Source organism: Snodgrassella alvi (assembly GCF_002777425.1).
In the GTDB taxonomy this organism is placed as follows: Bacteria; Pseudomonadota; Gammaproteobacteria; order Burkholderiales; family Neisseriaceae; genus Snodgrassella; species Snodgrassella alvi_B.
The window spans coordinates 1-57,671 of sequence record NZ_MDVC01000054.1 but is presented as its reverse complement, the minus strand read 5'-3'; the positions used below and the strand labels follow the sequence as shown (position 1 = coordinate 57,671).

At 45.4% G+C, this 57,671-nt stretch carries 52 protein-coding genes and 1 riboswitch (1 of these 53 running past the window's edge); of the genes, 25 read left to right on the top strand and 27 right to left on the bottom strand.

Going from position 1 to position 57,671, the window contains the following annotated elements:
- The 8 genes from BGI33_RS03990 to fdnG all read right to left on the bottom strand — a co-directional run.
- Positions 1-2,201: the 5' portion of a type I restriction-modification system subunit M gene (locus tag BGI33_RS03990; RefSeq protein ID WP_100090041.1), read on the bottom strand. 379 nt of this gene lie to the left of the window's left edge; the window shows 2,201 of its 2,580 coding nt (coding positions 1-2,201); its start codon is at positions 2,199-2,201; the stop codon falls past the left edge of the window.
- A gap of 445 nt (positions 2,202-2,646) precedes the next feature.
- Positions 2,647-3,024, bottom strand: coding sequence for a hypothetical protein (locus tag BGI33_RS03985; protein ID WP_100090040.1), 378 nt, complete (start codon positions 3,022-3,024; stop codon positions 2,647-2,649).
- A gap of 114 nt (positions 3,025-3,138) precedes the next feature.
- Positions 3,139-4,068: a formate dehydrogenase accessory protein FdhE gene (locus tag BGI33_RS03980; protein ID WP_100090039.1), complete on the bottom strand. Its 930-nt coding sequence runs from the start codon at positions 4,066-4,068 to the stop codon at positions 3,139-3,141.
- Positions 4,069-4,320: 252 nt separating this feature from the next.
- Positions 4,321-5,646, bottom strand: coding sequence for a cation:dicarboxylate symporter family transporter (locus BGI33_RS03975; protein WP_100090038.1), 1,326 nt, complete (start codon positions 5,644-5,646; stop codon positions 4,321-4,323).
- Positions 5,647-5,752: 106 nt separating this feature from the next.
- A complete protein-coding gene (fdhD, locus tag BGI33_RS03970; protein WP_100090037.1) occupies positions 5,753-6,553 on the bottom strand; it encodes a formate dehydrogenase accessory sulfurtransferase FdhD in 801 nt (266 codons plus the stop codon).
- A 139-nt stretch (positions 6,554-6,692) separates the two neighbouring features.
- Complete coding sequence (locus BGI33_RS03965; protein WP_100090036.1) at positions 6,693-7,352, bottom strand: formate dehydrogenase subunit gamma; 660 nt, start codon at positions 7,350-7,352, stop codon at positions 6,693-6,695.
- A complete protein-coding gene (fdxH, locus tag BGI33_RS03960) occupies positions 7,352-8,266 on the bottom strand; it encodes a formate dehydrogenase subunit beta (RefSeq protein ID WP_100090035.1) in 915 nt (304 codons plus the stop codon). The genes BGI33_RS03965 and fdxH overlap by 1 nt, the downstream gene beginning before the upstream one ends.
- Before the next feature lie 12 nt (positions 8,267-8,278).
- A complete protein-coding gene (fdnG, locus tag BGI33_RS03955) occupies positions 8,279-11,386 on the bottom strand; it encodes a formate dehydrogenase-N subunit alpha (protein WP_100090034.1) in 3,108 nt (1,035 codons plus the stop codon).
- A 488-nt stretch (positions 11,387-11,874) separates the two neighbouring features.
- Here fdnG and modA point away from each other — a divergent pair, with 488 nt between their 5' ends.
- The 4 genes from modA to BGI33_RS03935 all read left to right on the top strand — a co-directional run bounded on the left by modA (position 11,875) and on the right by BGI33_RS03935 (position 14,944).
- Positions 11,875-12,642, top strand: a complete 768-nt coding sequence (gene modA / locus BGI33_RS03950; RefSeq protein ID WP_100090033.1) for a molybdate ABC transporter substrate-binding protein — start codon at positions 11,875-11,877, stop codon at positions 12,640-12,642.
- Between the two features lie 63 nt (positions 12,643-12,705).
- On the top strand, positions 12,706-13,386 hold the full coding sequence (modB, locus tag BGI33_RS03945) for a molybdate ABC transporter permease subunit (protein WP_100090032.1): 681 nt from the start codon (positions 12,706-12,708) through the stop codon (positions 13,384-13,386).
- Between the two features lie 81 nt (positions 13,387-13,467).
- The gene (locus tag BGI33_RS03940) at positions 13,468-14,157 is read left to right on the top strand and encodes an ATP-binding cassette domain-containing protein (protein WP_100090031.1); all 690 of its coding nucleotides are present in this window, start codon (positions 13,468-13,470) and stop codon (positions 14,155-14,157) included.
- A complete protein-coding gene (locus BGI33_RS03935; RefSeq protein ID WP_180297008.1) occupies positions 14,150-14,944 on the top strand; it encodes a TOBE domain-containing protein in 795 nt (264 codons plus the stop codon). The genes BGI33_RS03940 and BGI33_RS03935 overlap by 8 nt, the downstream gene beginning before the upstream one ends.
- Positions 14,945-15,444: 500 nt before the next feature.
- Here the strand turns inward: BGI33_RS03935 and BGI33_RS03930 are convergent, their stop codons facing one another.
- The 5 genes from BGI33_RS03930 to BGI33_RS03910 all read right to left on the bottom strand — a co-directional run bounded on the left by BGI33_RS03930 (position 15,445) and on the right by BGI33_RS03910 (position 20,303).
- Positions 15,445-15,966 (bottom strand): TPM domain-containing protein, encoded by a 522-nt coding sequence (locus BGI33_RS03930; protein ID WP_257378963.1) that lies wholly within the window; start codon positions 15,964-15,966, stop codon positions 15,445-15,447.
- Positions 15,967-16,463: 497 nt separating this feature from the next.
- Positions 16,464-17,387 (bottom strand): DnaJ domain-containing protein, encoded by a 924-nt coding sequence (locus BGI33_RS13975; RefSeq protein ID WP_100090029.1) that lies wholly within the window; start codon positions 17,385-17,387, stop codon positions 16,464-16,466.
- Positions 17,388-17,513: 126 nt separating this feature from the next.
- Positions 17,514-18,389 (bottom strand): TPM domain-containing protein, encoded by an 876-nt coding sequence (locus tag BGI33_RS03920; protein WP_100090107.1) that lies wholly within the window; start codon positions 18,387-18,389, stop codon positions 17,514-17,516.
- Positions 18,390-18,906: 517 nt separating this feature from the next.
- Complete coding sequence (locus BGI33_RS03915) at positions 18,907-19,308, bottom strand: DUF6911 family protein (protein ID WP_100090028.1); 402 nt, start codon at positions 19,306-19,308, stop codon at positions 18,907-18,909.
- Between the two features lie 404 nt (positions 19,309-19,712).
- Positions 19,713-20,303, bottom strand: coding sequence for a LemA family protein (locus BGI33_RS03910; protein WP_100090027.1), 591 nt, complete (start codon positions 20,301-20,303; stop codon positions 19,713-19,715).
- Between the two features lie 144 nt (positions 20,304-20,447).
- Here BGI33_RS03910 and BGI33_RS03905 point away from each other — a divergent pair, with 144 nt between their 5' ends.
- Positions 20,448-20,669 (top strand): YdcH family protein, encoded by a 222-nt coding sequence (locus BGI33_RS03905; RefSeq protein ID WP_100090026.1) that lies wholly within the window; start codon positions 20,448-20,450, stop codon positions 20,667-20,669.
- Positions 20,670-20,725: 56 nt separating this feature from the next.
- Here the strand turns inward: BGI33_RS03905 and BGI33_RS03900 are convergent, their stop codons facing one another.
- The 6 genes from BGI33_RS03900 to BGI33_RS03875 form a co-directional block, all read right to left on the bottom strand.
- Complete coding sequence (locus tag BGI33_RS03900; RefSeq protein ID WP_100090025.1) at positions 20,726-21,172, bottom strand: acyl-CoA thioesterase; 447 nt, start codon at positions 21,170-21,172, stop codon at positions 20,726-20,728.
- An 8-nt stretch (positions 21,173-21,180) separates the two neighbouring features.
- On the bottom strand, positions 21,181-22,215 hold the full coding sequence (pyrC, locus tag BGI33_RS03895) for a dihydroorotase (protein ID WP_100090106.1): 1,035 nt from the start codon (positions 22,213-22,215) through the stop codon (positions 21,181-21,183).
- A 147-nt stretch (positions 22,216-22,362) separates the two neighbouring features.
- Positions 22,363-22,602 (bottom strand): sulfurtransferase TusA family protein, encoded by a 240-nt coding sequence (locus BGI33_RS03890; protein WP_100090024.1) that lies wholly within the window; start codon positions 22,600-22,602, stop codon positions 22,363-22,365.
- A gap of 148 nt (positions 22,603-22,750) precedes the next feature.
- On the bottom strand, positions 22,751-23,971 hold the full coding sequence (locus tag BGI33_RS03885; protein WP_100090023.1) for an RtcB family protein: 1,221 nt from the start codon (positions 23,969-23,971) through the stop codon (positions 22,751-22,753).
- A 294-nt stretch (positions 23,972-24,265) separates the two neighbouring features.
- Positions 24,266-25,927 carry a DNA repair protein RecN gene (gene recN, locus BGI33_RS03880; protein ID WP_100090022.1) on the bottom strand — a complete coding sequence of 554 codons (1,662 nt, stop codon included), beginning with the start codon at positions 25,925-25,927 and terminating at the stop codon, positions 24,266-24,268.
- 255 nt (positions 25,928-26,182) lie between these two features.
- A complete protein-coding gene (locus BGI33_RS03875; RefSeq protein WP_100090021.1) occupies positions 26,183-27,073 on the bottom strand; it encodes an NAD(+) kinase in 891 nt (296 codons plus the stop codon).
- 1,138 nt (positions 27,074-28,211) lie between these two features.
- Between BGI33_RS03875 and miaA the strand changes: the two genes are divergently transcribed.
- The 7 genes from miaA to BGI33_RS03830 all read left to right on the top strand — a co-directional run bounded on the left by miaA (position 28,212) and on the right by BGI33_RS03830 (position 35,221).
- On the top strand, positions 28,212-29,156 hold the full coding sequence (miaA, locus tag BGI33_RS03865) for a tRNA (adenosine(37)-N6)-dimethylallyltransferase MiaA (protein WP_100090105.1): 945 nt from the start codon (positions 28,212-28,214) through the stop codon (positions 29,154-29,156).
- 357 nt (positions 29,157-29,513) lie between these two features.
- The gene (locus BGI33_RS03860; RefSeq protein ID WP_100090019.1) at positions 29,514-31,031 is read left to right on the top strand and encodes an acetyl-CoA hydrolase/transferase family protein; all 1,518 of its coding nucleotides are present in this window, start codon (positions 29,514-29,516) and stop codon (positions 31,029-31,031) included.
- A gap of 355 nt (positions 31,032-31,386) precedes the next feature.
- Entirely contained in the window at positions 31,387-32,637 is a 1,251-nt protein-coding gene (gene glyA, locus BGI33_RS03855) for a serine hydroxymethyltransferase (protein WP_100090018.1), read from the top strand.
- 281 nt (positions 32,638-32,918) lie between these two features.
- Positions 32,919-33,125: a hypothetical protein gene (locus BGI33_RS03850; RefSeq protein WP_100090017.1), complete on the top strand. Its 207-nt coding sequence runs from the start codon at positions 32,919-32,921 to the stop codon at positions 33,123-33,125.
- Between the two features lie 118 nt (positions 33,126-33,243).
- Positions 33,244-33,618: an SMI1/KNR4 family protein gene (locus BGI33_RS14125; protein WP_373884753.1), complete on the top strand. Its 375-nt coding sequence runs from the start codon at positions 33,244-33,246 to the stop codon at positions 33,616-33,618.
- A 722-nt stretch (positions 33,619-34,340) separates the two neighbouring features.
- On the top strand, positions 34,341-34,670 hold the full coding sequence (locus BGI33_RS03835; RefSeq protein WP_100090014.1) for a hypothetical protein: 330 nt from the start codon (positions 34,341-34,343) through the stop codon (positions 34,668-34,670).
- 299 nt (positions 34,671-34,969) lie between these two features.
- Positions 34,970-35,221, top strand: coding sequence for a GlsB/YeaQ/YmgE family stress response membrane protein (locus BGI33_RS03830; RefSeq protein ID WP_100090013.1), 252 nt, complete (start codon positions 34,970-34,972; stop codon positions 35,219-35,221).
- A gap of 56 nt (positions 35,222-35,277) precedes the next feature.
- Here the strand turns inward: BGI33_RS03830 and BGI33_RS03825 are convergent, their stop codons facing one another.
- Together BGI33_RS03825 and alaS are read right to left on the bottom strand one after the other, a co-directional pair.
- Positions 35,278-35,895: an MlaC/ttg2D family ABC transporter substrate-binding protein gene (locus tag BGI33_RS03825; protein ID WP_100090012.1), complete on the bottom strand. Its 618-nt coding sequence runs from the start codon at positions 35,893-35,895 to the stop codon at positions 35,278-35,280.
- Positions 35,896-35,981: 86 nt separating this feature from the next.
- On the bottom strand, positions 35,982-38,609 hold the full coding sequence (gene alaS, locus BGI33_RS03820; protein WP_100090011.1) for an alanine--tRNA ligase: 2,628 nt from the start codon (positions 38,607-38,609) through the stop codon (positions 35,982-35,984).
- A gap of 323 nt (positions 38,610-38,932) precedes the next feature.
- On the opposite strand from alaS, the gene BGI33_RS03815 reads away from it, so the two are divergent.
- A complete protein-coding gene (locus tag BGI33_RS03815) occupies positions 38,933-40,096 on the top strand; it encodes an extracellular solute-binding protein (protein WP_100090010.1) in 1,164 nt (387 codons plus the stop codon).
- 92 nt (positions 40,097-40,188) lie between these two features.
- On the opposite strand, the gene BGI33_RS03810 is transcribed toward BGI33_RS03815, so the two are convergent.
- Positions 40,189-40,683 (bottom strand): hypothetical protein, encoded by a 495-nt coding sequence (locus tag BGI33_RS03810; RefSeq protein WP_100090009.1) that lies wholly within the window; start codon positions 40,681-40,683, stop codon positions 40,189-40,191.
- 236 nt (positions 40,684-40,919) lie between these two features.
- On the opposite strand from BGI33_RS03810, the gene BGI33_RS03805 reads away from it, so the two are divergent.
- Together BGI33_RS03805 and BGI33_RS03800 are read left to right on the top strand one after the other, a co-directional pair.
- Entirely contained in the window at positions 40,920-41,555 is a 636-nt protein-coding gene (locus tag BGI33_RS03805) for a flavin prenyltransferase UbiX (RefSeq protein ID WP_100090008.1), read from the top strand.
- Positions 41,556-41,756: 201 nt separating this feature from the next.
- Positions 41,757-42,332: a hypothetical protein gene (locus BGI33_RS03800; protein WP_257378964.1), complete on the top strand. Its 576-nt coding sequence runs from the start codon at positions 41,757-41,759 to the stop codon at positions 42,330-42,332.
- A 23-nt stretch (positions 42,333-42,355) separates the two neighbouring features.
- Here the strand turns inward: BGI33_RS03800 and BGI33_RS03795 are convergent, their stop codons facing one another.
- Positions 42,356-42,787 (bottom strand): Lrp/AsnC family transcriptional regulator, encoded by a 432-nt coding sequence (locus BGI33_RS03795; protein ID WP_100090007.1) that lies wholly within the window; start codon positions 42,785-42,787, stop codon positions 42,356-42,358.
- Between the two features lie 66 nt (positions 42,788-42,853).
- On the opposite strand from BGI33_RS03795, the gene BGI33_RS03790 reads away from it, so the two are divergent.
- The gene (locus BGI33_RS03790; protein WP_100090006.1) at positions 42,854-43,399 is read left to right on the top strand and encodes a cysteine hydrolase family protein; all 546 of its coding nucleotides are present in this window, start codon (positions 42,854-42,856) and stop codon (positions 43,397-43,399) included.
- A 383-nt stretch (positions 43,400-43,782) separates the two neighbouring features.
- Here BGI33_RS03790 and BGI33_RS03785 read toward each other — a convergent pair whose 3' ends face one another.
- A complete protein-coding gene (locus tag BGI33_RS03785) occupies positions 43,783-44,709 on the bottom strand; it encodes a peptidoglycan DD-metalloendopeptidase family protein (protein WP_100090005.1) in 927 nt (308 codons plus the stop codon).
- A gap of 159 nt (positions 44,710-44,868) precedes the next feature.
- A complete protein-coding gene (gene rsmI / locus BGI33_RS03780; protein WP_100090004.1) occupies positions 44,869-45,738 on the bottom strand; it encodes a 16S rRNA (cytidine(1402)-2'-O)-methyltransferase in 870 nt (289 codons plus the stop codon).
- Positions 45,739-45,998: 260 nt separating this feature from the next.
- Between rsmI and BGI33_RS03775 the strand changes: the two genes are divergently transcribed.
- The 3 genes from BGI33_RS03775 (at position 45,999) to BGI33_RS03765 (ending at position 47,916) form a co-directional block, all read left to right on the top strand.
- Entirely contained in the window at positions 45,999-46,586 is a 588-nt protein-coding gene (locus tag BGI33_RS03775; RefSeq protein WP_100090003.1) for a D-sedoheptulose-7-phosphate isomerase, read from the top strand.
- 31 nt (positions 46,587-46,617) lie between these two features.
- Positions 46,618-47,244, top strand: coding sequence for a BON domain-containing protein (locus tag BGI33_RS03770; RefSeq protein WP_100090002.1), 627 nt, complete (start codon positions 46,618-46,620; stop codon positions 47,242-47,244).
- Between the two features lie 141 nt (positions 47,245-47,385).
- Complete coding sequence (locus BGI33_RS03765) at positions 47,386-47,916, top strand: hypothetical protein (RefSeq protein ID WP_100090001.1); 531 nt, start codon at positions 47,386-47,388, stop codon at positions 47,914-47,916.
- A 303-nt stretch (positions 47,917-48,219) separates the two neighbouring features.
- Here BGI33_RS03765 and BGI33_RS03760 read toward each other — a convergent pair whose 3' ends face one another.
- Entirely contained in the window at positions 48,220-48,438 is a 219-nt protein-coding gene (locus tag BGI33_RS03760; protein ID WP_100090000.1) for a hypothetical protein, read from the bottom strand.
- Positions 48,438-49,004: a C40 family peptidase gene (locus tag BGI33_RS03755; protein ID WP_100089999.1), complete on the bottom strand. Its 567-nt coding sequence runs from the start codon at positions 49,002-49,004 to the stop codon at positions 48,438-48,440. The genes BGI33_RS03760 and BGI33_RS03755 overlap by 1 nt, the downstream gene beginning before the upstream one ends.
- A gap of 50 nt (positions 49,005-49,054) precedes the next feature.
- Here BGI33_RS03755 and BGI33_RS03750 point away from each other — a divergent pair, with 50 nt between their 5' ends.
- The 6 genes from BGI33_RS03750 to BGI33_RS03725 all read left to right on the top strand — a co-directional run.
- Positions 49,055-50,722 (top strand): ABC1 kinase family protein, encoded by a 1,668-nt coding sequence (locus BGI33_RS03750; RefSeq protein WP_100089998.1) that lies wholly within the window; start codon positions 49,055-49,057, stop codon positions 50,720-50,722.
- A 116-nt stretch (positions 50,723-50,838) separates the two neighbouring features.
- A riboswitch (PreQ1 riboswitch) is annotated at positions 50,839-50,884 on the top strand.
- Between the two features lie 86 nt (positions 50,885-50,970).
- Positions 50,971-51,399, top strand: coding sequence for a 6-carboxytetrahydropterin synthase QueD (queD, locus tag BGI33_RS03745; RefSeq protein ID WP_100089997.1), 429 nt, complete (start codon positions 50,971-50,973; stop codon positions 51,397-51,399).
- On the top strand, positions 51,396-52,010 hold the full coding sequence (locus BGI33_RS03740) for a 7-carboxy-7-deazaguanine synthase QueE (protein ID WP_100089996.1): 615 nt from the start codon (positions 51,396-51,398) through the stop codon (positions 52,008-52,010). Before queD ends, BGI33_RS03740 begins: the two co-directional genes overlap by 4 nt.
- A 212-nt stretch (positions 52,011-52,222) precedes the next feature.
- Positions 52,223-52,915, top strand: coding sequence for a Bax inhibitor-1 family protein (locus BGI33_RS03735; RefSeq protein ID WP_100089995.1), 693 nt, complete (start codon positions 52,223-52,225; stop codon positions 52,913-52,915).
- A gap of 163 nt (positions 52,916-53,078) precedes the next feature.
- Entirely contained in the window at positions 53,079-54,185 is a 1,107-nt protein-coding gene (locus BGI33_RS03730; protein ID WP_100089994.1) for a methyltransferase, read from the top strand.
- Positions 54,186-54,674: 489 nt separating this feature from the next.
- On the top strand, positions 54,675-57,671 hold a 2,997-nt coding region (locus BGI33_RS03725), incomplete at its 3' end, for a DUF6531 domain-containing protein (protein WP_100089993.1).

Sequence of the window (57,671 nt, the reverse complement as noted above, 5' to 3'; positions counted from 1 at the left end):
TTTTTATTATCAAACGTATCCAGCGGTTCGTCATCATCGTTCTTTTTCAATGATTCATACAGCGCATCGTACTCCGGGCTATCTTCTACTTTAGCCGCTTCAACAAGATCCGCTAATTCACTTTCCAGCGTTTGGATTTGCTGTTTCTTGTGGTCGATATTAGCTAATTCATCGGCATATAATTCCGTAGCGATTAATTCGCTTGGAATCAGACTGCTGACAAAGCCGTCTTGTTCAAGCCGTTTTTTAGCGCCACTGCCTTTGCTGACCATATTCGGTATCCGGTTGCGCGCTGCGGTATAAAAATCTGTTGCGGCAATAATTTCTGTGTCATGCAGTAAAGAATTCTGCCAAATCTCGGCAATAATCTGGTAACCATCATAGATATCAATATAATTAAAGCTGGCGAGCAGGCTTTTTATATCGTTTAACATTGCTTCCATGAGCGGGTGAATTTGATCAGGATTATTGATCGCGATAATTTGTGACCAGTAGCGCTCGATATATGCTTGGGTTTGCTTCGCTAATTGCGCCGATTGCTGGGTAACGCGTGCATCATTTAAGATTTTAGTGCTTAATTCACTAATATCTTCTTTTAAAGTGAGATATTGCGGGCGAATGGGTTCTAATGCCGCCTGCAATAGGTCGGGTGTGGTAGCACGGATAACAGCAAGTTGGTCAATATTCTGCTGTGGTATTCCACCTAATAGATGGCCTTCAACATCGTGGGCGATGTCATCATCAATGGCCTCAATATAACGCGGTATATTGAGGTTGTATTCATTGGCGATAATCTCTTGGCGATTGGCTAAATGGCTATAACCGGCTTGCTCCTGGCGCGATACATAAGTATCAACGATTTTAGCAATGTCCTTTTCTTGCAAAACATTCTGCTTACCGACTTTGATAAAGGTATTTGAGGCATCAATGATTAATACTGGATCGGTAAGTTGTCGATTTTTCTTCAGCACCAAAATCACTACCGGTATGCCGGTATTGGTAAAGAGGTTACTTGGCAAGCCAATCACGGCATCAATGTAGTTTTTTTCTAATAATCGTTTGCGGATTTCGCCTTCGGCAGCGCCACGGAATAAAATCCCGTGCGGTAATACGATGGTCATGGTGCCACTTTGGCCTAAATGGAACAGGCCATGTAATAGAAAAGCAAAATCGCCTTTTGAGTCTGGCGGTAATACGCCGGCTATCTCAAAACGTGGATCGCTTACTTTTAAGCCGGCGCGATTCCAATTTTTTACCGAATATGGCGGATTCATCACCACTGCATCAAACTGCACACCTTCATTTGGATGCGCCGGATCTTCCGGCCAATCATGTGCTAAGGTATCGCCGTTTTTTATCGTCATTTTATTAGGTTTAACTTCATGCAGTAAGAGATTCATACGCGCCAGATTATAGGTGGCGGTATTTTTTTCCTGGCCGTAATAGGTTAAGCTTTGTTGTACTTCTTTGGTTAAATGTTTTTTTACGGTAAGCAGTAATGAGCCGGAGCCCACAGTGGGGTCATAAATAGAACGAATATTCGAGGTTTTGGCGGCAATTTGTGCCATTACTTCACTTACCTGACGTGGCGTATAGAATTCACCGGCTTTTTTACCAGACTCCATGGCAAATTGCCCAATCAGGTATTCATAAGCATCCCCTAATACGTCTCCTTTTTGCAAGGCAACCATATTAAGATCGGCAAATAATAAGATTAATGCTTTAATATTTTTGCTGCGTTCATGTAAATTACTACCGAGGGCAGTATCGGTTAAATCCAAGGTTGAAGGCGAAAATAGATCTTTAAAATCATCTACATCTTTGCTATTGACAATCGAACGTTCAAAGTAATTTAAGCTATCGATTACATTTTGTACTTCGAATTTACCTTTATTGATATCTTCAATCCAAGTTTGGTAAAGATATTTTGGCAAAACATAGTAACCAAGTGTATTTTGCAACATGGTTTCTAATTGAGCACCACGGTCTGCCATGCTTTGATGATACTTGGCAACAAGGTCGGATTCGGTGATATCATCTTTGGTGGTCAGGATTTTAAATGCAGATAATGTTTTATCGCTTAGAAATTTATAAAACATTAAACCCAACATAAAATCTTTATAACGGCTGGCGTCCATTGAACCTCGCAGTTCATTGGCGCCATCCCATAACCGACTTTTAATCTCTTCAGATGTAATCACAGCTTATCAACCTCATTAATTAATTTACCTTGGCATGATAATGTTATTGCTTATTTTTTCACGTCATCATAGCCAATAGGATTTATGCTGTATTTTAGCGGTAATTAGTTTCAAATCCTAGCTAAATAAACCGAGGTCTGTAGGCTTAAACAAAGGTTTAAATATGTATGACCAGTGCAAACAGATAACTCAAGAACTATTATTGTTAGTTTGCGATATTGAAGTTGGCTTTAAAGCTTCAGGTTCATTTATTTTTGCTAAGTAAATTTTTATCTCTGTACAGACTTATTGTAAATATAATTCCCCCCTGCCAGAATAAAAAAGCTGTGGAGATATTATAAGGATTAGGTATATCTAGTATAACTTTAGCATACGGCTATAGTAAGTTTATACTTGGGTTATGAGGGTCATAGATTATTTTTTCTGGTGTAAATTCATTGGAATTCTAACGCCCAGCAGGGATATAGCGCATTGCGCCCTTATTGAATTCCAGACTTTCGCTAAAAACCGGTAAATCATTATTATTACAGGTTTTATCTCCTGCCTGAAAATAATGGCAAAAATGATAAATGGGGGTATTTATGGATTTACTGGATACATTTTCTGGATGATTATATATCATTTGCCCATTGGTAACGCATTCTTTATGGGTATAATGCAGAGATAACAGATATTTGGCTTTATTTTGCAAGGGAATATCATGTTTTTGCTTGTTATGAATACTGTCGACAATATTTATTACTCTAAGCACAATAAATAATGGCCTGTTGCCATGCAAAAAAAATTCTTCTGTTTTGCCATTGTAGTTATCTATTTGTTGCAAAGAATTTTAATTATGGCCAGATTTTTCAGGCCACTAATCAATAAATAATCAACCGTTTTTTAAAGCTGCTTAGCTCCTGATTTTTGATTTGAGCTAAACAGCTTAAGGCTGATTTTAGTGTTTCGGTGTTTTACCCATCAGTAAAAACGGATTGGCACCACCACGTTGCCAGTCTTCTTGATTTAGCAATATGTCCAGCGCTAAAGAAGCCAAATCATCGGCAATTGGGTCAGCATACTGTTGTTTGGCCAGACGATAGCGCTTGCGATAGGCATGGCAGCTCGGGCAGCATTCAGCTTCCGCACCAGACAAGGCGCCTTCACTTGCCTGTTCGATGCGGTGTACACCTAAGTCACGACTATTATTACAAAAGCTGCACCGTGCGCGTACGCTGTGCCAGCGGCTGTTGCATACGCCACAGCATAGATAGCACAGCCCTTCAAGTTCACCATGTCCGATTATCACCGCACCCACGGCATCAGTACCACAGCATGGGCAAAATCCGAGCTCAGGTAATGGTTTTACCGCTGTAGCCGCTAAATTCAGTGCAGCGTGGGTATAGATAATTTGTACTACGGCGTTTACCCAAATCTGATAATCCTGTTGTGCCACGCCGAGCTGCTGGCTTAATGCCTGCTGGCACAAGTGGCTGCGTTCTTTGCTGTCAAGCTGCAATAATTCTTTCCATACCTGTGCAGCTGTTGGTGTCAATTGCTGTTGCAGTAGAGCGTGTAAATCTGTAAATAGGCGGCCAGTTAAATCATGATTGGCACTTAGTAAGGCTGGAGTAAGCGGAAATTCATCTGTAGCTGCTGGCGGTAGTACCCATGCGGCTTCTGCATAGCGCTCCAGCAAGGTTTGCTGGGCATTGCATATGGTAGCAAGAAGCTGTAAATATGGCTGCCAGTCGCTGCTGTCTTCTGCTGCCAGTTCATTCAGGCGCAATGCACGCTGGCTGAAAATATCAGCCTGAGGCTGCCGCCAGAATGGGATATGAAAAAATTCCTGTGCCTGTATGGCTTCTGGTGTTGCTTGTGTTTTCATGTATCTACGCTACTAGATAATGGTTGCTCATCATGATGCGATGGTGCTAATACCATTATCAATGACTAAAATAACCAAGTTTAACTAAAATCATGCATTCTGTCTGGATTTGCTACTGACTATTTTGCTTGTGCTGCTAAAAGCTGATGGCAGTAATATTCGCTGCACAGCGCTTTGTATATACGGATAAGTTATCAGCAGACAATAAAAAAGGTTCAGATGTCTCTGAACCTTTTGATTGCATAAGCCGGGTTATTTAATACCAAGCGATTTTTCGTATGCTCGCGCTTTTTCATCGTCGAAATCATGTTCCCAGCGCGAGATAACCAGTGAAGCCAGTGCATTCCCGATTACGTTTACTACAGTGCGTCCCATATCCAGAATACGGTCGATACCCAGAATAAAGCCTAGACCTTCTAGCGGGATGGATGTGGTGGCCAATGTAGCAGACAATACTAAAAATGATACCCCGGGCACACCGGCAATCCCTTTGGAAGCCACCATCAGGGTAATCACGATCATTACCTGATCTGTTACAGACAGGGAAATACCGTATAGCTGCGCCAGAAAGATAACGGCAATACTCTGATACAGGGTAGAACCATCGAGATTAAAGGAGTAGCCAGTAGGAATCACAAAGCTGGTAATGGATTTCGGCGCGCCATAGGCTTCCATTTTCTCAATCATTTTTGGCAGCGCAGTTTCAGAACTAGAGGTTGAGAAAGCAACAATCAGCTCGTCTTTGAGAATTTTGATAATGGTAAAAATGTTAAAGCGGCAGAAATAAGCCACGCCCCCCAGAATCACCAGTGTAAACACAATCATCGCCAGATAAACAATGAGGATGAGTTTCATCAGTGGAATCAGTGAGCTAAAACCGAATTTGCTAATGGTTACAGTCATCAGGCCAAATACACCAATCGGCGCATAGCGCATAATCATGTTGGTGATTTTAAACATCACATCGGAGATGACTTTCAGAAAATCAGAGAAAAACAGGCGCTGGTTGTCGGGCAGTTTGGTTAAACCCAGGCCAAAGAATACACAGAAAAAGATTACTGGGAGGATTTCACCTGAGCTGAGGGAATCAAAGATGTTATGCGGAATCATATCCAGAATCATCACAACCAGACCATGCGGTTTCTCGGCCAGTGTCTCACTTTTCTGTACGTACTGGGTAACACTGGTGTGTTGCAGATTGGAAATATCAATACCGCTACCGGGATGAAACAGGTTACCAAAGAGTATGCCTACACCAATGGCAACGGTGGTGATGATTTCAAAGTACAGAATGGTTTTACCACCCAGTCTGCCCAGGCTTTTGGAATTGCCAAGTCCTGCAATCCCCAAAGTCAGGGTACTGAGGATAATCGGCAGCACAATCATTTTAATCAGGCGGATAAAGATATCGCCCATTGGCTGTAATACGTTGACTACCCAGGATTGATAGGTTTTGTAATATGGGTGTGACGGATCTGAAAAAGTATGCAGATACAATCCTACCGCTACCCCCAAAATCAGGGCAAAGAGAATTTGCCAGGCCAAATTACGGCTATATCGTTTGATAATCGATAACATAGTCGTCCTTACTGTAATTGGTAATATAGTTCTTATTCAAGCTAACAAGCGAAATAAAAACAATAATAATAGAGTATACCCTATTATTTTTTGTTTTAAATATGCGTTAAGGATGAAAAAATTGAGGATGGGTATAAATTACTTGGCGGTTATGGCGCGCAAAACCCACCAGCGTGATATTAGCCTTGTGAGCTAAATCAATGGCATAGGTGGTAGGCGCAGATACGGCCACGATACACCCGATACCGGTTATTGCTGATTTCATTACCATTTCAAAACTAGCGCGACTGGACAATACCACAAAACCCTGCTTCCAATCTACTTTTGCATGCAATCCCCATCCAATAAGTTTATCTAAAGCATTGTGCCGGCCAATGTCTTCACGCACGGTTACAATCCTGCCAGACGTATCAGCCCACACCACACCGTGAACCGAACCGGTTTGTGCACGCAGCTGCTGGTGTTGGTTAAAATCGGTCAAAGCTCGCCCGATTACGCTAAAGTCGATATGCCTTGTGCGTAATACCGGCTTTAACTCTGGTTGTACTGCTGCCAGACTGTCAATCCCACACAGACCGCAGCCGGTACGCCCGCTCATCTGGCGGCGACGGCTTTTAAGGCGGCTAAAAGCAGCACTGGCCAGTTCAATTTCAGCCACGATGCCATGCTGATATTCACTGATTTCTATGGCGTAAATCTGCTCTGCATTTTCAATAATACCTTCACTCAGGCTAAAGCCCAGTGCCAGTTCGGTAATATTTGCAGGAGTGGCCATGAGTACAACATGGGATATACCATTATAGACGAGAGCCACCGGGATTTCGGCACTGACATTGTCGTTGGTACTGCTGCATTGTCCGGCCTGTGCCACCCAGACTGTACGGCTTTGTGCGGGTGTATGATTCATGAGGTTTCTCTATCTGCACGCAGGCAGCAACAGGAAAAGGCTATCCTGAGCAAAAATCAGGACAGAAAGGAAGATAAAAGTTTAACTGTCTGTATGGCGTTGGCCATACAGACAGAATTATCAGAGGCTATTGATCTGACTAATCATTGGTTTGTGAACCAGACTTCTGCTGTGCTCTGGCTTCTTTTTTGGCCATCATTTCCCGATACCAGCGCGGATGATGTTTTTTCGCCCATTCCTGAGTTACTACTCCTTCTACCATAGCTGGAATGGTGCCTTTAATCCACAGTGCGGCATAAACATGAATGATGATACCTACAATCAGCAGGATAGCTGAAGCAGAATGCATCAATAAGGCGATTCGCACCACCCAGATGGGGAAATAATCAGAGAAAAACTGCCGCCAGGCAATTAATCCGCTGAGAAATAACAGCGCCATGCTGATGGTCATCAGCCAGAACATGCACTTCTGTCCTGCATTGTATTTGCCGGTATCGCCAATTTCCTTACCCAGCAGTATATGCTTGATACCTAATAACCATGTAAGATCGTCACGCTCAAAAAAGTTATGTTTAAAGTAGCGAAAAAACTGGATAAAAAAGCCCAGAAACATCACTACTCCGATAAACGGATGCAGTATGCGCGCCAGTTGCGGGGAACCGAACACTTCTGTCAGCCAGAAAAAAGACGGATAGAAGAAGCCCAGCCCAGAAATTGCCAGCAAGACAAAACAGCCAGCCACAACCCAATGGTTAAAGCGTTCAGATTTTTTATAACGTTGAATCAATAATTTTTTCATTATGCGTCCCCCTTGTCTTTGAGGATTTCGCCGTCACGATTAAGAACCTGTTCTTCGTGATCATCCGGGCGATTCGGACCAATGGTGATGTAGTGCAGCCAACCTGCAAAAGCGGCAGCAGCAATACCAAAGGCAGCTATTGGTTTGAGCATACTTTTCCACAGTTTGACGGTGGTACTGATATGCGGATTATCTGGCAGACCGTGGTACAGACTGGGTTTGTCGGCATGATGCAATACATACATGACATGAGTTCCCCCTACTCCTTGCGGATCATAAAGCCCGGCATGTTCGAATCCACGCTGTTTTAAATCTTTGATGCGCTCACCAGCCAGAGATTTCATGTCTTCCTTGCTGCCAAAATGAATGGCGCCAGTAGGACAGGTTTTCACACAGGCCGGTTCCTGACCAACAGCTACGCGGTCGGAACACAAGGTACATTTATAAGCACGGTTGTCTTTTTTCGAGATGCGCGGGATATTAAACGGGCAGCCGGAAATACAATAGCCACAGCCAATGCAGTTTTCCTGATGAAAATCGACAATACCGTTTTCATACTGCACGATTGCACCCGGAGACGGGCAGGCCTTTAAACAGCCAGGGTCGGCACAGTGCATGCAACCATCCTTGCGAATCAGCCACTCCAGCTTGCCGTTTTGTTCGGTTTCGGAAAAGCGCATGACTGTCCAGCTATCGGCACTCAGGTCGATTGGGTTGTCGTATACGCCATGATTGGTACCGATTTCATCACGAATATCGTTCCATTCAGAACACGCTGCCTGACAGGCCTTGCAGCCTATACAGGTAGACACGTCAATCAGTTTGGCAATTTCAATCGGCTTGCGTGCCTGTGGCAGCGGCGTGAGCTGATTGGTGGCAGAACGACGTTTGATATCTAAAGATTGTAAAGCCATGACTTATTCCCCTCACGCTTTTTCGATATTGCACAAAAAGGTTTTGTATTCTGGTGTCTGTGTGTTGCAGTCACCAACAAATGGTGTGAGTGTATTGATAAGAAACTGTTTTTTCTCACCAACATTTACCCAGCCACCATGCAGGGGAATACCAATCTGATGTACTGTCTGACCATTAATATCCAGAGGACGCAAACGTTTGGTTACCACGGCTTTAGCCTCCACCCAGCCGCGTTTGGTGCTGATTTTAACGGTATCGCCTTTGGCAATGTTTTTTTGTGCAGCCAGCTCTTCGCTGATTTCGACAAACTGTTCCGGCTGAGCAATCATCAGTAATTTCACTGATTTAGTCCAGAACTGGAAATGCTCAGTCAGGCGATAGGTTGTACCCACACAAGGGAATTCATCCTTATGCCCGATGCGTTCTTTAACACTGTCAAACAGACGTACTGCGGGCGTATTCAGCACTTTCGGGTAAAGCAGGTTTTTGCCAACTGGCGATTCAGTTGGTTCGTAGAATGTCGGGAATGGACCATCCACCAGTTTTTTGGTACAGAACAGGCGGCCAACACCCTCTTCATTCATGATAAACGGATTCATATTGGTGTCTGGTGCCTGATCGGCCTTGTAGTCTGCCACATCGGCACCAATCCATTTACGGCCATCCCAGTGAATCAGTACTCGGTCTGGGTCCCAGGCTTTACCGGATGGATCGCAGGAAGCTCGGTTATACAGAATGCGGCGATTTGCTGGCCATGACCATGCCCAGCCCGGGGTATTGCCCAGCCCGGCATTGCTGTTATCGCGCCGTGCCATCTGATTGCCGTTTTTAGTCCATGAACCGGCAAAAATCCAGCAGGCACAGGCAGTAGTACCATCATCGCGTAACTGGGCAAAGCCATCCAGTTGTCCACCTTTAGGCACGATAATATTGCCCTGTTCGTCTTTGATATCTGCCAGAGCCCAGCCATTGGATTCCTGTGCCATTTCCTCCGGTGTAGGCGAATGCGCTACTTTATACGGCCAGCTCAGATTAAGAATCGGCTCGGGTGCTTTGCCGCCTTCTTTTGCATACAGTGCCTTGATGCGTAAATGCAGCTCGGCCAGAATCTCAAGATCGGCTTTGGCATCTTCTGGTGCTTCGGCTCCGGCATAGTGCCATTGTAACCAGCGTGAAGAATTCACAATAGAACCATTCTCTTCCGCAAAACAAGGCACTGGCAGGCGAAATACGGTGGTTTGGATAGTAGATGGGTCTACATCATGTGCATCACCATGATTTTCCCAGAATGTAGCAGTTTCAGTATTCAGCGGATCCATGACTACCATCCACTTGAGGCGTGAAAATGCTTCAACAATACGATTAGAATCCGGGAAAGAACCCATAGCATTAAAACCTTGTACCAGCAGGCCATGCATTTGCCCCTGATACATCATTTCGGTCATTTGCAGCACATCATACATTTTGTCCCATTTTGGTAGCCAGTCGTAGCCCCAATCATTTTCTTTAGTGGCATTCTCACCAAAGAACCATTTGAGCAGGCTAACCATGAATTTGGGTGTATTGCTCCAGTAATTAAGCTGTCCTGGGCGCAAGGGAGCCGGCGTCTGTGCACTCAAATAATCGGCAAAAGTAGGATTTTTCTTTTCATTGGGTAGGCTCAGATAGCCCGGCAAATTGGTAGAAAGCAGCCCCAGATCAGACAGCCCCTGAATATTGGAGTGGCCGCGCAGGGCGTTGACACCTCCGCCGGCCATACCGATATTGCCAAGAATAAGCTGAATCATCGCCATGGTACGAATATTCTGCGAACCATAGGTATGCTGAGTCCAGCCCAGTGCATACAGAATTGTTCCAGCCTTGTTTTTTGCTGAAGTGGCGCCCAGAGCCTCACATACCAGCAGAAAATCCTTAATCGGTGTGCCGGTAATTTTATGCATCATCTCCGGTGTGTACTGGGCATAATGTCGTTTCATTACCTGCCAGACACAGCGCGGATTTTCTAAAGTTGGGTCTACTTTGGCATAGCCGTTTTCATCCAGCTCATATGTCCAGCTGGCATTATTGTAGACGGCGCCTCCTTTGGCGCCTTTCGGAGCTGCTTTAGGTGCAGGGCTGCCGTCTTCAGTGGTGTAATCAGCATGTCCGGAAAACAGGCCTTCATGAAACCCGTAGCCATCGGCCACAATAAAAGAGGCATTGGTATAATTTTTAACATAATCCCATTGCACTTTATTGTTTTTAATTAGCCAGTTAATTACCGCACCAAGAAAAGCGATATCCGTACCGGAACGAATAGGCAGATAATGGTCGGCCACGGACGCAGTACGGTTAAAACGCGGGTCACACACAATCAGTTTGGTGCCCTTGCGTTTTTTAGCTTCAATAACCCATTTAAAACCAACGGGATGCGCTTCCGCGGCATTGCCACCCATTACCAGAATAAAATCTGCATTCTGGATATCAGTCCAGGTATTGGTCATGGCACCACGGCCGAATGTAGCGGCCAGCGCCGATACAGTGGGACCATGGCAAACTCGTGCCTGCGAATCGGTACCAACCAGTCCGAGTGAGCGCATGAATTTTTGCGTCAGAATACCGGTTTCATTAGAGCTGGCAGAGGCGCACAGCATGCCCAGACTTTCCAGCCGGTTTACGGTAACACCATCAGCATTTTTTTCAATCAGATTGGCATCGCGTTCGTCTTTAATCAGGCGCGCAATGCGGTCCAGCGCCTCATCCCAGCTGATGTCTTTCCATTCACTGCTGCCCGCTTCGCGTACTTGCGGATGCAGCACACGGTTTGGGCTGTTCACAAAGTCAATCAGTGAGGCACCTTTAGGGCACAGACTGCCACGGCTGACCGGATGGTCTGGGTCTCCTTCAATATGAAAGATTTTCTTTTTGGCGTTTATTGCCCCGTCACCCAGGCTATACAACAACGTACCACAACCAACTGAACAATACGTGCAATTATTGCGTGTTTCTGTTGCCCGTAATAATTTGTACTGGCGGACTTCAGCAAAGGCAGTGGCTGGCGCCATGCCCATGACTGCCAATCCTGTAGCGCCGGCACCTGCTGCGGTAACCTTGAAAAACTGGCGTCTTGTCAGGTTCATGTTTGATGGTTCCTAATTTGATGGTTTCCTAATGAAATTATTTTTATTTATTGCAGAGAATCTAATCCCGTACAGCTTACTAAATATGCTAGAAATTTTATTAATACTAACATTTAACCCCATTATAATACCCTAATTTAAACTATTATATAATTCTAACTGTATTTTTTAATATAAATAAATACTCATAATTTTTATTCAAAACCTTTATTTACCTGATGCAGAGATTGTTTTTTATTAAATAAAGTTTCTTATGGCACTGGCAAAAAATTGAATTGATTACTCAGTAAATTATTGTGTTTGCAAACTAATATCTTGTATACAGTCTGATTTATTATTATTTTTTGTCCACTATCATATACAGCTCTTAGTTACTCATATGACTGGCTTTCGTTATATAGTAAGGTATATTTCGTAGCCATTTTCCCTTATAATCAGCTCAGTTTAACCCTACCAAAATAACAATGCATTCTAACCGAGGATAAAACATGAACCCTAAGTATACCCGTCTGAGTGCCATCATCACCATAAGCAGCCTATGCATGGTAAGCAATTCTTCTTTTGCTGCCAGCATCACTGTTTCGGCCGCAGCCAGTCTTACCAATGCATTCAATGACATTGCCAAGGCATACCAGCAGCAATATCCGCAGGATAAAGTTCTGCTTAACTTTGGCGCTTCCGGTTCCCTGCTACAGCAAATGCAAAATGGTGCCCCGGTAGATGTATTTGCTTCGGCAGATCAGCAGACGATGGATCAGGCACAGGTCAAAAATCTGGTGCAGGCACAAGACAGAGTTAATTTTGCGAATAACACGCTGGTATTGATTACGCCGAAAAAAAGTGCTGTAACCGTACATAGTCTGAAAGACTTGCAACAAAATGGTATTAAGCATATTGCACTGGGCAATCCAGCCTATACACCAGCTGGCCGCTATGCGCAGGCTGCAATGGAACGGGCGCAGGTATGGAATAAGCTTCAGCCTAAAATCGTTAATGTAAACAATGTTCGTCAGGCATTGGATTATGTAGCCAACCAGTCTGCCGAAGCCGGTTTTGTCTTTGGTACGGATGCAGCCATTATGCCGGATAAGGTTAGTGTAGCCGCCACCATCTCCACCAGCAAACCAATCAGCTATCCTATTGCCAAAACCGTGGCCAGTAAGGAACCGGCTGCGGCCAACCGTTTTGTTCGCTTTATCCGCTCAGCCAAAGGCCAGCAGATTCTTAAACGTTACGGTTTCCAGAGTGCACACTGAACATAATTTCTGCCGGCAGTTATTGCCCTTAACTGCCTGAATATTTCATTTCAAGGAGAGATAATGGCTGCGGCCTGGATTGCCCTTGCCCTGTCACTTAAAATTGCCCTGTGGGCCACGACTATCAATCTGGTTCTCGGTGTAGGCATTGGCTATATGCTCGCTCGCAAGGCTGTGTGGGGACGGGAATTGATTGATACCATTCTTACCCTGCCAATGGTGATGCCGCCCACGGTACTGGGCTATTATCTGCTGGTACTGATTGGTAAAAATGGTTTTATCGGCCAATGGTTACAGCATTATCTGGGTATTAATCTGATTTTTACCTGGCAAGGTGCTGTAATAGCAGCCACAGTGGTATCGTTTCCGCTGATATTTAAACCTGCACGTGCGGCCTTTGAGAGTCTGGATCCTCAACTGGAACAGGCTGCCCGTGTTTTGGGCATTAGTAATGCCGGTGTTTTTCTGCGTATCACCCTGCCGCTGGCATGGCGCAGTATTCTGGCCGGCGTATTACTGGCATTTGCCCGCAGCATGGGCGAATTCGGCGCTACGCTGATGGTAGCTGGCAGCATCCCCGGGCAAACGCAAACACTTTCGATTGCCGTATATGAAGCAGTACAGGCTGGTAATGACTATCTGGCCAATATACTGGTACTGATAATATCTGTGGTATGTATTCTGATATTACTGCTTACCAGCAAACTTTTATCCGGCAAAGTACCTATGCACAATCTTAAATAATCCAATGCCAGAATCACAGAATAATGCTCTTGCTTTTGCATTGCCTTGTTTGTGCCTGTTTTTAATTCAGCCAGTGGTTTTATGTTAGATTTCAATTTCCAGAAAACCCTCCAGCGTACTGATGGCAGCCAATTTACTCTGGACATCCGCCTGTCCAGCCAGACGCCACGTACGGTAATTATGGGTGCCTCCGGTAGTGGAAAAAGCCTGATGCTAAAAGCCATTGCCGGCTTGCTGACCCCGGCACAAGGCCATATTATTGTTAACGGTGTAACCCTGTTTCAGGCACCACATCTCAATCTCAGCCCGCAGCAACGCAAACTGGCCTATGTTTTTCAGGATTATGCTCTTTTCCCGCATTTAAATGTACGCCAGAACGTTGCCTGCGGTATCCAGCATGGCTTATTCAATCCGCGTAAACACAGTCGTTACACAGAAGTCGAACATTGGCTGGCAGTCATGCAGCTCAATGCCGTGGCCGAGCAGTATCCGGCACACTTGTCTGGCGGCCAGCGCCAGCGTGTGGCACTGGCACGGGCACTGATTGCAAGGCCGAGTGCCATTCTGCTGGATGAACCATTTTCTGCACTGGATACCCAGCTACGCGCACAAATGCGTACAGAACTGGCTAATTGGCAACAACAGCTAAATTTACCGATGCTACTGATTACCCACGACCCCGCAGATGCGGCTGCTTTTGACGCTCAAATCTGGCATATGGATAATGGGCGTTTATATTCAGCTCCCCGAAAGAGCCGCCATCATGAATGAATTCAATCTTGATACTGAACTGATTCCTACCATTAACGGCCAGCGTATTGGTAACAGCAAACGGATTGCCCTACTCGAAAATATTCAGCGTTTCGGCTCAATTACTCAGGCGGCCAAGGCTGTCCCCATGAGTTATAAAGCAGCCTGGGATGCCATAGATGCGCTAAATAATCTGGCACCGCAACCTTTAGTATTGCGCCAGACTGGCGGTCAGGGTGGCGGCAACAGCGTCTTAACCGCCTTTGGTGAAGCCTTTTTAAATTATTACCACACCATGCAGCAACGCCACCAGCAGTTACTGTCGCAACTGCACAGTAATGCCGACCCGAGCCATTATGGCTTGTGGCAAAAAATGAATCTGGATTTAAGTGCCGATAATCAGCTTGCCGGCATTGTAAGCCAAATCATTGATGGAACAGTAAATAATGAAGTTCATCTGCGTTTAAGCAGCGGGCAGGAACTGGTGGCGATGCTTACTCGACACAGTTGTGAACAGATGGAGCTGGCGGTTGGTGTTGAAGCACTGGCACTGATTCAAGCTTCTGCCATTATGCTTGCCCGCCCTGACCCCAACTTACTTATATCTGCACGCAATCAGCTCAGCGGGAAAATACGCCATATCGATACCGGCATAGTTAATAGTGTTATTACAGTAGATTTAGGTGCAGCACTTAGCCTGACTACTAGCATTACCCGCAACAGTGCCGAAAATATGCAGCTGGATACCGGTGATGAAATCATACTGTTAATCAAGGCACCAGGCATTATTCTCGGGCGCCTGCGCTAAACCGGCACATATTGCCGTGTTGATAATCCACCATACCCAACCAAGCAACCAATAAGCACGCACAGTCTAATCCAGCTACTGCCTGAAATACTGAAACCAGAATAACCATACTATTCAGTATCAAATTATTCTGGCTTATACTAATGCACGATAGCCAAGCTATTTGCGACCAGTGCATATTATCTCTTTGATTTAATCTGTCTTTTTAAGCCGCAAATACATTGTAAACTCTATATATATGTATTTTAATAATATTTATCAAAATTTATTCAAAAAAACCATTTATATCATTTCATCACAATTAATATAATAATTAATACCAATTATTATATTAATTGTGCCTGATGTATTGCATAACCAAAAATCTGAAAATATTATTTTAAATCTTGATTTATCCAAACCAGCAATCCCCTCCTAATGCATAACCATACTCATAACAAGGATTGCTATTTCAGGCCAAACCAGAATCAGACAATACTAAACATAAAGTATATTTAGCCCTAGCGCAGGATCACCTCATCTGCCAGTTCATTCACGCCCGCATGTGTACGCGGAAAATGCTGCACCAGTAATTCCGTCAGCTCATCCAGCCCAGCGCTCAAACCGGCCATATAATTCTGTTGCTGAAATGCCTGCGTTATGTGATTGCATATCTGCTGCCACAGCGCCATGTCGACACAGGCATTCATACCGCGGTCTGCAATGATTTCCACCGCGCGATCTGCAAACAGCACATAGACCAGAATGCCACTTTTTCCCGCAGTATCCCAAATGCCTAAATGGCCGAACCAGTACTGCGCCCGCTGGCGTGCCGTTACATGGTGGCACAGACTGGCGGTATTAAGGCTGGATTCGATCACAAACCGCAGTTGTCCGGTATGGCGCTGTTCCGACCGCGTAATCTGTTCAGTGAGCTGTTGTAGTGCCAGTGTTGGAAAATAAATACTTACCCGCTGGCGTGGATGTGTCCAGTGACGCCAGAGCCGTGGCCATAACCCCATACTCAGTTTATTTGTACTCATACAGTCCATTCTTTCCTGTATATTTGATTCAATATGGTAGCACTACAAGTTAATTTAAGAGTGTATGTAGTTTGATTTTCTAAATCAATACCATAATAATTATACAAATATTTATACAGATACAGGTTTCCCCAATCAAAAATACTGATTCCACTGTTTTGCCTGTTACTGCTTTGTACATTTCCAGCTCTTGCCACACTGATGAAAAAAAGAGTGTATTTTATTCAAAAGATATAGATATTATCTTTAATGGCACAAGATAGCATATATTTTTCGTGATTGTACCGAATCGAAACTATTTATAGTTCAAACAGTTTATATTAAAAAACAGAGATGTATGCAGTGAGGTAATCCATTATGTCCGGGATGAAAACCTGCATATAATTAGAAACACATTTGCCAGCTTTATCTGTCGGAAACGAAACAGCCCTTTAAAAAATCCTTATAAACTGTGTATGGCATATTAAACTTATCACCAAGTAGGTACCCGCAAGCGGCTAAACAAAGCCGCGCAACTGTTTTACATAGGCATATGCAGCCTGTATACGCTGAGTATGCTCGGTTGCCCGCTGCATCTCAGCAGCCGATAACTTCTGTTTGACCAGTTTATCCGGATGATATTTATTCATCAGACGGCGGTATGCCTGTTTGATTTCATGCACACTGGCCTTTGCCGAGATTCCCAGTACCTGATAAGCATCATCATGCTGTTCCCCAACCGGCGGCGACTGTCTGTTACTCTGCTGCTGTTGACGATATTGCTGCTGTTGTTGCCGCGACTGTTGCCGGCGCTGCTCATAGCGCTCACGCTGGCGCTGCTGTTTCCATTGCTCATTTGTCTGCCAGTAATGGCGATATTCATTACTCTGCCCACGTACTGTCTGGCTGGCAAAAATCAGCATTTGCGCATAGGGAATACGGAACTCACCCGCTATAATGTTCAAAATGTGCCGCTCATTCTTATGCAGCCGGCCATCTATCAGCGCAAACTCGAGCATATGTTTACAAAACAGCATCAAAGCGCGCTTGTCATGACTATAGGCACGATATAACTGGCCAAGTCGTGCTCTGAGCGGATAATTTGGCATCTGCCCCATATTGAAAGCATAGCGCACCAGTACTTCCATTTCTGCGTCCAGCTGCAATTTTTTAGTCATTGCATAAACATGCGACCTATCTTCCGCAGAAACATGTCCCTTGGCAATGCAAACTTGTCCGGCCACCTCAAACAATACCGCTATATACAGATTTCCATCTGTAGCAATAGATGCTTCAGTACCATCATCTATGATATGCACTGCATAAAGATAAAACAGAAGCAGTATTACCAGCACAACATCCAGTAACATGCCCCCAATACCAAAACGCAAGGGTAAATACCACAACAGCAGAAAACAAATACCAAGCCCGATTTTAGACATGTATGCCTACCAGAAAATAATACACATAGTCCATGTAACAAGATAAATAACTATACTATAAATTAACTCGGAATTTGATAAATAATCAGCGTTTTATACCCATCCTGATTCATCTTATCCAAAAAATTACCAGTTGCCGGAGGCTCCTCCGCCACCATAGCCGCCGCCCCCACCACCAAAGCCGCCACCGGAACCACCACCTCGTCCCCAAAAATCATCGTTTCCATTATTATTGTAGCCACCAATAAATACATTACCGGCAAAAATAAAAGTCACTACAAATGACACAATAGCAATGATTATTGTTATAAACAGGTTCCAGCCAATGTACCAGCCTAGTGTTAACACCAGAAAAGCAACGATAGCACTGCCCAGTGTATTACCAAATATATTTTTTAAAAAGGCACCCGCTATAAATACCAAAAACATCGCTTCTATTAACATAGCGGTAAAACTGTTGGTTTGCTGAAGCTCTGGCTGCTGTACTGCTGGCAGTTTCTCACCTTTAATCAGTTTTTCCAGTAAATCCACTGCTTGTCGCACACCACCATCTGCATTATTCGCGCGCAACTGCGGTCGCAGCACATCATCCAATATACGTTTAGCATAAACGTCAGGGATAGCACCCTCCAGCCCACGCCCGGGAGCCAGAAATGTTTTGTGTTCATCACGCACCAGCAACAACAGTACGCCATCATCAATTCCCTTGCGCCCGGGTTTCCAGGAATTCATCACTCGAGTAGCGTAATCAAACGGTGTTTCCGGTGCGATGGTTGGTACAGTTAATACCACAATCTGACTACCCCGCTCGCGACTGAATGCCTGCAATTGCCCGTTTAAATCTTCACGGGTATCTGGCTGTAACATATTGGCTGTATCCATTACCGGAGCAGTCAAGGCCGGTACTGGTGCCAGATTTTCAGCAGCCGGTGCCAGCAAGGCAAAGCAACAGCCCAGAAGCAATAACAATAAATTGCGGGCAGATAAGCGGATTGTATTCATGATTTTCACCTTGTTGCTGTGCATGCAGAATTCATGCCAGCCAAACGGTTTCTGGCTGTAAACAAATATTTGTGCCATATTGTGGCCACTAAACCAGCGATAGCACAAGTTAAACAGAAATCAGCAAACATGAGTATTCAGATCATCTGCTTACATTCATGCATGGCCGGTTTATACTCGGGTAAGCAATACATCTTTTATACCAGAACAATTTTGCCATAAAAACAGAGTAGCGGTATTTGCAACCGAATTACGTAAAATACAGAATTTAATTAAATTTTAGACAGCCTTATTGGATAAAGACCATTCAGAAATACAGCAATACCGGTAAAAATACCTATTTTGATAAAGACGTTAATACTACTGCTGCTACCCGTCTAAAGACTAACCTACAACACCACAATTAACCTATAAGATACGATATTGGCTGTTTGGCATATACCAGCAAATGACGCTTGCTGGCTAACAAGCAGATGCTGCTACAAGGCATTTCTGGCGTACCAGTAAGATTTAACTTTTAATTGAGTAAATTTTTACTCACATCGCCAGTGGTTAAAAACTCTGCAAATACATGGATAACCATAGCAAAATTCCGAACAGTAGAGCTAGCTGCAAAACAATCCCCAAGCATATAAGTCATTCCTCGGGGTGCCTCAGGATTGTTAGGCGCCGCAGGATTATAAAATGTTCTGACATCATAACCCTCTTCAGTTTCTTCACCCAGTAATACCATATAAGTCTGAATATCAGTCTCATGATTATCTGAATACAAAGTTATTTCCATACCAGGTGAAGTTGGTTTACTTTTCGACTGTTTCCACAGACTCAGAAAGCCATTATTGGTTCTCAAAATTTCAAGGTACTGTTGCATCTGCTCCACAGTAGGGTTTTCAATTCGGGGGAGATAAACTTTATCCATTCGTCTGAAAAAATCCAACCAACCTTTTCGTTTCCTGTCAAAATAAAATCCATACAATCTATATACATACATTGTTTTTCACCGTTATTTATTCTAAAAATATGTGGATTAATATTGAAACAACTGGCTGTTATCAAACCGACAGGCATCATTATAAATAGCTCATCATATGCATAGCCAGAAATTTAATGACACCATAACCAGACAGTTAATAGCGCAACTGAATTATATTTCGCAACAACCAAAATTTTGTCTGAATATGCAAGATTGAATGCTACCGAACTGATACAAGTCTGCTTTACTGCACACGAAAAGCCGGTTTTGTGATGATTTGACAGAGAAACAGCCAGTTTATACAAACTGGCTGTTTGGTATTGAAATGAACAATCAGGCAGATAGCAAAACTAGAATTCTACCTGTGGCGCCTGTTTCACAGCAGCTTCATTTTCCGGTACAAAATTTGGCCGCACATGCATACCGAAAATTTTGGCAGTAATATTATTCGGGAAAGAACGCAATGTAGTGTTATATACCTGCACCGTCTGAATATAGCGGTTACGCGCCAGCGCGATGCGATTTTCCGTACCTTCAAGCTGTGCCTGCAAATCACGGAAGCTCTGGTCGGCTTTTAGGTCGGGATAATTTTCACTTACCACCAGCAAACGGCTTAAGGCACTGCTTAGATTACCCTGAGCCTGTGAAAACTGGTGCATTTTCGCTGGATCATCTGCATCGCTGCTGGTCATGTTCAAACTGCCAACCCGTGAACGGGCATTAGTTACCTCGGTTAAAACCTGCTGTTCATGTTTGGCATAGCCCTTAACCGTATTCACCAGATTGGGCACCAGATCGGCACGACGCTGATACTGATTCAGCACTTCCGACCACGCCGCATTAGCCGCCTCATCCTGCGACTGCATCGTATTATAGCCACAGCCACTCAGGCTCAAGGCCAGAATAAATATGCTCAGCCAGCCCATTAACCGTTTGTACATTGTAAACTCCCGTGGGTATTATTGTGTCATTTTAACATGTTATCGTGACTTTTTACGTCATAATTAGCGCAATCTTATATACCTTAAGCTATAATTAATGCAAAATAATAAAAATCATTTTAACCAAACTGTAAAGGATGTTATATGTTTCCAGAATATCGCGACCTGATTACCAAATTAAAGGCGGAAAATAATCATTTTGCCAATATATTTGAAGAACACAACCGACTGGATGACAAAATTACTGGTCTGACTAATAATCCTGTTACCAGTGGTCTGGATAATCTAGACGAGCTGAAGCGGGAAAAATTACGTCTGAAAGACGAGATTTATGCCATGCTGCGTGAAGCAGACGGTAAAGCCTGATATATAGTTAAGCCAGTAAAAAGCCCTGCTTTTGGCAGGGTTTTTTACTGGCTTAACTATTTCTGCAACAGAGCATTAAACCGCTGCTGTATGACGGCAGGAAAAGAAACTGCCTTATTGCTTTGCTGGTCGAAAGCCACAAATGCAACCTGTGCCTGTACTACTGTCTGGCCAGTATTTTTCAGCGTGATAATCTGGCTAACTTCCACTTTACGCGGCTGCACCCGGCTAAAAGCGGTAGTAATCAGCAAATCATCACCAAAACCGGCGCTGCGCCGGTAACTGATATTGATATTAATCACCGCCATACCACAGCCGGCAGCAGTAAACAGCGGTGTTAAACCAGCTTCATCAAAATAGTGCCAGCGTGCCTCTTCCAGAAATTCCAGATAGCGCGCATTGTTAACATGCCGGTACACATCCAGATGAAAACCACGCACCCGAATTTCAGTCTGATGCCCGTGTAGCGGCAACTGATTTATTTTTGTGTGTGAATCCTGCATATGCTGAATTATTCCACCACAGTCCAGCCAATGGTTCCATTTGCACGCAACGGTATCAGGCGCTCATGGCCATATGGAAAGTATGGTGGTACTGTCCTAGTGCTCTTTACCAGTGTGATTGTATCCGTATTCGGAGCCAGACCATAAAAACGCGGGCCATTTTCAGCAGCAAAAGCCTGTAATTTATCCAGTGCACCGGCTTCTTCAAATGCTTCTGCATACAGCTCAATAGCTGCAAAAGCACTAAAGATGCCCGCACAGCCACAGGCACACTCTTTACTGGCCTGTGCATGAGGAGCGCTATCCGTGCCCAGAAAAAATTTATGTGCCTGCGCACCACTAACAGCCTGTAACAGTGCCTGTCGATGGGCTTCACGCTTCAATACCGGCAAACAGTAATGGTGCGGCTGCATTCCGCCCACCAGCAAGGCATTGCGGTTATAAAGTAAATGTTGTGGTGTTACCGTAGCAGCCACATTATCACTCGCTTCAGCCACTAGCTGTGCTGCTTCTGAGGTAGTAATATGCTCAAACACCAGTTTTAGACTGGGTAGACGCTGCAATAATGGTTGCAATAGCTCATCAATAAATACCGCCTCACGGTCAAAAATATCGATTTCGCTTTTGGTTACCTCGCCATGTACCAGTAGTGGCAAGCCTACTTCGGCCATGGTTTCTAGTACGGGTAATAAAGCCCATAAATCATTCACTCCTGCCGCAGAATTAGTTGTCGCGCCGGCAGGATATAGCTTGCATGCGATGATACCTGCTGCTTTGGCTTCGCGGATAAGTGCCGGTGTGGTCTGGTTAGTCAGGTATAAGGTCATTAGTGGCTGAAAATGGCTATCAGCCGGTAGTGCGGCCAGAATACGCTCACGATAGGCCATTGCTGCTGCAACGGTGGTTACCGGTGGTTTCAGATTAGGCATAATTACGGCACGCCGCATTTGTCGTGCACTGAATGGCACTACTGATTTTAAAGCTGCACCATCACGTACATGAAGATGCCAGTCATCGGGTCGGGTTATGGTGAGAGTCTGCATTTGCATCCATTTCATTAACAGGCTATTACACTGCTTAAAAAGACAATTGCTTAAGGTACTACTCTACCGTCGTTTCTATATCCAGAATCGACATATCCACTAAAAAGATGTCGTGAATAATGGTATTAAATCACAACCAGACTGGCTTTAACGGTGTTTTACCCACATTAAGATTACATCGTCATCCCTGTTTTGCAAATGCAACAACTCATGTCCGGTCTGGCGGCAGAAAGCGGCAAAATCATCCGGCGCACTTTTATCTGTTGCCAGTACCTGCAATACTTGCCCTGCATCCAGCGCGGCCAGTGCTTTTTTTGCGCGCAGAATCGGCATGGGGCAATTCAGACCGATAACATCAAGAGTAGCATCACTATGTGGTTCACTCATAAACAGCCCATTACAGATTATTATAAAAGATGATTATACAACGTGCATGTAAGAGACCAAATACCTTCTGTGGTAAACTGCCTCATTCACGCCAATACTAATCACAATATCGCATCAACCAGATAGATTCTGGCCGGATAACATTAAACTAGCCTTTCACACATACCACCTGCCGCAAGCGGTACACAATCTCTACCAGCTCATTCTGTGCCGTCATGACAGCATCAATATCTTTATAGGCCATCGGAATTTCATCAATCACACCAGCATCCTTACGACACTCCACATGTGCAGTGGCCTGAATCTGGTCAGCAATACTAAACTGTTTTTTGGCTGCGGTGCGACTCATCACTCTTCCAGCACCATGCGAGCAGGAACAGAAACTGTCTGCATTGCCCAAACCTCTGACAATATAACTCTGTGCCCCCATCGAACCGGGAATAATGCCCAGCTCGCCTGTTCGTGCTGAAACTGCGCCCTTGCGGGTAATAAAAACTTCAGCGCCAAAATGCTGCTCTTTCTGCACATAATTATGATGGCAGTTCACTGCGGCCAGATGTGTGTTAAAGGGCTTGCTGATTACCTTACGTAACGCCGTAATCACATTGTGCATCATGGTTTCGCGGTTTAAGCGCGCAAACTCCTGTGCCCAGTGTACGGCTGAAACATAATCTTCAAAGTGTTCAGTGCCTTCACGCAGATAAGCCAGATTTTCATCCGGCAGATTCTGGATATGCACCTGCATATCCTTTTTCGCCAATTCGATGAAAAAAGTTCCAATGGCATTACCAATGCCGCGTGAACCACTATGCAGCATTATCCACACCCGCTCAGCTTCATCCAGACAGATTTCAATAAAGTGATTACCGGTACCAAGCGTGCCCAGATGGCGATAGTTATTGGTATTGAGAAATCGCGGATATTTGGCGGTAAGCTGTTCAAATCCCGGCAGCAGTTGCAGCCAGTACTGATCAACCACTGAGGGCGGATCCTGCCAGCTACCCTGATCGCGGCCGCGATGTCTGGGTGTTAGCCCGTGTGGTACTGCTTTTTCGATTTCCTGCCGCAGCGCCAGCAAATTATCCGGTAAATCAGTCGCCATCAGTGAAGTCTGCACCGCCATCATGCCGCAACCAATATCCACACCCACTGCGGCCGGAATTATTGCCCCAAGTGTAGGAATAACGCTGCCAATAGTGGAACCTTTCCCCACATGTACATCAGGCATAACCGCAATGTGCTGGAAAATAAATGGCAGTTGTGCAGTTTTAATCAGTTGCGCTTTGGCTTTTTCATCTACCGGCACACCTTGGGTCCACATTTTAATTGGTTTGGCCTGTTCCGCTTGCAGTAGATTATATGTTGTCATTTTACCCCCTTGTTAATGCTGTATTTTCATTAATCTGGTTAATACAGACTGGCCACCCATTCCTAGCAAACATATAGCATATTTTCGGAGTATGGTTACCAATTGGCAAAACGTGCCAGTACTATTAACCAAACAGTTACGATACAGCTATGATATGCACCAATCATAGCTGAATAAAGTTTAATTATTTAAGTATTGGTATCAGACAGATTGAATAGCATGCCTGTTGACCCGCTGCCTTTAAAATCCGCAGCCAGACTATTAAGGTTATCCGATAATGCGGGCATAACCGCTTCAATTTTGTGCCAGCGCCAGCATTTCACTGGCATGATTACGCGTGGTATCGGTAATGGTTTCACCGCCAAGCATACGTGCAATCTCATCCACACGGCCAGCAGATGTTAAAACCTTTATCTCGCTAACCGTCTGCCCTTTGCTGCTGTGTTTGCGTACCTGCCAGTGTTGCTGCCCGCAGGCGGCTACCTGTGGTAAATGAGTTACGGCCAGTACCTGACGGTTTTGTCCCAGACTGCGTAAGGCGCGGCCGACAACATCGGCCACAGCACCGCCAATGCCGGTATCAACTTCATCAAAAATCAGCGTGGGGACTGCATTGTATTGGCTGGTAACCATTTGCAGCGCCAGACTGATACGTGCCAGTTCACCACCGGAAGCCACCTTGCTCATGGCGCGTAAAGGCGTGCCCTGATTAGCCGCCACCTGATACTGTATCTGTTCCAGACCATGCAAAGACGGTGAGGCGCTTAAAAGCTCAATATGAAAGCGTGCACCCTGCATGGCCAGATTCTGCATGTGGGCAGTGGTTTGCTTCGCCAGCTTTTTGGCCGCCTGATGACGCTTGGCCGATAACTGCTGGGCTGCCTGCATGTATTCATTTTTGCGCTCGGCTACCCGTGCATGTAATGCTTCAATATCGGCAGATGCCTCCAGTTCATTCAAAGCGGCTTCAACCTTGGCCAGTTCTGTAGGCAGTTGCGGCGGTTCTAGTCGGTATTTGCGCGCCATGCTCATTAATTCCTGCATCCGCTGTTCCTGCTGTGCCAGCAGATTTTCATCTGTTTCAACACTGGCACTGGCGTCGCGCAGATAAGCACTGACTTCCCCCAACTCAGCTTCTACTGATTCCAGCAATGTCACACTATCGGCAAAGGCAGGCGCAGCTTTGGTCAGTGCCGCCAGTTGCTGCCGGCAGTGATACAGACGGCTTTGCAGGCCATCATCACCATTAAGTATTTCATCCACACTGGCTGCTGTTTGCAGAATATCTGCCGCATGCACCAGTGCATCATGACTCCGGCTGAGATTTTCCCATTCATTTTCCTGAAGATTCAATGCACTGAGTTCATCAAAGCGCCATTGCAACCGCTCTCGTTCAATATTCAGGCTTTCGGCCTGAGTTTGCGCTTTTTCCAGCTCACGTTCTGCATCATGCCAGCGCTGATAGGCCTCGCGTACCCGTGCAACTTCCTTATCCGCACCAGCAAAAGCATCCAGTAAAACACGTTGTGCTGCTTCACTGTTTAAGGAGTGATGGGCATTCTGGCCATGAATATCAATCAGTAATTCGCCAATCTGACGCAGCTGGCCAAGCGTAACTGCCTGATTATTGATGAAGCTGCGGCTTTTGCCTTTCACATCGATTATGCGGCGAATACTCAGCTGCGTTTCGTTTTCATCCAGCAACCCTTGCTCCTGTAATAGCGCACATGCCTGCGGCACATCGCCAACATCAAACAGTGCGGATAACTGGGCTTCTTTGGCGCCATGGCGAATCTGCCCGTAATCAGCTTTATCACCCAGCAACAGGCCTAAAGCGTCCAGCGTAATCGATTTGCCCGCACCGGTTTCACCTGTCAGCACAGTAAATCCGCCTTGAAAACTCAGATTCAGTTCATCAACTATCACAAAGTCACGCAAAGACAACGCCAGAAGCATAAACAGCCTTTCTTAAAGAAAGCATTAATGATTTATGCCTGATTTTAGTATTTTTTTAGGAAAACAGGAAACTATTTTTTAGAAAAAACTAAAATTATTCAGGATAAATTTCGATTTTATTAATTTTTCACCACAATTTTCTCATAATTGCTGAAATGGTACTTCTTACCCGATATGCAAAGCCGGCCACAAAGCCCCTCAAAGACAGATTGATTTCTGATGGTGTAAGTATTATGTGTGTCTGTCACCAGACGCTTATACAAGCTGGTCACCCCAATGTAGTTTCTGGCGCAGGGTTTTGTAATACTGGTAATTAACCGGATGGAGAATCCTGAGAGAATTACGATAACGATTGATACGGATTTTATCCATAGTATGCAAATCAAAAAATGCCTGCCCATCAAAATGGGCACGTGCATCACTGCCTTTGGTAATCAGTACTTCGATTTCACTGGTATCACTGACAGCGATCGGCCGATTCGACATCGACTGCGGGCAAATGGGTACCAGACTGAAAGCACGCAAGGTTGGTTGCAGAATCGGACCGCCAGCAGCCAGTGCATATGCAGTTGAGCCTGTTGGAGTAGACACAATCAAACCATCTGAGCGCTGAGTGTAGACAAATTCTTTATTGATAAAAACTTCAAATTCAATCATCTGCCCCAGTGCGCCACGGCTGAGCACCACATCGTTCAATGCCAGCGAATGATAAACCTCCCCACCGGCGCGTACTACGCTGGCTTCCAGTAAAATACGTTCTTCCGGCAAGTATTTTCCGGTAAGCATGCCGGACAGTTCGGTTATCATTTGTGCTCGGGGTACCTGTGTCAGAAAGCCCAGATGTCCCTGATGAATGCCTATCAGCGGTACCCGGTATGGCGCCAGTTTGCGTGCAACCGACAACAGAGTCCCATCACCACCCAGCACCATAACCAGATCACAGCGCCGCCCCATTTCACATTTACTGATGACATGACAATGTTGCAACTGTTGCGGATTAATCTGGTTATCTGCCTGTGCTTCACTATCCAGATACACCGAAAGACCCTCATCGCATAAAAAAGCAATGAGTTCATCCAATACTGCACTCATCATCGGCGTCTGCGGCCGTGTCACTATCCCGATATGGTTAAACTGGCTGTTCATGAAAATACTTGTTCCTGACTAAGTAACTCACTCTAGTACAACTACAATGGTTTTTGTCCCATCATTATAAAGGTTAATGCACCAACATACTTGTATTATGTAACTATCCACTCAAGATGCAGAACTCATGAATACGAGGCAAGTTGAACATTATCGTCAAACTGGCCGTAAATCTGTATCTGAAGCATCATATTTATCAGCTAATTAGTGGTTGTGCAGGAAAACTGTTTTTCTCAGCTTACTCATGAAAACGCAATAAAAAAACTATTATCTATTTTGTGTAGCTTATACTTGCTGCTCTCTTTTTCCTTAGTTCCGCCCATCGCCCTTGTAGATTAAAGTACAATTTAACGCAATCACCATCAGAGGCTTCAACTCGGAAGTGTAATTCAACATATCCCTTATTAATTGGGTAGTGCTCTTGTGTGTAAATTTCAGCTACAGATTTTTTGATTTTGCCGTCAAGCACTCCGTATTTATTATCTGCATAAATAAACTGGTTTTCCATTACTACATAGCGCAGCTACCGCTTTATTCTGACAATGATAACCACTTAGCTGTATATTAAACAATAGTGTATCAACAGCCCCAATTAAACTATAAATAATTATTTTATACAGTTAGTTATCACTTTTAAAACAGCTCACCTCATAATAGTTAATATCTTGATTTACGTGACTGACATCAAAATCAAAATGTTCAGCTTGTATAGAGACAGCTATTTTTTATGCTGTAATATTGATTTTTCTTTATAGATTAATGCCGGATAAATGTCAACTATTCCCAGAATGGTACTTTTAATACAACAGTTTGATAAACTTTCTAAAATGTAGTGATAATGATTGATTACTTTTATCAGAGGCTACAGTTAAAAGCAGATAAAACAAAATAGCAATCTAAAAACAGGGAATTAATAATTTCTGCAAATGCTGGATTATTTCACCGAAGAATTAAAAAATTTATCATTATTCAATGATGAAAAATTAATAAATCAGTGAATATACCAATTCAGGCCAAGCAGCTTTAGTATAAGCAAGAAAAAGTAACTGTTGATGTACAATAGACTTTGAGATAAGTATGTGTCGCTGAATCGAGCAGATACCGCTACAATAGCTGTTTAAGAAATATGGTTGCTGCCATGGCTACTTCCCTGCCCAAAGTTTTTGCCCTGCTTGGCCCTACTGCCTCCGGCAAAACCAGCCTTGCCCTGAGTCTGGCTGAACAATTTCCGATTGAAGTCATCAGTCTGGATTCCGCACTGATATATCGTGACATGAATATCGGTACGGCCAAGCCTAGTGCAGAAGAATTACAGGCAGTGCCCCATCATCTGATCGATATTATTTCACCACTGGAGAGCTACAGCGCAGCCCAGTTTGTCAGCGATTGTGTGCGTCTGGTAAAAGAAATCCATGCCCGCGGCCATCTCCCCTTACTGGTGGGCGGCACCATGATGTATTACCACGCACTTACACAGGGGCTGAACAGCCTGCCCGAAGCCAATACCCAAATCCGTGCCGAACTGGATAAACTGAAACAGCAACATGGTATGGATTATTTATATGCACAGCTACAGCAGGTAGACCCTGTAACGGCAGCACGCCTGCCCGCAGGCGACAGCCAGCGCATCGAGCGTGCTCTGGAAATCTATCATATTACCGGCATTCCCATGAGCAGCCATCTGGCTAGACAGGAAAACCAGCGGCCACCTGTGGATGTCTGCACACTGGCACTGTTTCCTGCCGATCGTGCCCATCTGCGCATACAGATTGCTACCCGCTTTCATTCGATGCTGGCACAAGGACTTGTGGAAGAAGTTGAAGCACTGCGCCTGCAATACCCCGACCTGCATTCCGACCTGCCTTCAATTCGCTGTGTTGGCTACCGGCAGGCATTCGATTATCTCAACGGTTTAACCGATTACAATACCTTTGTTGAACGCGGTATTGTTGCCACCCGGCAACTGGCCAAGCGCCAGCTTACCTGGCTGCGCAAACTGAATCCAGAATACCAGCTCGATCCGTTTAATCCGGCTGGCCTGCATGAACAGACTGCGCAGTTAATACAGCAGTTTTTTGCCTAAACTTATTTATTTTAGAAAATATTTCGGCAATGATGGCCTAAGCAATAATATTAAAATATTATGTAAACATCCCATTGTCTGCCAACTTAACTCTTTTACAACATGATGTATTAATTAAATTAATAGATTATTAACCTGTAATTGTTTGTCTGTATAAACAGCATTCCACTTCACTCACCCACAGACAGAACAGCAAAAAGCAATTATTTACAGTAAAATGCAGTCCGTTGTTACTGTCATTATGTCATAACATTCATCCCAAATTGAATGAACGGCAAAGACAAACATTTATTCGCTACGCCTCACTCTGGCTAGACAAGGGTCAGGCATTTTCGATTTAATTAAGGAGAAAACACGATGTCCGTACAGGATCGCATTCGTTATACCTCACTTCATTCCCGTCTTATGTCTGCTGCTCAGGCTGCCACCCTGATCCATCATGAGGCTAATGTCGGCATGAGCGGATTCACTGGTGCCTGCTACCCGAAAGTATTACCACAGGCTATTGCGGATTTTGCCCGCGCCGAACATGATGCTGGCCGTCCTTACAAAATTAATGTCTGGACAGGGGCATCAACTGCACCGGAATGTGATGGCGTACTGGCAGAAGCTCACGCCATCGATCAGCGTCTACCTTTTAACAGTGACCGCATTATGCGACAAGAAATTAACAATGGTGATGTTAATTTTATTGATATGCATCTGTCACACGTAGCACAACAGGCTGAATTCGGTTTTCTAGGCCATATGGATGTAGCTATTATCGAAGTTGTGGCTATTACCGAAGACGGCATGCTGATTCCTTCTACCGGCATTGGTAATAATCAGACATGGCTGAACATGGCGGATAAAGTTATTCTGGAAGTGAATATGGGCATGCCTATTCAGGTAGAAGGTATGCATGATGTTTATCAGAATAATGCACTTCCTCCACATCGCTCACCGATTAACATCAATCGTGCTGATGACCGCATTGGCACCCCTTATCTTAAAGTTGATCTGAACAAAGTGGTTGCCATTGTTGAATCCAATGCACCAGACCGTGATAACGTTTTCAGTGAACCTGATGACAAATCCAAACAGATTGCCGAATATATCGTTGACTTCTTATCACACGAAATTAAACAGGGTCGTCTACCTAAAGAAATGTTACCGATCCAGTCTGGTGTAGGTAATGTAGCCAATGCCGTTCTGGCGGGTCTGTTAACTGGTCCGTTTGAAAATCTGTATGGTTACACTGAAGTGCTACAGGACGGCATGCTGGATTTATTGCGGGCAGGTAAAATGGTAACTGCTTCTGCTACAGCTATTTCTCTTTCAGCCAAAGCATTTCAGGACTTTGTTGATAATATTGATTTTTATCGCGAACGCATCATTCTCCGTTCACTGGAAATCTCTAATCATCCTGAATTAATACGCCGTCTGGGCATTATTGCCATGAATTCGATGATTGAAGCTGATATCTACGGCAACATCAATTCTACCCATGTAATGGGCACCAGCATGATGAATGGTATCGGTGGTTCTGGCGACTTTACACGTAACAGCTTCCTGAACTTCTTTGTTACCCCATCTACAGCTAAAGATGACAAAATCTCCTGCATCGTGCCGATGGTATCGCATGTTGACCATACCGAACACGACACTCAGATTATTGTTACCGAACAAGGTCTGGCTGACTTACGCGGTCTGGCACCACGACAAAGAGCCAAAGTTGTTATCGAAAAATGTGCCCATCCTGCTTATCGTGACCAGCTGCATGATTACTATGATCGTGCCTTGAAAACCGCAAAAGGCATTCATACTCCTCATATTCTGACCGAAGCTTTAAGCTGGCATGAGCACTTCCTGAAAACCGGCTCTATGAAAATGTAATTCAGACCGGATAATAACCAGACAGCCCTGTTACCAAACAGGGCTGTTTTCTTTTTATTATTTGCATCAAAATTTTATATACAGAAACAACTGATTGCCACCGCTTTTATACATACATCCAGTTTCCACTTTTTTCAGCCACAGACCAATAATAGTTATTCTGAACTGCATTGTGGTTTCGGCAAATACATCGCCGACAGAAAAATCTAACCGTATTTATGAATCAACTTCATCTTGACACATTATCAAATTCAGCCACATGAATATCACTATCAGTTAAAATAGGTATGATTCATATTTTCTGCTGCATTCAGCAAATTTCTTACTTCTTTACCTTCATAAAGGAACGACTGCCATGTTTTCCAAAGCGTTAACCATCGAAAAATTTGACCCGGAACTGGCTTCTGCCATAACCCGTGAAGACCAGCGCCAGCAAGATCATGTGGAGCTTATTGCATCAGAAAACTATGTAAGCTGTGCTGTGATGGAAGCTCAGGGCAGCCAGTTGACCAATAAATATGCCGAAGGCTATCCGGGCAAACGTTATTATGGCGGCTGTGAATATGTAGATGAAGTAGAGCAATTAGCCATTGACCGCCTGAAAGAATTATTTGGTGCCAGCTATGTTAACGTACAGCCTCACTCCGGCTCTCAGGCCAATCAGGCAGTGTACGCCAGCGTGCTGCAACCGGGTGATACTATTCTGGGCATGTCGCTGGCTCATGGTGGCCATCTGACTCATGGTGCCAGTGTAAATATTTCCGGCCGCCTGTATAACGCTATCACCTATGGTCTGGATGAAAACGAAATCCTTGACTACAACCAAGTGGAACAGCTGGCACTGGAACACAAGCCGAAAATGATTGTTGCTGGTGCTTCTGCCTATGCACTGGAAATAGACTGGGCGCGTTTCCGCGCAATTGCAGACAAAGTGGGTGCTTATCTGTTTGTGGATATGGCACATTACGCCGGACTGGTAGCCGGTGGCGAATACCCGAATCCCGTACCCTTTGCCGATTTTGTCACCACCACTACCCATAAAACCCTGCGTGGCCCGCGCGGCGGCATAATTATGTGCCGTAGCGATGAGCATGCCAAAGCACTGAACTCAGCCATTTTCCCCTGCTTGCAGGGCGGGCCACTGATGCATGTGATTGCCGCCAAAGCAGTGGCATTTAAAGAAGCATTGCAGCCTGAATTCAAACAATATGCCCGCCAGATTAAAGCCAACGCCAAAGTATTGGCTGAAACTCTGATTGAGCGCGGTTTGCGTATTGTTTCCGGCCGCACCGAAAGCCATGTATTTCTGGTGGACTTGCAGCCGAAAAAACTTACCGGTAAAACCGCTGAAGCCATTCTGGGACAGGCGCATATTACCGTCAACAAAAACGCCATCCCCAACGATCCAGAAAAGCCATTTGTTACCTCAGGTATTCGCTTGGGCACAGCAGCTATTACTACCCGTGGCTTCACCGAAGCTGATACTCGCGAACTGGGGCACCTGATTGCCGATGTACTGGATAATGCAGACAATGAACAGGTGATTTCAGAAGTAGCTAAAAAAGTACAGGAAATTTGCACCCGACTACCTGTATATGGCAAATAAACAACAATATTAAATTATTAACATTCTTGCCATTGATTCGCTTCTAAAGAATATCTATACTCAAAACAGACTACTACATACTTGATTTAATGATGTTTTAGTCTGTTTTTTATTGATACAAACATCGCTATGGATTTCCTTACAGGAAATCTAGTTTTAACTAATCTGGTATTATCAAAATACTAATAAAGTATTAATATATCTTCATTGCAAAAGCGGAACAAACAAACTGCTTTTAAGATTTAATGTATTTTAATAATTAATCATGAAAGGAAATAAAAATGAGAAAATTAGTTTCTACCGCTTTATTGGCTGTTTCATTAACCATGACTGCTGGTTTTGCATTGGCTAATAGTAACAATGACACTACCGATATTCGTCATTTCAGCGAAGCTACTGCTCAAAACGGTCAGAACACCCATATTTCTGCTTCAACTCCAGAAAATACTCCATATCGTACTGTAAATACTTATGCTGGTAATCACTAACAGACCAGCAGTTGGGATAAAAAGCATAACTAAAAAGTTATGCTTTTTTTAATTTTCAGCTTGGTAAGAGTTATTATTTCCATTTGTTTTAAATTTTTTATATCGTTAGCTTCGATCTATTAAATATAATCTCACTCCTACTTCAAAATTTAAATCACAAGTAAAACGAATAAAGGCAAAACTGATTCAGGCCAGAAAAGCAGATAAAAAATTTAAAGTTTTTGGTGCAGATTCCCATAAATATCAGCTTAATAAACCCATCAGCATAGAACAGGTTGCTGCTATTGAACAAGAATATGGTTTTCAATTGCCACCGTGTTATAAAATTTTTATTACTCAAATAGGCAATGGCGTAAATAATGATTCTGATGCTGCCTGCCCCTTTTATGGGATTTATTCGCTGCATAAAATATTGATGAACTGGCTGATTTTAATAGCCCCGATGGTTGGCAACGAGCCTGTATCATTTATCCGTTTATGCCAGGACTATTGACAGTAACAGCTAAATGTAATTAAGAATAATGATTTAACTACAGAAGAGTATGATGAAGAACTGACCAGAATATATGAAGCGATTTTACTTATTGGCAGTCAGAGATGTGCTTATATAAACGGTATAATACTGGAGGCAGAACATACAGGCAAAGTTGTTAATCTCTCATTTGACCATCAACTGCCAACATTTACTTTTGAAGATAATTTTCTTGACTAGTACAAATGCTGGCTGGATGAAGTGATTTCAGGCAAGTTATCAGACCTGAAATCTGGCTGCTTTGGCTATTCGGTAGCCGGTTCTAAAAAGCATTACTCGAAAAATATTTTGTCTCTGAGTGCAAAGAATATAAGTACTACTGCTTGGAAGTGTTATTGCTTAAATCCACTATTTCATCAAAAACATTCAAAATACTGGAAAATCAGTATCAGCTGAATAATGCCGATTTGAAACGCATCAGTTTACAAGTTATGGTTAATTTTCCTTATCCGAAAGCCAGAAATTATTTCCATAAATACTTTAATATTGAACCAGAATTTGTTATTAAACTGCTGTGCTGGTATGGTAAGAAAAAAATCAGTAAGTGAATAGAAATATTACATACTTCTGTCCCTCAATTTAAAGATGCTGAAGCTTTCAGGTGCTTTGTACATATACTGAAAGAAAGTAAAACCAATTATTGTCAGATAATCCTCCCATTTATCGCACATGCAGACAGTGAAATGCGTGCCATTGCTTTCTCTGCTTTAGGCTCCCTGAACAATAAAACTAAAAAAACAGTAATCAACTATTTTATTGCCGGGCTTACTGATTCAGATAAGCAAGTCATCTGTGCGACACTATCAGCACTGAATGGTATCGTCGACAACAGATTGCTCAAATACTATCAGGCTATTGCCAAGAAAATCGATGAAGAAGATAAACATAGCGGTTTATTATATAAGCTAAATAATTGTTTGATTCATTTTAAATTAACAAATGAGACTATCTTAAGCATTAATGCAGATAATTATAAAGTTAAAAAATGGTTTCAACTTTGGAAAAAATCATAAATCATTTATGCTTACTCCTTGACCAGCATTCTAGTGATTCATTGTCTTGTTATTATAGGTATTGTAATCGGCTGCCTTTACATACTTCGATAAAGATAATTTTGCAGAGAATTGACAATTGATTCAATAGCAGAAGCTATCCATTTATATTATTCTCATCTGGCAAAGAGTGAATATAACTTTTTGATTACATAAATTTATTTAAAAAATCATTAACTAATAATATTTTTACCTCAGCGTTGCACTCCTAATATTGTCACAGGATTAAGATAAAGCTTCCTTATTTTCAGGAGTAAAACATGGGTTTACTGTGGACAATTATAGTTGGTTTTATTATTGGCCTGATCGCCAAACTGGTTTACCCCGGCAGGCAGCAACTGGGCTTAATTGTGACCACTTTGCTGGGTATAGGTGGCTCATTGCTCGCTGGTTATGTAGGACAGGCATTTGGCTGGTATCACGCCGGAGAAAAAGCCGGCTTAATAGCTTCAATTGTTTTTGCCTGTATTATTTTATTTATTTACGGAAAAATCAAAAACCGACAGATATAAAAAAATGGTGATGGATTTCAAGTCCATCACCATTTTTTATTCAGACAAAAGCAATGCTATTTTTTGGTCTGTACTTTTCCAAGTCCTCTATCACGCAACTGAGCAATCGTGGCATCAATGCCCTGCTGCTGGATTAACTGGTCAAACTGATTGCGGTATACCGTTACCAGACTGGTACCATTGACACGAAAATTGTAAATCTTGAATACACCATCGGAGTAATACATCTGGTAACCAACGATATAGTGTTTGTCGTTGCCACTAACAACCTCAGTAAACGTTTCCAGCTTATTATTTCCCTGATTCACTACTTTCGGTAATACCTTTACCGTGGCATTGCTGGCGCCCATTAAGGCCGAATGTGCATAAATACGTACAATCATAGTTTTAAACGCCGCACTGAAATCCTGCCTTTGCTGTGCCGTAAACTGCCGCCACGGCAAACCCACCGCTAAAGCGGAAATACGTTCATAATCCAGATACTGATCTGCATAGCGCTCAACCTGACTGATTCGCTGCTGCTCATTCAGACTTTTATCACGTACCACCGACAGTACTGCATCCACGTTCTGCTGTAATTGCTGTTGTGCCAGCTGTTCCTGCGTTGCAGCAAGCGTATATACTGAAAACATCAGCATCCATGCAGTCATACAAGCTTTTACATACTTCTGCATTTTTATTCTCCTGTTAATAAGCAAAAAAAGCGGCTTATGTACTTCATCATCCATAAACCGCCTGCTATTTTCATCTGCAAAAAACTTTATACTGCTTTAGCTGCTAGCCAATCTGTAACACTGGCCAAAGCTGGTGCCAAAGCGGTAATGTCCTGACCGCCTGCCTGCGCCAGATCAGGACGACCACCGCCTTTACCGCCCACCTGACTGGCAACATAATTAACCAGCTCGCCAGCTTTAACTGTTTTGCTAAGCGCTTTCGATACACCGGCAGTAATGGCGATTCTACCATCATTTACTGCTGCCAATAACACCACAATATTGTCACCCTGAGCAGTTAAATCGGTAGCAATATCACGCAAAGCACTGCTGTCTGCATCAATCTGGCTGAGCACCAGTCGCGCCGTACCCACAGTTTGTGCCTGTGCCAGCAAAGCCTTACCAGCCTGTCTGGCCAATTCGCTTCTGGCTTCGCTTAACGCTTTTTCCAATTGTTTGCTCTGGTTATGCATCGCCTGTAGCTTGGATAGCAAATCCTCGGCTGTCTGTGCTTTTACTTCAGCCACCGCGGCTTTGAGCAATTCTTCCTGCTGCTGCACAAACTGTAGGGCATTTAATCCAGTTACCGCCTCAATACGGCGAACACCTGCGGCAATACCACTTTCCGATACAATCTTGAAAAGCCCGATATCACCCGTACGTGCAACATGCGTACCACCACACAACTCGGTGGAAAACTCGCCCATACTCAAAACACGTACTTCATCACCGTATTTTTCCCCGAACAGTGCCATCGCACCGGCTGCAATCGCCTCATCAAAACTCATATTCTGCGCACATACAGCCACATTGGCCACAATAGCCTGATTAACGCGGCGCTCAACTTCGGCCAATTGTGCAGCGCTTACCGGCTGCGAATGCGAGAAGTCAAAACGGGTACGTTCCGCGTTCACCAGTGAGCCTTTCTGCTCAACATGTGTACCCAGTATTTCGCGCAAGGCACGATGCATCAGATGGGTAGCACTGTGGTTGCGCATACTGGCTTCCCGCAGCGCATTATCTACCTGCGCTGTAACTGCATCACCCACTTTCAAGCTGCCAGACAACATTTCTCCAAACTGGCCAAATACCTTAGCCTTGATCTTTTGGGTATCATCCACCTGAAAACGATTTTCACCGGCAAAAATATAGCCCATATCACCAGTCTGACCACCAGATTCTGCATAAAACGGAGTAAAGTCAATCACTACTGCCCCAGTTTCACCAGCATTCAGCTGTTCAACGGCCTCACCGTCCTTATACAACGCCAGAATTTTGCTTTCATTCTGGCGCTGCTGATAGCCGGTAAAGTCTGTATCAGTGCCTTCATAGGCCAGCTGTGTATTGGCCTTGAAATTCTGAGCAGCACGGGCACGTGCGCGTTGCGCTGCCATCTCGCGTTCGAAACCAGCTTCATCCAGACTGATATTGCGTTCACGCGCAATATCGGCAGTTAAGTCATATGGAAAACCATAGGTATCATACAGCTTGAAAATCACCTCACCGGCCAGTGTCTGAACATCGTCCTGCAAGGCATTTTCCAGCAGAGCCATCCCTGTTTCCAGTGTCTGCGCAAAGCGGCTTTCCTCCTGTTTCAGAACATCACTGATTTGTGCCTGTTTTTCAACCAGCTCAGGATAGGCGCTACCCATTTCCTGCACTAGATCAGCTACGAGCAAATGGAAAAATGCCTGTTTACAGCCCAGTTTATAGCCATGGCGTACGGCACGGCGAATAATGCGCCGCAACACATAACCACGTCCCTCATTACTGGGCAGTACACCATCGGCAATTAAAAAGGCACAGGAACGAATATGGTCGGCGATTACTTTCAGGCTTGGTACTTCCTGACTATACGGTATGCCTACCACTCGTGCCACAGCTTGAAGCAAATGTACAAACAGGTCGATTTCATAATTGCTGTGTACCTGCTGTAATACTGCTGATACCCGTTCCAGCCCCATACCCGTATCAACCGAAGGTTTGGGCAACGGATTCATATTGCCGTTTTCATCGCGGTTATACTGCATGAATACGCAGTTCCAGATTTCGATGAAACGGTCACCATCTTCTTCAGGGCTACCCGGAGGGCCTCCCCAGATATGTTCACCATGGTCATAAAAGATTTCTGAGCAAGGGCCACAAGGGCCGGTATCACCCATCTGCCAGAAATTATCCGAAGCATAGCGCGCACCTTTGTTGTCGCCGATACGGATAATCTTTTCTGCTGGCAAACCAATCTCGTTTAGCCAGATATCATAAGCCTCATCATCATCAGCATACACTGTCGCCAGCAGTTTTTCTTGCGGCAGATTCAGCCAGTCTTTGCTGGTGAGAAATTCCCAGGCGAAATGCAGGGCATCACGTTTAAAATAATCACCAAAGCTGAAATTGCCCAGCATTTCAAAAAAAGTATGGTGGCGCGCGGTATAACCTACATTTTCCAAATCATTGTGTTTACCGCCAGCGCGTACACATTTTTGCGCAGTTGTCGCGCGGCTGTACGGACGCTTGTCAAACCCCAGAAACACATCTTTAAACTGATTCATACCCGCATTGGTAAACAACAGGGTTTTATCATCCTGTGGCGGTACCAGCGAAGAAGAAGGCACAACCTGATGGCCCTTATTTGCAAAAAATTGAAGAAATTTAGAACGTAATTCTGCTGTTTTCATGGTAGTTTCAATTAGACGGGCAATTAATCGTATTCAGGCAGTCTGTTATAAGCACAGACTGCCTGAATATGGATACTAAAAACAGGATACTGGTTAATCGATCCCAACCATCACCCTTGTTAAAATCATCTGCTTATCTTACCGCAGTTTTACGCATAAGCCTACCTGAGCAAGCTAAATTCCATGCCAAAATGACAATTCCAACAACAGTGCTGCCTTAATACGGTATAGTTAGCCCAAAGCAAACAGAATGAAGTTACAAAGACGGTAGTAACATATAACCATGCCAGCCTGTAATTGGCGCATCTTTGAAAAGGACAAACATGAAAAACACAGCCTGCCTGAGTTTATCCGGTTTGATTTTATGTATTCTAACCGCATGCAGCGGTTCACATGATAACAGCAATCCACAACCAGCTTCTGCTACCGCAGCCAGCAGTACCGGCATTTTAAGCGATACCAAAGCATTAAAAATATACAACTGGTCAGATTATGTAGATCCAAAAACCATTAGTGAATTTGAAAAGAAATACGACATAAAAGTCACCTACAATTTTTATGACAGTGATGAAACGTTGGAAAGTAAAATTCTTACCGGACAATCGGGTTACGATATTGTTGGGCCATCCAATTCTTTCCTTGGCCGCCAGATTAAAGCCGGAGCCTATCAGCCACTGGACAAAAACCAGTTACCAAACTGGAAATACATCAATCCGAAATTACTTGATTTATTAAAAGACGTGGATCCGGGCAATCAGTATGCTATACCCAATTACTGGGGTATGAATACCATTGCAATCAACACTGAGAAAGTCACTGCTGCCCTCGGTGATACCCCGATACCGGATAACAGCTGGGATTTGGTTTTCAATCCTGAATACACCGACAAGCTGAAAAATTGTGGCATCAGCTATATGGATAGTCCGGTAGAAATGATTCCACTGGCACTACACTATGCCGGCAAAGACCCAAACAGCCAGAACAAGGATGATATCGACATTGCTGCCAATATCATCAAAGCCAACCGTAGCAATGTATTGCGCTACTCTTCTTCCGGCTATATCGACGACTTGGCACGTGGCGATGTTTGTGTGGCCATCGGCTTTGGTGGTGATTTAAATATCGCCAAACGACGCCGGCTGGAAGCAACCGGCAAGAAAGATATTGTCGTGCTGGTACCCACTCAGGGTGTTTCCCTGTGGGTAGATACGCTTACCATACCCAAGGATGCAGCCAACCTCAAAAATGCCTATCGCTACCTGAACTGGATTCTGGAACCACAAATTGCCGCCAGAAACGCCAACTACGTCACCTATGCGCCATCCAGTCAGCCGGCTAAAGAGCTGATGAAAAAAGAATACCGTGAAGACAACAGTATTTTCCCATCAGATGAAGTTCTGGCCAACAGCTATCTGGTGCTGCCAGCCAAATCCGAAACCCTGAAATATGAATTGCGCTTATGGCAAAATCTCAAAGCAGGTAAATAGTCGTTCAGACTAATAGCAGCCTGACAGCAAGCCCCTCAGAAGTGAGGGGTTTGCTGCACTTATTTTGCAGCTATATCAAAGCACAATACTGCCTAACGACACAGCTCAGGAAACTTCTTCCATGCCTGTGATAATGTCGTACCATTAGAATAAACATTGACCAAGCTTTGCGACATACCCGCTTTAAGCACATCTATCTGCAAGCCTTCCACCTGCGTAAACGGATTCACCAATGCCAGAGTCTGGCTGCCATTAGGATAAGAGCTGATTTTGTAAAACTCCCGTGGCAAATTAAAGCGGGACTGTAATTTATCATGCAAGCACTTACTCACCTCCATTGCCGGCCGGTTAATACTCAGACTGGCATCAGGTAGTGCTGTACGTTCAGGTTTCAGCACCGGTACATCTCTCGCCACTGCCACACAGCGGAAGCCCTGTGCACCAGAAGACTGGCTAGGCTGCAATAGCACCCTTGCTACGGCTTTCGAATCACACTCGCGCTCTTCTACCACATTAGGGGTTACCTGAGCGCACCCCATCAACAAGGTGGCGTATAGGCATGGCCACATTATTTTTTTCCACAACATGCTTATATTTCCATTATTTGTATTTAGGTTTCTATCATTCAGACAAATAATATTTTTATTCCAGCGAAACATTGCTGGCTGTCTGAACTTAATTAATCTGTCACAATATCAGGACAATAGTGCCCAAACTGGCTGATAATAGTTTTCAACCGAATAAAAACGGCCGTATGCCAAATGTTATATCAAAACAAAATCGCTATAATAACAGGCATGTCCGGACACACACTAGTTTTATTATGATTTTCCCTAGCGCCAATCCCATCAAAACCGTTACTCTGGCTTTAACCGGAGCTTCAGGCATGCCCTACGCCAGACGGTTGCTGTCCTGCCTGTTGCAGGCCAATATCAGAGTCTGGTTACTGTATTCACAGGCAGCCCAGATAGTCGCCCAGCAGGAAATCAACTGGCATTTACCTACCAGTGCCAAACAGTGTACCGCAGCATTATGTGCAGAATACGCAGTCGACCCATCCATGCTTACCGTATTTGGCCGCGATGAATGGTTTGCTCCGCCTGCCTCCGGTTCCAATCCCGCTGATGCAATGATTATCTGTCCTGCCAGTATGGGTTGCGTAGCGGCCATTGCTGCCGGCACCTCAGACCATCTGCTTGAACGCGCCGCCGACGTTTCCATTAAAGAAAACCGCCCGCTGATTATCGTGCCGCGTGAAACGCCATTGTCAGCGATTCATCTGGAAAACATGCTCAAACTGGCGCGTTTAGGCGTATGCATCCTGCCACCGGTCTCAGCTTTCTACCAACACCCCAAAAGCATTGAAGACATGGTAGATTTCGTGGTGGCGCGCATTCTGGATCAACTGCGGATTCCGCATCAACTAATTGCACGCTGGGGTGCAGAAAATAATTCTTGACACTTCACTCAGAATGTTTTATGATGTAAAAATGAAAAATGTAACCACTTTCTCTTTTGCTTATTATTGGTACCACACCTCGGTGCGGTGCTTTTTTGCGTTTATTTAAAAACCTGTTAGCAAAATAAAAAGTGAACCGCCCGGCCAATCCGAGGCGGTTTTTTTATTGCCATAAACGCCTCAAACAAAAAGGCATTAAAAATGAATAAACAACTACTGGAGAACAAAATGTCTGCTTCATCATTAAAACAGTTACAACAATCAGCATCGCCGGTACCACAACTTCAGCGCTGGTACATGATTGTTGATGGCAACCAGCACCGCAGTGACTTATGCCAGCTACAGCCACAGTTTCAGACAACATTTATGCTTAGCGAAGCACTCATTCCACAACTGCGTCTGGTGGCCATGTTAATAGCCGCACAACGGCTTGGTTTTGACCAGCCTACCCCAGATATCATCAGTGAAGAAGCAGACTGGTTTGCTGCACGCATACTGGTGATGGGCGTTAGAATTTTCCATCTCGACATTACCCTGATTCCAATGTTGAAAACAGCCAATAGCCGTGCCCGCAGTTTTGCGCAAAAACATAATCTGCCTTTTACTCAGGCACAAATGCGCATGAGCCTGCACGCCAGCCGTCCCGAACAGATGCTGATTATTGAAACAGAAACCCAGTGTGAAGAAGATAAGGGCCTGATACAAAACAGCCTGCATTTTGCCCATAACTTGTGTCTGACAGAAAGCACCATACTGACAATCTGCAATCGGCCGTAAACCAGCATTCCGGCTTTATCAGCCTAAAGTAGCCTGCGCAGACTGTGGTTCACCTTATAGCGAGCATAAAGCGTAATCTGTTGCAAAAATTGTTCCAACTCCTGCATCGCGAAACTTGCATGGATAAAATAACAGCCATCACCGGTAATTTTATAAATGGCCTGTACCGCAGCAAAACTACTTACCAGCTGTTCAAATTCAGCAAACTGGCTGTTATCCATGTAAATCGTTATAAATTGTTCAGACGGATAATGTTCGGCTACAGTAAAACGCTCAATCACCCCGCTATCTACCAGATTCTGTACCCGCAAACCTACCGCCTGCCCGCTGAGAAAAACCTTTTCACCAATTTCTTTCCACGATAAACGGCTATTGCTTTTCAGCAAATCCAGAATTGCCCTGTCCTTTTTATCCATACTTTCATCCTGAAAATAAATAGTATTGACTGTTTTCATCAGCCTGTTCCGTCAAAAGCCATAGCAGCGCATAATTGAATCACCAAAAACAACCGGAAAAATATGATGAAACAGTCACTTATAATCATTGATGTACAAAACGACTACTTTGAACAAGGTAAAATGGAGCTGTATCAGCCACAAAGAGCATTAGAAAAAATATTAAAACTGCGTGAACATTTTCGCCAGCACCAGCTACCTGTTTTCTATATCCAGCATATCAATATCAGGAAAAACGCAACCTTTTTCCTGCCTGAAAGCCACGGTGTGGCATTACATCCGCAATTACTGCCCCTAGCCTTCCAAAACGAATTTATCATTCTTAAAAATCACCCTAACAGCTTCTGGCAAACAGATCTGCATCAACAGCTTCAGCAGCAGAGCATCGAACAATTGGTTATCTGTGGCATGATGACGCACATGTGCGTTGACTCCACCACCCGTTGCGCGGCAGAACTTGGTTATCACCCCATTTTGATTGCAGATGGTTGTGCTACCCGTGATCTAGAATTCAATGGCACACTTACCAAAGCATCAGATGTTCACAACAGCTTTCTAGCAGCACTCACCACTTTTGCCAAAGTACAATCTGCCGAACAGTTTTTACGTTAGTCATTCATAACTATATTCTAGCCACTTTCCAACCAGATATATACGTTATAAACAAATACACCTGTTTATTGCATCACAACAGCACAATAAACAGGTATAAGATAAAAATGGACTATTTACCATTTCATCATTACAAAAATCATTAGCTTTAGCTGGCTACCTAGTTATATCGCTTAATCTTTTCCTGAATCTATTGGTATTGATAACAACAAGATTTTTATCAGGCACAGATTCATCAATCTACGCCGATTTTCAACGTCCAAACAGTAACTGACACGCGAATAACACCAATGTACATATAAAAACAGCACCTGTTCCTGAATTCAGTATTCAGAGAACAAGGTGCCTGTTACAACAAACAGAATTATTTACCAGCCTGATACTTACATAGGCAGGAAACGACTCGGGTCTTGTGGCTGGCCATTCTCGCGCAACTCAAAATGCAATTGTGTACGTTTGGCATCAGTATTACCCATAGTAGCAATCTGCTGGCCACGTTTTACCTGCTGGCCTTCTTTCACCAGAATACTCTGGTTATTACCATAAGCAGTCAAATACGTTTGATTATGCTGCACAATAATCAGATTACCATAACCACGCAAACCATTACCGGCATATACCACCTTACCGGAGGCCGCAGCCACTACCGACTGGCCGGCACTGCCACCATAATCAATACCTTTACTACTGCCACCATAGCTTTGCAGAATGCTGCCAGCAGTCGGGCGCTGCCATTCAATGCCGTTCACACTGCGAACACCGCCTGCGCTAATGGTTTTACTGGTTGATACTGTAGTAGAGCTGGATGGCGTAGTTGTCGTGGTGGTGCTGGTAGTCGTGGTCACATTAGGTGTATTTACCGGAGTAGTCACAGTAGTTGTCGTGTTTCTGCTGCCAGCCGGTGCTACATAACCAGCCGGTTTTACCCGCAATACCTGTCCCAGCTTGATATTGTTATCAATTATATTGTTCCATGAACGCAGATTATCCTGAGTAATCTGATAACGTTTTGAAATATTAAATACCGTATCACCACGCTGTACTGTATGCGTAGCGGCATTAATATCTACCGGCGAATAATTGCCTACATAGCCAGTAGACGTACCAGCATTGGGTGTATAGGCCGGAGCGGTATTTGCCGGTGGAGTATAGGGAGCGGAACCATATGGATTATCGGCAGTGGTAGCAGCAGTACCGGCTTCGCTGCTGCCCGTTTCTGTCGGTGCTGCCGGTTGTTTGAAAAGAGTACAGGCACCTAATGCCAGCACCAGCAAACACCAGCCGGAACGAATCGCGTTTTTTTTCAACATCACGGTTTACCTTAAATCAATGCAATATTCAGGAAGAGCCAGCGCAACAGCGGCGGCAACAGCCAATTCAGACAATATCATAAACAATGCTCGGCATTGTGTAAAATAGCATCAAGCATAAGCTATTTTAACATATCTTAATAATTGTGTTTAATCTGGTCATTTTTTAGCTGCAATTGCCCAGTCATATAAAGCTTTCTTGTTTTCGCCACTAATCTGTGCTGCCAGCACAGCAGCCTGCTTGGTCGGCAGCTCCTGCGCCAGAATCTGCATCACACGAATAGCCTCAGACGATAAATCAGCATTCTTTTCTATTATTGCAGGATGTAGCACCAGTACCATTTCACCACGTTTCTGATTAGCATCCTCATGCAAAATTGTCTGAATCTGCGCCACTGTCCCACATAAATAGGTTTCATGGGTTTTACTGATTTCACGTGCCAGCATCAGACTGCGCTGAGGATACAATAATGCCATTTGTGCCAGCGTATCGGTAATCCGGTGCGGTGTTTCAAACATCACCACCGGATAGGACACCTCCTGCCAATCCTGTAGGCGCTGCTGCCGTTCACCACTTTTTGCCGGTAAAAAACCAGCAAAGTAAAAATCCGACTGTGTTACCCCAGCCACACTCAAAGCCGTCATCACTGCACTGGGCCCGGCCACCGGTAATACCTGATAACCTGCCTCGCGCACCCGTGTTACCAGCCGCGCACCGGGGTCACAAACAGCCGGCGTACCAGCATCAGAAACCTGTGCCACTACCTGTCCGGCAGCCAGAGCAGCAATGATACGCTCCGCCATACTTTGCTCATTCTGTTCACGCACACTAATCAGCCGTGCCGAAAGACCATAAGCTCGCAGTAATTGCTGAGTCACCCGCGTATCCTCCGCACAAATTAAATCAGCGCGAGACAGTATTGCAAGAGCACGAAAACTCAGATCAGCCAGATTACCTATCGGAGTAGCCACTACATAAAGGGTTTGCGGTACAATGCTGGCAACAGCTTTCTGATAATGGGCTTGCATTCATCAATCCGTAATCTGGTTCAATTTTAATATAAGGTTTCAAGCTGACAGCTTGGCAGCAGACAGCCTGAAGTTATTACTATACCACGATGTTACGGTGTTTCAGTATTAATGCATAACAGCTGTGCCCATACACAGACCAGATACTGCTTCAGTAGCCAAACCGCCTGAAACCCGGCATATTGCTCTGGCTCTGTGTAATATTGACCAGAACACAAAGCACATTGCCTGCATCCGCATCAATTAACACTTTAATTTATATGACAGAATCCATCTCCGTCCATCAACATTTTGCCGATAGCGCCCAGCTTCTGAACGAGTGCGCAGATTTACTGGCAGAACCAATTGCCGAAGTAGCCCAGGGAATCCTGATGGCCTTGATGAGTGATGGCAAACTGCTTATTGCCGGCAATGGCGCCTATGCATCTCTGGCCGATACACTGGCTGCCTACATGGTTACCCGCCTGCAACAGGAACGCATGGCACTGGCTGCATTATCCCTGTGCAATAATCCCTCCGTACTCAGCGCATTAACCAACAGCGAGCCCAACAACCTGTTTGCCAAGCAGATTCATGCACTGGGCAAACAGCATGATATGCTCTGTGTCCTGTCCGCAGATGGCCAGAGTATCAATCTGGTTAATGCAATTAAAACCGCACACGAACGCGATATGCGCGTACTGGCCATCACCGGCGGAAGCGGTGGGGAAGTGGCCAGTCTGTTACGCGATGACGACCTTTGGCTGAATGTACCCGGTGACCACCCCCTGCGCGTACTGGAAGCACATCAGGTAACCATTCACGCCCTGTGTGCACAGATTGACCAATTATTGCTGGGTGGTTTATAACCAGCAACAACACAATTTACAGGTGTATCTCATGAAAAAATACTTTTCTGCCCTAGCACTTGGGCTGTGTCTGACCACCACTTTAAGCGGATGCCCTGCTGTTTTAGTTGGCGGCGCCACTGTTGGTACGCTTTCCGCTATCGACCGGCGCACCACCGGCGCACAAACCGATGACAAAATAATGGAAGTACGCATCCTTGATGGAGCCATGTCCTATCTCAACAGTCAGGCACAGCAAAGCAAATTCCAGCCTACATTGTCAGTTATCAGCTACAACCGGCAAATCCTGCTGCTTGGTCTGGTTGCCAGTGAAAACGATAAAAATCTGGTGGAACGCGTAGCCCGCGCACAGCCGGCCGCGCAGAAAGTGTATAACTACATTGATATAGCCAATCAAAGCCGTAAATTGAATCATGTTACCGATGATACTTGGATTACTTCAAAAATCCGCTCCAACCTACTGAACGCCAAAGGTGTATTTCCGAAACATGTCAAAGTGGTTACCTACAATGGCGTAACCTATGTAATGGGCATTTTGACACCAACCGAGCAGCAGGCAGCTACAGCAGCCATCAGTACAACATCTGGTGTACAGAAAGTAGTTACCCTGTACCAGACCTTTGAAAACACCCCAAACAGCACACAAACAACTCCTTGATACCCAACAGTCTGCTGCGAAAAAATCATACACAGCAGACTGTAGCAGCAGCAAACAGCCAGCATCTGATTAGCGTAAACGAAAATTTGCGTATAATAGCCGTCTTATACAAGACTATATCCCCAAAAGGATGAGCAAATCATGAGCACTAAACCCACCGCACCCGAAACAAAAAACAAAAAAAGCGCGGTCAAAGCTGGTCTGAGTACCTTCAGTAAAATCCTGCTAAGCCTGTTTCTGATTCTGGCCATTGTTGTTGTCTGGTTTGTCTTCCACGCTTGGCGAGTTCTGAATACCACACCAGAAACCACCAGCTATGCTTCACAGACCAGCTTCGAAATACTGACACCAACCGGCGCACCGGGCGCAAGCAACAGCGTCCAGTCACCAGTATTTATTCCCAATCCAGCCGTTACAGCCACTTCTGACAGCGAAGACATGAGCGCTGCTTCAGAACCAGCTACCAATGCAACATCTGGCAGAAACAGCACAAAACCCACAGCAACACCAGATGGACAGGAAATACAGCCTTTGGTACCAACCAATGTACCAGAAGCCACCGACAGAGACAGTAATCCAGACACACCCGCCGCCACAACACCAGCAGCAAAGCCAAAACCGAAACCGGCAACCAATGATGCTAACGGCAAACCATTAGATAATCTGTTTTAAAAAACACTATCTACTGCAAACAACTACGCCCATCCAAAAAGATGGGCGTTATTATTTATGACATAAAATGCAGTAGTACAAATATCCATGACCGACTACCAGCCTTACCTGAACAAGTAGCAAAAACCTGTGCAAGCCAGAGAATACAGACAACAAAAACCCGTTGTAATGTACAACCTAAATTGCACACCACAAGGGTTAAATAAAAAATCCTGCGCAGACGAAGTCTGCTGCAATATCCATATTGCAGCACGGTATCCGGTTTCGGCTCAGAAAACATCCAAACCCTTATCAACGCAATACTTATTGTTGATAAGGGTTTTCCAACGTTGCCATCAGCTCGGTCAGATAAGCACGCAGCTGCTTTTCCTGACACCCCATCAGCAACCCGTCTTCAAAGGCTTCCTGTGCCAGCTCGTAAATCTCCTGCATATTCTGCTGCATTACCTTAATTTTTTCAGTGCAAGAGACAACATTACCCGCATCATCTACCCATCTGGGCATCGGAGGTAAAGGCTTCATCAATGTTTCACCCTGCGTGCTGTCACAAAAGCACGGGACCAGTATCCCTGTTCAATACTGGTGATTTCAATATTCTTGCCCGTACGCGGTGCATGAATCATCCGGCCATTACCAATATACATACCCACATGTGAAATTCCACCGCCACCGGGACTGAAAAACACCAGATCGCCCGGCTGCAAACCAGCCCGGCCGACTGCCTCACCTACCGTAGCCATCTGACGAGAGCTGCGCGGCAACGTAACACCCATACTGCGCCGGAAAATATATTGCATAAAACCACTGCAATCCAGCCCGCTGGTCGGTGAATTTCCACCAAAATGATAGGCTACACCCAGCAAACCCATCGCATTCATAATCAGGTCACTGGCGTCATCACCTGTACGCATGGCCGGCGTAGCTACAGTCCGGTCACGAATCAAACGTTCCAGTGCTGCATTATCCAAACCCTCATCAGGCGCCGCCATTACAGGCGTAATCAAAATGAAATTGGCACACAGGCATACCGCTGCCGCTTTCATCAATGTTTTTATCCACTTCATGCCAACATTATTCCATCTATTCATCAAACAATTCTGCTATCCTGTAAACAGCCATTGTTTGGGACATCTTCAATATGTTTTCACCCAATTCATCCCGCATCAGCGATTGGGCGCGTATGCGCGAAATTCTCACCATTCTGGCCAAACACGGCCTTGGCGAATTTCTTGTTCGTATTAAATTACCAATACGCTGGCACAAACATTCCGACCCATCTGGTCAATACCAGCGCTATCTGAGTACACCACGGCGAGCCCGGCTTGCCTTTGAAGAGCTTGGACCCACATTCATCAAACTGGGGCAAATACTGGCTACCCGTGTAGATGTCTTCGGAGAAGAATGGACAGAAGAATTTGCCCATCTGCAAAACAACATAAATCCTCTCCCCATATCAGATATTAGAAACATCATTCAAGCTCAGCTCAACCAGCCACTAGACAACATCTTCAGCTACATAGAAGCACAACCTGTTGGCAGCGCATCCATAGCACAGGTTCACCGCGCCATACTTACCAGCGGCGAACAGGTTGCCATTAAAGTCAAACGGCCGGGCATAGAATCAACCGTTACAGCCGACCTGCATATTCTCAACCACATAGCACAACTGCTCGAGTCGGAAATACCCGAATCCAGACGCTACTATCCGGTACAAATGGTGCGATACTTTGCCCGCTCAATGGAAAAAGAAACCGATCTGTCTGCTGAACGTCGCAATATGCAACATTTTGCCCGCCTGTACAACCACCAGCAGCAAATCCATATACCCCAAACTTACGCGGCATATTCTAACCGTCAAATACTGGTACAAGAATATATTGACGATACTTTACTTAAAAATCTTGTCCTCACCAGCTGGAGCAAACAACAGCGGCATAACCTCGCCGCCACACTGGTCGACATCATACTCGACATGATATTACAACATGGCCTGTTTCATGCCGACCCACATCCGGGAAACATTTTAGTACGAAATAATGGCCGCATCACCCTGATCGACTTCGGGCTGGTTGGCCAGCTCAGCCAGCAGCGTCATCAGGAAATCATCACCCTGATCCACGCCCTGCTCGAACGTGACCAGTTTGCCCTGCAATATGTCCTGTCCAACTGGGCACAGGGAGAAACCATCAACGAAGACCAGCTCGGTGGCGATGTACTGGAAATGCTGCTCAATTACGAACAGCTCAACAGCAGCGAACTGCGTATCAGCCAGATTATCAATGATATCACCCATATTATCCGGGAACACGGCCTTACCCTGCCAGCCGACCTCGTCATCCTGTTTAAATGCCTGATAACCCTCGATGGCGTTATCAAACAGATAGATGGCGACTTTGAACTGTTAAACCATGCCCAAACCACCATCCAAAAGGTACTGCGCCACCGTTTTAACACCCATACGTTCTGGCGCCACAGTAAAATGCAGCTGCATCTGCTGGCTCAGCTAATAGACACCTTACCGCAAAACCTGTTACGCCTGAGCAAACGCATCCAGCACGGCCAGCTGCCTGTCAGCCTCAATATTCAGCATATCGACAAACTCAACAACCAGCTGGACAGAGTAGTTAATCGCCTGACCATGGGCATAGTTACAGCAGCACTTATCATTGGTTCTTCCATAGTCATGAACATCAACGCCGGCCCGAAAGTATTCGGCCTGCCGTTTTTCGGACTAATTGGCTATCTGCTGGCATTCAGCAACAGCCTGTGGGTAATCTGGTCAATCTGGCGTTCAGGACGACATTAAACCATACTCACAGACCAAACATGCCCCACTGTTAGAAACCAGCGGATTCTATTAAAATAACCGCCTAAGCAGAATGAATGCCATCAAACTGCACAATGCGTTATTAACAGTCAAATAACCACGTGGTTCGCAATCCATCCCACGCAAAAAAACTAGGAGCCTTACTACACATGTATCTACTGCATACAACAATATTTCCTCTACTACCCTGCAAATTTCTCTTTATCAGCCAGTAAAGCCGAGGAAATATGTTCAAAATCGCTAAAGAATTTCAATTCGATGCCTGCCACATGCTTGATGGCCATCAGGGCAAATGTCATAACCTGCACGGCCATACCTATCGCCTGATTGTTGAAGTTAGCAGCTCGCTGCACTCACAAGGTTCCAGTAAAGAAATGGTCATGGACTTCGCCGACATCAAAACCATCATCAACCAACACATCATCAGCCAGCTTGATCACGCCTATCTGTATGATGAAACCAATAGCAACGAATGCAAAATTGCCGCCCTGCTTGAACAAATGCAGCGTAAAGTATTTGCCTTCCCCTGCCGTACCACAGCCGAAGGCATGAGCCGCTTTATTTTCAATCAGCTAACACCCTATCTACCTGTATCCAAAATCATACTGTGGGAAACACCCACCTCCTATTGCGAATACCAGAATACCAAGCCATGACCCAGTTTAACATCGTCGAAATCTTCGAATCCCTCCAGGGCGAAGGCTACAACACCGGCATGCCTGCCATTTTCATCCGTCTGGCCGCCTGCAACCTCAAATGCCCCTGGTGCGATACCGACTTCATGCGCTACCAAAGCATGTCCCTGCCACACATCCTCGATACCGTCCACCAGTATCAAAGCAAAAACATCATTATTACCGGCGGCGAACCCACCATCCATAAAAAACTGCCCATACTCTTACATGAGCTCAAACAGGAAAACTACTATCTCGCTATAGAAAGTAACGGCTTGGGCATCATCGACCCACACATCGACTACATCTCCCTAAGCCCCAAATTTCACTACCGCCAGCACTACCCATTTCCGGCACAGAATCAGGCTGATGAAGTACGCATCGTCGTAGAAGACCACCCAGAATTCATCGAATTCTGCCTAAAAATCGAACAGCATATTCAGGCCAGACACTACTTTCTCTCCCCCTGCGAACAAAATAACCACTTCAACATGCTCACCACCCTACAGACACTTGGCAAGCTCAACCAACACCGGCACAGCAACAAATGGTTACTCAGCCTGCAAACCCATAAACTGGCCAATATCGAATAACGCCCATAACCTATAGCATATAGCATCTGCATTCAGAACCATTGAAAAAGCACAAATCAGCCTGATATCATAATCAACAAAACTTACACCAAAATTAAAATCAATACTTTTATCGTAACAATGCATCTACACTGTGCATTTATGCCAACAATTGTTACAATATAATCAACCTGAGAAATTATTTACCAACAAAATTATGGAGAATCCTTTTTATGCGGCCTCATAACAATTACGATTTCACCCAACTAGGGCAAGCAAGCGAAAGCCAACAGGCAGTTGTATTGCGTAAAGCTTATGCCTTGCTTGGTATATCTTTCCTGCCTTGTGCTGCCGGTGCCTACGCTGGTGCTTCCGTAAACTTTTACTCCCTGTTCAGCAACTCATGGCTGTCGGTTGTCGCCTTCCTTATCTTTGCTTATGGACTGAGTTTCGCCATTGAAAAAAACCGTTACAATAATGTAGGCATTGCCCTGCTGATGGTATTCACTTTCGGTATCGGATTTTTTGTCTCCCCGCTTTTACAATTCGCGCTAGCCTCTCCCATCGGAAGCCAAATTGTTGGCATGGCGGCCATGATGACAGCAGGCGTATTCCTTACCATGGCAGCCATTGCCCACCGTTCCAAATCTGACATGAATGGCATCGGCCAGTTCCTGTTCGTAGGTGCAGTTGTCTTAATCATCGGCATGATACTGAACATATTCCTGCAAATACCTGCCTTGTCATTAACCATTTCAGCAGGTTTTGTTATCTTCAGCTCACTCATGATTATGTGGCAAATCCGCACCGTTATCGCCGGTGGTGAAGACAGCGCAACTAGCGCCGCATTAACCCTCTTCATCTCCCTATATAACATCTTTACCAGCCTGGTACACATCCTGCTAGCCATTATGGATGACCGCTAACCAACTATATCAACCATAAAACTGCCTGAATTCGATGAAAATTCAGGCAGTTTTTTTATTTAATCGCAAACATGCACACAAAGCACGCATAGCTACATCTTTACCCACACATCCCATTTAACACCTCATTCTCTTATAATAGCCTTTTACATAATAAACCAACATGAACGAAACCATTCACTGGACAGAACACGACCAAAACGTACAGGCTATCTGGGGTGGTGATAGCCGCCATCCGGCGCCCAGCCACATACAGACAACCAGCCAAATCAGCGCTGAACAGGCACTGCATCTTATGCGCCAGAACACAGCACTACTGTGGCGCGGTGATTACCATCAGGGCAAACAACTACTGGCCGCAATCAAAAAGCGCGTCCACAGCAAAGCCCGCACCCATACCGATTTTCACAAACACCGCCTACAACAGGCACAGCACAGTCGCCTGTTTCAGCAGCTACTGGTAGAAATCCAGCCCAATGGCCTGCTCAAAAACAGCCGCGCGCCCAATGTTGCCGCCGCACTTAGCGATGTTTTCGGCAGCCCCAATCAGCACACCCTGCTCTTACCCCTGCACCTGCTACTGGGCTACATCGGCGCCCATGAATGGCACAAAACCGGCGTAGCCATTCCGGCGCTGAACGGGCAAAAAATCCATGTCCCATATGGCGTTTTTTCACCGGTACGCGGAGAATATCTCGAACTCGTTGCTCAGACCAAACTACCAGCTCCCTGCCATACAGCATGGGACATCGGCACCGGTAGCGGCGTACTGGCAGCCATACTGGCACAGCGCGGCATACCTCACATCACAGCCACCGATAACAGCACCCGCGCTATCGCCTGCGCCCAAGCCAACATACAACGCTTAGGATTAACCGAACAAATTCATATTCAACACACCAGCCTGTTCCCCAGCGGCAGCGCAGACCTCATCATCTGCAACCCGCCATGGCTACCCGCCAAACCAAGCAGCGATATCGAAACCGCACTGTACGACCCGGGACACCAAATGCTACAAACATTTCTTACCCACGCCAAAAATCACCTTACCCCGCACGGGCAAGTATGGCTAATCATGTCGGATATCGCCGAACATCTGGGTTTACGTCCAGTAGAAGCATTAGAGCAATGGATAAACACCGCCGGACTAAAACTTATTCACAAAACCGATATCCAGCCCCAGCACCCGAAAGCACGCCAGCATCACCATGCCCTCGCCAGTGCCCGTAACCGCGAAATCACCTCCCTGTGGCAGCTAGCAGCCAAATAAAAACAGCTATTTGCACCAGTATAGGCTCAAACGAAATATAAGAAGCACGGCAAACTATTGCGGCAATGCGGTCACGGAACGTTTTTTACACACTAAAACCCATATTATTCGTGGCCGTCATTACCCAACACAAATGTAGTCTATTTCCCCACAATAACCAGCTTAAACTCAATAATAATTAATAGATTTTAAAACCCAAAACCAAAAATTTAAACAAAATTTATTTTTCTTAATACCATAACATTAAACTACACGAATATACATCAAAAAACCAAAAATTAGATAAAACAGGTTAAATTATGGCATAATCCACCCCGAAAGAAACTGCCAGCCTCTGCCAACTTAACTGTTTGCCATTACCCAGCACAATGTTTCCACTAACAAAGTGAAGCATAAACAACCTTCTGAAAAATAGTTAATCCACTGGCAGTTAATCAAACCAAGTTTCGAATTTAAAAACTGATATTCTGAGCGAAAAGGGGTTTTGCTATGGGAGATGCTTACTGGGCTGCCCGCGAGGGCGATGTACTTCTACATACCTCAATGCTGGCTGATCTCACCGGTGCCGCTGTAGAACTGGCCTGTTGTACAGCCATAACCGTTGCAGTAGGCTTCATCCTCCTTACAGGCGTTGGTGCACTCCTTCTTCTCTTGTGTTGGGGAGCATTGCTTGCTTCGGACTACATTGCTGAAGCAGTAGGAGAGTGGGTCAGCGGATTATTTCCCCCCTCCGAAGATGGCATAATCGCATCAGGTTCCCCCAACACCCGCATCAACAGTAAACCAGCTGCTCGTGCTGCCGGTATGATAGAACCACAAGGCACAGAAAACACCGACGAGCAACCCACAGAATTCATCGACATTCCAGCAAGCATACTTGGTGTTTTTTGGGAAGCCACCAAACTAACCGCCCAACAAATCGTCAGACCCACCGTAGCCGCACCAGACCAACCCGTTATACCCAAAGACGACGACAAAATCACCTGTGCCAAGCACCCACACCTACCCGGCACATATGAATATCTGGCCGAAGGTTCCAGTAAAGTCTACATCAACGGCCAGCCCGCCGTACGCAGCAACGACCGCAGCACCTGCGAAGCCAGAGTCACCGATAATTGCGAAGGTGGCGTCAGAGTTTCCAACAACGTGCGCATTGGTGGTGAACCCATCGTCGTACGCGAAATCCGCAGTGGCAAACACCCCTTTGGACTGGCACTTTCCCTGTTAACCTTATTGGTCAGCCGCAAAAAACTCTGTGCAGCAATTGGCTGTTTTATGGCAAATATAGCCATTTTCACAGCGGCCAGATATGCTTTTACAAAGGGGGCAAACGCAATAGAATACGTCGTAGACGCAATATGGCGTGGCAACCCCGTTCACCTGCCCACCGGCGCCAAACTCCTGTTCGGCGCCGAAGACCTCGACTTCACCATCCCCGCCCATCTCCCCATCGAATGGCAACGCTTTTACAGCAGCGCCGATACCCGTACCCACAACATATTTGGTACCGGCTGGAGCGTCCCCTATGAAGTAGAAATGGAAATCAATCCGCAGCCAGATGGTTCCTGTGCTGCCGTCTACATCGACGAACAAGGGCGGCGTATCGAAATCGAAGCTATGCATCCGGGCGAAGGCATCCGCGGCTTCAACGAAAACCTCACCATCCGCCGCGGTGAACAGAATCGCTGGGTCATCGAAGACGACGACGGCACCTACCGCCTGTTTGAACCCGATCCCAACCAGCCCAACCGCCTCTACCTTACCCTGCTACAGGATCGCAACGACAACAAACACCTGATCTCCCGCGATACCCACAGCCGCATCATCGAAATAGCCAACGAAACCAACACCACCCGCATCACCTTACACTATCAAGACAAACGCCATCCCCAGCGCGTCACCCAAATCAGACACCAGCTAGCCGATGGCAGCAGCCGGCTACTGAGCCAGTACCACTACAGTGAACAGGGCGACCTGCAACAAGTCATCGATGCTGAAAACCGCCCCACCAGAGAATTTGCCTACGACAACGGCCGGCGCATGAACTACCATCGCCTGCCTACCGGCCTACAGTGCTATTACCAGTGGCAGCACTTCGACGGAGCAGCAGAAACCGCATGGCGCGTCGTCCGCCACTGGAGCGAAGCCGACGGCAAACGTCTGGAAGACTACCGCTTCCAGTATGATATCGAACAACGTCTCACCACTGTATATGACAGCATCGGTCGAGTAAGCCAGCATTACTGGAACGAAGTCTACCAAATCACCCGTTACATCGACCCCCTCGGCCAGACTACCGAATTTGAGTGGAACGAAGACCAGCAACTGATCAGCGTCACCAACCCACAAGGCGGAAAGTGGCAATACAGCTACGACGAACAGGGGCGCGAAGTCGCCGAAACCGATCCCCTCGGCCGTACTAGCCAAACCCAGTGGCTGCCCCACTGGGCTTTACCCACCATCAGCGTCGACCCCGATGGCAGCACATGGCGTTACTACTACGACCAGCGCGGTAATCTGCGCAGCGTTATCGACCCCCACAAACAGCGTACCCACTACCAGTACGACCTGCATGGCCAGATAATTCAGATCACCGATGCCCGCGGTGGCAACAAATACCTGCGCTGGAACCAGAACGGCCAGCTAATCCAACATGTAGATTGCTCCGGTGCCACCACCTATCTCTATTACGATGCAGCAGGCAATCTCAGCAGCATCTCCGACGCCCAATGCAACAGCAGCAAATACCAGTACAACGCTGCCGGCCAGCTTACCGGCGTTACCTTAACCGACGGCAGACAGGAACACTATCGCGTCAACAGTGCCGGCCAGCTACTGACCTATACCGACCCAGCCGGCCACAGCACCCACTACCAGCGCGACCCGCGCGGACTGGTGCACACCCGCATCGATGCTGCCGGACGCAAACTCGGCTTTAACTACGATGCCTATGGCCGCCTTAACACCCTCATCAACGAAAACGGCGAACACTACCAGTTTCAATACGATGCTGCCGACCGCCTGATCGAACAGACCGATCTGGACGGGCGTAAACAACAACTAAGCTATGATGCACTGAATAACGTCAGCGCCGTGCACTTTGCTGCCGGCAGCAGTGCCGAAATCACCCACCGCTTCAAACGCGATGCCATCGGCCGCCTGATCGGCAAATACACCACCGACGGCAACACCGCCTACCAGTACGACCAAGCCGACAACCTTATCAAAGTCGGCTACAAAAAAGCCGGCCTGCCCGCAGAAGCTGAACCCGACCTCATCACCTTCAGCTACGACCAGCTGGGCAACCTGCTGAGCGAAACCACCGCACAGGGCACCCTCAGCCACCAGTACGACCCACTGGGTAACCGCATCGCCACCACCCTGCCGGATGGGCGCACCATCAACAACCTCTATTACGGTTCCGGCCACCTGCACCAGATAAATATCGACGGCAACATCATCAGCGACATCGAACGCGACAACCTG

Coding starts and splice junctions, on each gene's coding strand:
- BGI33_RS03980 (WP_100090039.1), bottom strand. CDS start 4,068: ATGAAAACACAAGCAACACCAGAAGCCATACAGGCACAGGAATTTTTT.
- BGI33_RS03975 (WP_100090038.1), bottom strand. CDS start 5,646: ATGTTATCGATTATCAAACGATATAGCCGTAATTTGGCCTGGCAAATT.
- fdhD (WP_100090037.1), bottom strand. CDS start 6,553: ATGAATCATACACCCGCACAAAGCCGTACAGTCTGGGTGGCACAGGCC.
- BGI33_RS03965 (WP_100090036.1), bottom strand. CDS start 7,352: ATGAAAAAATTATTGATTCAACGTTATAAAAAATCTGAACGCTTTAAC.
- fdxH (WP_100090035.1), bottom strand. CDS start 8,266: ATGGCTTTACAATCTTTAGATATCAAACGTCGTTCTGCCACCAATCAG.
- fdnG (WP_100090034.1), bottom strand. CDS start 11,386: ATGAACCTGACAAGACGCCAGTTTTTCAAGGTTACCGCAGCAGGTGCC.
- modA (WP_100090033.1), top strand. CDS start 11,875: ATGAACCCTAAGTATACCCGTCTGAGTGCCATCATCACCATAAGCAGC.
- modB (WP_100090032.1), top strand. CDS start 12,706: ATGGCTGCGGCCTGGATTGCCCTTGCCCTGTCACTTAAAATTGCCCTG.
- BGI33_RS03940 (WP_100090031.1), top strand. CDS start 13,468: ATGTTAGATTTCAATTTCCAGAAAACCCTCCAGCGTACTGATGGCAGC.
- BGI33_RS03935 (WP_180297008.1), top strand. CDS start 14,150: ATGAATGAATTCAATCTTGATACTGAACTGATTCCTACCATTAACGGC.
- BGI33_RS03930 (WP_257378963.1), bottom strand. CDS start 15,966: ATGAGTACAAATAAACTGAGTATGGGGTTATGGCCACGGCTCTGGCGT.
- BGI33_RS13975 (WP_100090029.1), bottom strand. CDS start 17,387: ATGTCTAAAATCGGGCTTGGTATTTGTTTTCTGCTGTTGTGGTATTTA.
- BGI33_RS03920 (WP_100090107.1), bottom strand. CDS start 18,389: ATGAATACAATCCGCTTATCTGCCCGCAATTTATTGTTATTGCTTCTG.
- BGI33_RS03915 (WP_100090028.1), bottom strand. CDS start 19,308: ATGGATAAAGTTTATCTCCCCCGAATTGAAAACCCTACTGTGGAGCAG.
- BGI33_RS03910 (WP_100090027.1), bottom strand. CDS start 20,303: ATGTACAAACGGTTAATGGGCTGGCTGAGCATATTTATTCTGGCCTTG.
- BGI33_RS03905 (WP_100090026.1), top strand. CDS start 20,448: ATGTTTCCAGAATATCGCGACCTGATTACCAAATTAAAGGCGGAAAAT.
- BGI33_RS03900 (WP_100090025.1), bottom strand. CDS start 21,172: ATGCAGGATTCACACACAAAAATAAATCAGTTGCCGCTACACGGGCAT.
- pyrC (WP_100090106.1), bottom strand. CDS start 22,215: ATGCAGACTCTCACCATAACCCGACCCGATGACTGGCATCTTCATGTA.
- BGI33_RS03890 (WP_100090024.1), bottom strand. CDS start 22,602: ATGAGTGAACCACATAGTGATGCTACTCTTGATGTTATCGGTCTGAAT.
- BGI33_RS03885 (WP_100090023.1), bottom strand. CDS start 23,971: ATGACAACATATAATCTACTGCAAGCGGAACAGGCCAAACCAATTAAA.
- recN (WP_100090022.1), bottom strand. CDS start 25,927: ATGCTTCTGGCGTTGTCTTTGCGTGACTTTGTGATAGTTGATGAACTG.
- BGI33_RS03875 (WP_100090021.1), bottom strand. CDS start 27,073: ATGAACAGCCAGTTTAACCATATCGGGATAGTGACACGGCCGCAGACG.
- miaA (WP_100090105.1), top strand. CDS start 28,212: ATGGCTACTTCCCTGCCCAAAGTTTTTGCCCTGCTTGGCCCTACTGCC.
- BGI33_RS03860 (WP_100090019.1), top strand. CDS start 29,514: ATGTCCGTACAGGATCGCATTCGTTATACCTCACTTCATTCCCGTCTT.
- glyA (WP_100090018.1), top strand. CDS start 31,387: ATGTTTTCCAAAGCGTTAACCATCGAAAAATTTGACCCGGAACTGGCT.
- BGI33_RS03850 (WP_100090017.1), top strand. CDS start 32,919: ATGAGAAAATTAGTTTCTACCGCTTTATTGGCTGTTTCATTAACCATG.
- BGI33_RS03835 (WP_100090014.1), top strand. CDS start 34,341: ATGCGTGCCATTGCTTTCTCTGCTTTAGGCTCCCTGAACAATAAAACT.
- BGI33_RS03830 (WP_100090013.1), top strand. CDS start 34,970: ATGGGTTTACTGTGGACAATTATAGTTGGTTTTATTATTGGCCTGATC.
- BGI33_RS03825 (WP_100090012.1), bottom strand. CDS start 35,895: ATGCAGAAGTATGTAAAAGCTTGTATGACTGCATGGATGCTGATGTTT.
- alaS (WP_100090011.1), bottom strand. CDS start 38,609: ATGAAAACAGCAGAATTACGTTCTAAATTTCTTCAATTTTTTGCAAAT.
- BGI33_RS03815 (WP_100090010.1), top strand. CDS start 38,933: ATGAAAAACACAGCCTGCCTGAGTTTATCCGGTTTGATTTTATGTATT.
- BGI33_RS03810 (WP_100090009.1), bottom strand. CDS start 40,683: ATGTTGTGGAAAAAAATAATGTGGCCATGCCTATACGCCACCTTGTTG.
- BGI33_RS03805 (WP_100090008.1), top strand. CDS start 40,920: ATGATTTTCCCTAGCGCCAATCCCATCAAAACCGTTACTCTGGCTTTA.
- BGI33_RS03800 (WP_257378964.1), top strand. CDS start 41,757: ATGAATAAACAACTACTGGAGAACAAAATGTCTGCTTCATCATTAAAA.
- BGI33_RS03795 (WP_100090007.1), bottom strand. CDS start 42,787: ATGAAAACAGTCAATACTATTTATTTTCAGGATGAAAGTATGGATAAA.
- BGI33_RS03790 (WP_100090006.1), top strand. CDS start 42,854: ATGAAACAGTCACTTATAATCATTGATGTACAAAACGACTACTTTGAA.
- BGI33_RS03785 (WP_100090005.1), bottom strand. CDS start 44,709: ATGTTGAAAAAAAACGCGATTCGTTCCGGCTGGTGTTTGCTGGTGCTG.
- rsmI (WP_100090004.1), bottom strand. CDS start 45,738: ATGCAAGCCCATTATCAGAAAGCTGTTGCCAGCATTGTACCGCAAACC.
- BGI33_RS03775 (WP_100090003.1), top strand. CDS start 45,999: ATGACAGAATCCATCTCCGTCCATCAACATTTTGCCGATAGCGCCCAG.
- BGI33_RS03770 (WP_100090002.1), top strand. CDS start 46,618: ATGAAAAAATACTTTTCTGCCCTAGCACTTGGGCTGTGTCTGACCACC.
- BGI33_RS03765 (WP_100090001.1), top strand. CDS start 47,386: ATGAGCACTAAACCCACCGCACCCGAAACAAAAAACAAAAAAAGCGCG.
- BGI33_RS03760 (WP_100090000.1), bottom strand. CDS start 48,438: ATGAAGCCTTTACCTCCGATGCCCAGATGGGTAGATGATGCGGGTAAT.
- BGI33_RS03755 (WP_100089999.1), bottom strand. CDS start 49,004: ATGAATAGATGGAATAATGTTGGCATGAAGTGGATAAAAACATTGATG.
- BGI33_RS03750 (WP_100089998.1), top strand. CDS start 49,055: ATGTTTTCACCCAATTCATCCCGCATCAGCGATTGGGCGCGTATGCGC.
- queD (WP_100089997.1), top strand. CDS start 50,971: ATGTTCAAAATCGCTAAAGAATTTCAATTCGATGCCTGCCACATGCTT.
- BGI33_RS03740 (WP_100089996.1), top strand. CDS start 51,396: ATGACCCAGTTTAACATCGTCGAAATCTTCGAATCCCTCCAGGGCGAA.
- BGI33_RS03735 (WP_100089995.1), top strand. CDS start 52,223: ATGCGGCCTCATAACAATTACGATTTCACCCAACTAGGGCAAGCAAGC.
- BGI33_RS03730 (WP_100089994.1), top strand. CDS start 53,079: ATGAACGAAACCATTCACTGGACAGAACACGACCAAAACGTACAGGCT.